Genomic DNA, 56,376 nt, shown 5'->3' with positions numbered 1-56,376 from the left:
ATTGTTGGCGGCGCAAGGGGGCCGCCGCAGCAGCGCCAGGGGATGGCGGACGGGGGACGGGGGACGGGGGACGGGGGACGGGATGGCGGGTGGGGCCGCTCTCCCGCCGGCGCGGCGGGAGCGGCGGTATGGCGGGGGCGGCGGTATGGCGGGGGCGGCGGTATGGCGGCGCGGACCTTACATCGCCAACGCTTTTTCGACCGCGCCGACCAGTTGCTTGTCGCTCGGCGTGACCTTGCTCGGGAAGCTCTCCAACACCTTGCCGTTGCGGTCGATCAGGTATTTGTGGAAGTTCCACGCCGGCGTCTTGCCGGTGCTCTTGATCAGGCTGACGTAGAGCGGGTTCGGATTCGGTCCGGACACCACCGACTTGGTGAACATCGGGAATTTCACGCCGTAGGTGTTGTAGCAAAAATCGGCGATCTCCTTGCCGTTGCCCGGCTCCTGCTTGCCGAAGTCGTTCGACGGGAAGCCCAGCACCACCAGGCCCTTGCTGCCGTACTTGGCGTACATCGCCTCCAACCCCTCGTACTGGTTGGTGAAGCCGCAATAACTTGCCGTGTTGACCACCAGGATGACCTTGCCGGCATACTGGCACAGGTCCTGCGGCGCCTCGTCCTGCAGACGGTTGAAGCTGTGCTTGAGGATGGCCGGGCAGCTACCGGCCGAGGCGGCGGCGGCCGGCGCGGCGGGCGCGGCGGCCGTCTGCGCCAGGGCGGGCGCGGCGCCCAGCATGGTCAGCGCGGAAACAAGGCTAAGCTTGGCGAAATTATTGGTCATGGTGGGCGGCCGAAAAATGGATAGGAAAACCATTCTAAGCCAAAGCCGGCGCGCGCGTTGTCACTGTGCCGCTGTGCCACTGTGCCGCGGCGCGCCGTCATGTGGACGGCGGCGAAGCCGGTTCCGATTGAGCCAGATTAAACACTTGTCGCTGAGCTACCGCAGAATGACAGCTCAAATATCGCCGACGGGGAGCTGCCATGCCATTGCATTGTCGAATATTCCTGACCCGCACGCTCGCGCTGCTGGCCGCGCTCACGCTGCTGGCCGCCACCGCGCCGGCCCGGGCGCAGCAGGTGGTCGCCCTGCCCGCCATGAAGGCCGGCCAGGTGTCGGTGTCGGGCCTGTCCTCGGGCGGCTACATGGCGGTGCAATACGGCGTGGCGTTCTCGGCCAGCGTCGACGGTGTCGGCGTGATCGCCGGCGGCCCCTACTACTGCGCGCGGGGCAACCTCAACACCGCCACCACCGTCTGCAGCTGCACCGGCAGCCCCTTCCTGTGCCAGGTCAAGCCGGGCGGCACCAAGGTGAGCGAGCTCGTCGCCATCACCGACCAGAACGCCGCCGACAAGACGATCGATGCCGTCGCCGGGTTGGCCCACCAACGCATCTGGATGCTGTCCGGCAGCGCCGACACCCTAGTGCCCCAGGCCGTGATGAGCGACCTGGAAACCTATTACCTCCACTACATTAATAGCGCGAATATATCGTACAAGAAGGATCTGGCGGCCCAGCACGCGATGCCCACCGACGACTTCGGCAACAGTTGCGACAAACTGGGTTCGCCCTATATCAACAACTGCGCCTTCGACGCCGCCGGCGCCCTGCTGCAATGGATCTACGGCGGCCTGAATCCGCGCGGCGGCGCCACGCCGGCCGGCAAGTTCATCGAGTTCGACCAGACCGCCTTCCTGGCCGACCCGACCAGCCACGGCATGGCCGCCAGCGGTTTCCTCTACCTGCCGCCCGGCTGCGACAACAACGCCGGCCAGGGTTGCCGGCTGCACGTGGTGCTGCACGGCTGCCTGCAGGACCCGACCAACATCGGCGACAAATACGTCAAGAACACCGGCTACAACCGCTGGGCCGACAGCAACCGCATCGTGCTGCTGTATCCGCAAACGGCGCCGATCAACCCGCTGGCCAACCCGAACGCCTGCTGGGACTGGTTCAACTACGACGACGCCAAGTACGCCCAAAAGGGTGGCCGGCAGATGGCGGCGATCAAGCTGATGGTCGACCGGCTGACCGGCGCGCCGCCGCCACCGCCGCCGCCCGAGGGCGACTGCGTGACGGCGAGCAACTTCGACCACGTCCGCGCCGGCCGGGCCCACGACAAGTTCTTCACGGCGCTGGCCAACGGCTCGAACCAGAGTATGGGCTTGGACAATATTTACATTCGCACTACACTAAAGCGCACTGGACCGAACTTCTACGTGATCGGCAGCTGCCCCTGAACGCCGGTGGGACGGCCGGCGCGCGGCGGCGGCCGGTTTCCCCCACCACACAGAGGAGTAGCTTATGCAACCGACGCAATGGAGTTGGGCACCACAAATCCATCTTCCCTGGAGCGGCAGCGTGGCCCAGGAAATCGGGCTCAAATCGTGGTTCGACGCCATCCCCGCCAAGGCCGGCGACGGCGATCTGGAACTGCAGGTGTTCAACCAGGCGTCCTACGGCCGGCAACTCGGTTGGCTGTCCGAACTGCTGCTCGACCTCGCCGAGCGTCACCCGCCGGCCACCGACAAGGGCAAGGAGGCGCGGGATCGGCTGAAAGACGCGGCGGTGGCGATCGAGGGACTCAAGGAAATCAAGAAAAACATGATACGGCTGACGGCCAGCGACACCCTGCCCGGCGCACCGGAGGTGGCCGAGTACATGCGCCGGCTGAAACACAAGGACCCCGGCGGCTATGCCGAGTTCTGCGCCGAAATGGGCGTGAAACCGGTCTGAGCCGCGCCGCCGCGCCGCCCCGCCGCGCCGCCCTGTCCCACCGCGCGGCTATTCGATCAGCGTCGCCGTCAATTTCGGGTCGGCCGGCGGGAAGCCCAGCTTCATACCCTCCAGCGTTTCCAGCAACAGCGAGGCGACCACCAGGTCGCGCTGGGTCTTGGAGTCGGCCGGCACCACGTACCAGGGCGCATGGTCGCAATCGGTGGCGACCAGCGCCAGCTCGTAGGCGCGCTGGTAGTCGTCCCACTTCTGCCGCTGGACCACGTCGTTCGGGTCGAACTTCCATTGCTTGTCCGGGTCGGCCAGGCGCTCCTGCAGGCGCTCGCGCTGCTCGTCCTTGGAAATGTGCAGGAACACCTTGATGATGGTCGTGCCCGTCTCGCTGAGCATGCGTTCGAAGTCGCAGATCTGCGCGTAACGGCGCTTGCACTCCTTGCTGTCGATCATGCCCTGCACCTTGGTGATCAGCACATCCTCGTAGTGGCTGCGGTTGAAAATCGCCACCTCGCCCTTGACCGGCACCTGCTGATGCACCCGCCACAGATAGTCGTGGGCCAGCTCGATGTCGGTCGGCGCCTTGAAGCCGACGGCGCGGATGCCCATCGGACTGATCTGGCTGAACATGGCGCGCACGGTGCCGTCCTTGCCCGAAGTGTCCATTCCCTGCAACAACAGCAAAACTTTTTGTTGGCGCTGCGCGTACAACATCACCTGCAGCTCGGCGATGCGGGCGATCAGGCCGGCGGTCCTGGCGCGGTCCTGCGCCTTGGCCTCGGCCTTGCCCAGCCCGGCGTCATCGGCGCGGCTCGACAGGCGGTTGGCGCCGGCGTCCTGCTCGCGCAGCTTGAGCTCCTTGCCGACTCGAAATTGTTCCCGAACTGTCATCGTGGCCTTTCCAGTGATATACAAGTAATGAATTCTTTTCCAAAAGCGATAACTTTGGCGCCCAATTGGTGGCGCCGCCAATGCCGCGCACGCCCTAAAGACGGCAGGTGATATCAAAACGGATATCACTTCCAAGAAAAAAGTTATTAGATTAAGTTTATGGAATACCTATGATCGTCTCTGCAGCCCAATAAAACAATACGGAGACCCACAATGACACGAATCAAGCTTCTGCTCGCCGGCGCCCTGCTGGGCGCCGCCACCCTCGCCGCCCCCCTGGCCGGCGCGCAAACCAAGGGGCCGATCGGCATCTCGATGCCGACCAAAACCTCGTCGCGCTGGATCGCCGACGGCGACAACATGGTCAAGGTGTTCAAGGAGCGCGGCTACAAGACCGACCTGCAATACGCCGACGACGACATCCCCAACCAGCTGGCCCAGCTGGAGAACATGATCACCAAGGGCGCCAAGGTGCTGGTGATCGCCGCCATCGACGGCACCACCCTGTCCGGCGTGCTGCAGAAGGCGGCCGACAAGGGCATCAAGGTGATCGCCTATGACCGCCTGATCCGTGGCTCGAAGAACGTCGACTACTACGCCACCTTCGACAACTTCCAGGTCGGCGTGCAGCAGGCCGCCTACATCGAGAAGGCGCTCGACCTGAAACACGCCAAAGGCCCGTTCAACGTCGAGCTGTTCGGCGGCTCGGCCGACGACAACAACGCCCACTTCTTCTACAACGGCGCCCTGTCGGTGCTCAAGCCGTATATGGACCAGGGCAAGCTGGTGGTGCGCAGCAAGCAATTGGGCATGGAAAAGGTCGCCACCCTGCGCTGGGACGGCGCCGTCGCCCAGGCGCGCATGGACAATCTGCTCAGCGCCTACTACGGCAAGGAGCGGGTCGACGCCGTGCTGTCGCCGTATGACGGCCTGAGCATCGGCATCCTGTCCTCGCTGAAGGGCGTGGGCTACGGCACGCCGGCGCAGCCGATGCCGGTGGTCACCGGCCAGGACGCCGAGATTCCCTCGGTCAAGTCGATCCTGCGCGGCGAGCAACGCGCCACCGTGTTCAAGGACACCCGCGAACTGGCCAAGGTCACCGTCAACATGGTCGACGCCATCATGAGCGGCAAGACGCCCGAGGTGAACGACAGCAAGACCTACAACAACGGCGTCAAGGTGGTGCCGTCCTACCTGCTCAAACCGGTGACGGTCGACAAGTCGAACTGGAAAGAGGTGCTGATCACCAACAGCGGCTACTACACCGACGCGCAGATCCGCTGACATGGAGGCGATTTTGCAGATGCGGGGCATCCGCAAGACCTTCCCCGGCGTGGTCGCCCTCGACCACGTCGACCTGACGGTGCGCGCCGGCGAGATCCACGCCATCGTCGGCGAGAACGGCGCCGGCAAGTCGACCCTGATGAAGGTGCTCAGCGGCGTGTATCCCTACGGCAGCTACAGCGGCGACATCGAGTTCCTCGGCCGGCCGCGCGAGTTCCGCGACATCCGCGACAGCGAGCGCCTGGGCATCATCATCATCCACCAGGAGCTGGCCCTGGTGCCGCTGCTGTCGGTGGCCGAGAACCTGTTCCTGGGCAACGAGCCGACCCGCTTCGGCGTGATCGACCGCGAGCAAATGCGCCGCCGCAGCGTCGAGCTGCTGCGCCGCGTCGGCCTGGCCGTGTCGCCCGAGACGCCGGTCAACCAGCTCGGCGTCGGCCAGCAGCAACTGGTCGAGATCGCCAAGGCGCTGTGCAAGCAGGTCAAGCTGCTGATCCTCGACGAGCCCACCGCCAGCCTCAACGAGAGCGACAGCGATGCCCTGCTGACCCTGCTGCTGGACTTGCAGCGCCAGGGCATCGCGGCGATCCTGATCTCGCACAAACTCAACGAGATCTCGCGCGTCGCCGACGCCATCACCGTGCTGCGCGACGGCAACACCGTGCACAGCTACGACTGCCGCGTCGGCACCATCAGCGAGGGCCGCATCATCGAGCACATGGTGGGGCGGCAGATGGCCGAGCGCTACCCGTCCCGGCCACGGCGGCCGGGCGCCACCGTCTTCGAGGTGCGCGACTGGCAGGTGTTCCATCCCGAACAGAGCGAGCGCGCCGTGGTCAAGCGGGTCAACCTGCACGCGCGCCGCGGCGAGGTGGTCGGCATCGCCGGCCTGATGGGCGCCGGCCGCACCGAGCTGGCGATGAGCATCTTCGGCCGCTCCTACGGCCGGCGCATCAGCGGCAGCGTGTACAAGAACGGCGAGGAAATCGACGTCAGCAGCGTCAGCAAGGCGATCGGCCACGGCCTGGCCTATGTGACGGAGGACCGCAAGGCGCTCGGCCTGCTGCTCGAGGAGGATATCCAGAGCAACATCAGCCTGGCCAACCTGGCCGGCATCGCCGCCCGCCAGGTGATCGACCGGGCCCGCGAATACAAGGTGGCCGATGGCTACCGCCAGCGCCTGCGCATCCGCTGTTCGGGCGTGCGGCAGAAAACCCTGCACCTGTCCGGCGGCAACCAGCAGAAGGTGGTGCTGGCCAAGTGGCTGTTCTCGGCGCCGGACGTGTTGATTTTGGACGAGCCGAGCCGGGGCATCGACGTCGGCGCCAAGTACGAAATCTACAGCATCATCAACGCCCTGGTGGCCGAGGGCAAAAGCATCATCATGATCTCGTCCGAACTGCCCGAACTGCTCGGCATGTGCGACCGGATCTATGTGATGAACGAGGGCCGTTTCGCGGCCGAAATGGACGCGGCCGAGGCGACGCAGGAAAAGATCATGCACGCGATCGTCAATCATGGAGAATGAGATGGGTAAGCAACTCGATTTGAAACTCGTCGGCACGGCGCCGGCCAGCGCGACGCCGGACGCGGCCGCCACGGCGGCGGCGGCGGCGGCGGCGGCGGCGGGGCATGGCCACGACACCGGCCGCGACACCGGCCCGGCCGGCGGCCACGGCCAGCCGGCCAACGATCCGGACGCGCCGGCGCGGCGCCACCAGGGCTTCCTGAAAAACAATATGCGCGACTACGGCATGCTGCTGTCGCTGCTCGCCATCATGGCCTTCTTCCAGGTGATGACCGACGGCACCCTGCTGCAGCCGCTCAACCTGACCAACCTGGTGCTGCAGAACAGCTATGTGGTCATCATGGCGCTGGGCATGTTGCTGGTGATCGTGGCCGGCCACATCGACCTGTCGGTCGGCTCGGTGGTCGGCTTCGTCGGCGCGCTGGCGGCGGTGCTGATCGTCAAGTTCCAGCTGCATTTCGTCGCCGCCAGCCTGCTCTGCCTGCTGGCCGGCGCGGCGATCGGCGCCGCCCAGGGCTATTTCGTCGCCTTCCTGAAGATTCCCTCCTTCATCGTCACCCTGGCCGGCATGCTGGTGTTCAAGGGCCTCACCCTGGCCGTGCTGGAAGGCCAGTCGCTCGGCCCCTTCCCGGACGGCTTCCAGCTGCTCAGCTCGGGCTTCCTGCCCGACCCCTTCGGCCACGCCGACCTGCGCCTGGGCTCGCTGCTGCTGGGCGTGGCCGGCGCCGTGCTGATGCTCGTGCTGCAATTGCGCGGCCGCGCCGGCCAGCAGCGCCATGGCATGGACAGCGAACCCTACGGCTTCTTCCTGGCCAAGCTGGCCGTGTTCAGCGGCGCGCTGGTCTACTTCAGCTACCTGCTGGCCTCCTACAAGGGCATCCCCAACGTGCTGGCCTTGATGGCCCTGCTGATCCTGGCCTACACCTTCATCAGCCAGCGCACCGTGCCGGGCCGCCGCGTCTACGCCGTCGGCGGCAACGAGAAGGCGGCGCGGCTGTCGGGCATCCGCACCGAACGCGTCAGCTTCTACACCTTCGTCAACATGGGCGTGCTGGCCGCCGTCGCCGGCCTGGTCTTCGCCGCGCGGCTCAACACCGCCACGCCGAAGGCCGGCGTCGGCTTCGAGCTGGACGTGATCGCCGCCTGCTTCATCGGCGGCGCCTCGGCCTCGGGCGGGGTCGGCAAGGTGATGGGCGCGGTGATCGGCGCCTTCGTCATGGGGGTGATGAACAACGGCATGTCCATCATGGGCATCGGCATCGACTACCAGCAGGTCATCAAGGGATTGGTGCTGCTGGCCGCCGTCTGCGTCGACGTGTTCAACAAGAACAAATAGGCGCGCAGGTCGGCCGCTGTCGGCCGGGGTTGGCCGGGGTTGAAAAGTCTAAACGCCTCAAACCTTGAGGTGTTTAGTCGACATAATCGACTCAAAATATGAGTCGATTATGTGCTATATTCGCCTCATCTCCCCCTTCAAGAACAATCGATGGACGCCCCGCACTTCATCTGGCAGCAGCCGGACTGGCCCCGCATGCACTACGATGGCGCCGTGGTAGGTGGGGAAGTCGCGCTCGCCCGGCGTGCCCAAGGTGTCATCGAAGGCAAGCTGAGCGCCATCGGTTTCGAGCAACGCCGAACGCTCGCGGCCGAAGCCTGGAGTCAGGAAGCGGTGGCGACGGCCGCCATCGAAGGCGAACATTTGAGCTTGTTGGCGGTGCGCTCGTCCGTCGCCCGGCGCCTGGGTGTTGCCGGCCAATCGGGAGCGAGCGTCCCGCGACATATCGATGGCTTGCTCGATATCATGGATGACGCCGTCAATCGCGCCGCAGTGCCGCTCAGCCATGAGCGTTTGCACGGCTGGCAGGCCGCGCTATTTCCAACTGGATATTCCGGCATCAACAAGATCCGTGTTGGCGCGTATCGGGAACACGCCGAGCCGATGCAAATCGTCAGCGGCCGCATCGGCCATGAAAAGCTGCACTACGAGGCGCCGCCCTCCGCCATGGTGCCGGCCGAGATGGCGGCTTGGCTGGACTGGTTCAACCACGACGGCCGTGGCGACAGCCTGGTACGGGCGGCGCTTGCCCATCTGTGGTTCGAGACCGTACACCCTTTCGAGGATGGCAACGGCCGCGTCGGCCGCGTCATCGTCGATCTGCTGCTGGCGCGGGACAGCGGCGAGACCAGCCGGCTGATGCGCATCTCGCAAGGCCTGCTGGCCAGACGCGACGACTATTACAGCGAACTGGAGCGGGCGCAGCGCGGCGGCTTGGATGTGACGGCCTGGGTCGCCTGGTTTGTCAAACAAGTCCGTGTCGCCTGCGAGCAGGCCGCGCTCATCATCGATGAAGCGATGGCGAAGGGCCGCTTCTGGCGGGCGCATGGCGAGCAGGAGCTTTCGCCGCGTCAACGCAAGGTAATCAACGTCATACTCGATGCCGGTCCCGGCGGCTTTGAGGGCGGCATGAGTACCAAGAAGTATGAAAGCCTCACCGGCGCCTCGCGGGCGACCGCGTCGCGCGACTTGAGCGAGCTGGAGGACTGGGGTTTATTGCTACGCGCAGGCAATGGCCGTTCGACCAGATACTACCCAAACATTCCGGACTGGGGCCTGCGGGCGGAGGCTGCCGACACGCCAGCCTAGCCGATAGGGACATCGTACCTATCGGAGGTGTCCGTCATGATGGGGAAAGTCATTTCGCCAATAACGTAAGCTTTGAGGCCAGCCGCCTGCTTTACTGTTGCACCTACGGCTACGTCGACGACTGCGCGGCGTACAGCTCGGCGTCCTTGGCGGCCGCCTTCTGCATCGCCGGGCGCTGGTTGACGCGCTCGATGTAGGCGGTGATCACCGGCAGATCCGGCACCATCTTGTAGGCGACGATCCAGGACAACGAGGTGGCCCACAGCACGTCGACGGCGCTGAAGGTGTCGCCCAGCAGATACGGTCCCTTGGCCAGTTGCGCGGTCAACGTGTCGAGCGTGGTCTGGTAGTCGCCGTAGGGGCAAGCGGAGGCGGGCGCCGGCTCGCGCTGGAGCGAAAAGTCGCACACTGCCGGCTCGAAGCAGGAACCGTAGAAGGCCATCCAGCGCAGATACGGGCCGCGCAGCGGGTCGCCGATGGCCGGCGCCAGCTTGGCCTGCGGATACAGGTCGGCCAGGTAGAGGAAGATGGCGACCTGCTCGGTCACCAGCGCCTCGCCATGCAGCACGGCCGGCACCTTGCCCATCGGGTTGACCGCCAGATACTCGGGCTGGCGCTGCTCGCCCTTCTTCTGGTTCAGCAAATGCAACTGGTATTCGGCATGCAGCTCCTCCAGCAGGGCCAGGCTGCCGCTGGAACGCGAGTAGGGAGTGTGGAACAGGGTCAGGGCGTTTGTCATGCTGGTCTCCGTTGTGTTATCAAGGCGATCATACTAACTCTTGCTATGATGGCGGTCTTGTAAAAACACGAAGGCGGCACAAATATCCAGTGCCGCGCCCGCCATCATCATGAGCACCTTGCAACCGCTGACCGACAGCCCGAAGGGCGTGGTCAACCCTGCCGCCGCGCAACAAGCCTTCCGCCTGGAACGCTATCTGCCGGAGGCCGACTTGGCCCCCTTCCTCGACTTTTTCTGGCTGGTCGAATGGCGTCTGCCCGCGGGCTTCACGCATGTGCAACGCACGCTGCCCCATCCCTGCGTCAACCTGGTGTTCGACCGCGAGCGCACCGCCGTGTTCGGCGTTGTCACCGGCGCCTTCGACTACACCCTGCAGGGCAGCGGCCGGGTGCTGGGCCTGCGCTTCCGCCCGGGCGGCTTTCGCGGCTTCCTCGGCGACAAGCTGAAGACCTTGACCGACCGCACCATGCCGCTGGCGCCCCTGTTCGGCGGCGACGGCGCGGCCGACGAACGCGCCGTGCTCGACGCGGTCGACGACGCCAGCATGCTCGCCGCCGCCAGCGCCGTGCTGCGCCGCGCCCTGCCGCCGCCCGACGCCAAGGTCGAGCGCATCGACGCCATCCTGGCCCTGCTGCGCGAGCGGCCGGACATCACCCGCGCCGAACAGCTGGCCGAGCAGGCCGGCCTCGGCCTGCGCAGTCTGCAGCAATTGTTCATGGACTATGTCGGCGTCAGCCCGAAGTGGGCGATCCGCCGCAACCGCCTGCAGGACGCCGCCGACCGCCTGGCCAAGGGCGACGAGCCCGACTTGGCCGGGCTGGCGCAGGCGCTGGGCTATTTCGACCAGGCCCACTTCACCTCCGACTTCGAAAAGCTGGTCGGCAAGCCACCGGCCGACTACCGCCGCAGCTGCCAGGCGGCAAACAATCGTTGACCTGCGCGTGGTGATGAGCAAGGCCGACATCGGCGTCGACGTCGCGGGGCGCCTGCAACAGTTGCGCTGGCAGCCGGACGCCGACGAGCACACCCTGGCGGCCGGCTTCGACGACATCGCCGCGCTGGCCGCGCGCTGCCAGTTCCGCGACTGCCGCCACGACGGCGAGCCCGGCTGCGCCGTGCGCGGCAGCGTCGACGCCGACCGCCTGCGCAACTACCACAAGCTGCTGCGCCAGGCCCGCCTGGTCGAGCAGACCCCGCTCGAACGCAGCGCCGAGCGGGCCAAGTGGAAGGCGATCACGCGGGCGCCGCGCAAGCGCACCTTGCAGGGACGCGATTAAGCAGAAAGGACCGGCGGCGCGACAAATCCAGCGCGCTGCCGGCCTCGAATAAGCCCGACATCGGCGAAGCTTTGATCTCCCCGCTTTTCTGCCTATACTCTTCGAGAGTATGGTCGGATCATGCTTACCGTGGTCGAAACTGCGTTGTTTCAACGGCTCTGGCCCTTGTATTGGACCGAGGAAGAACGCGGTGCGTTCGCGGCGTTCATTGCGGCGCATCCACTGGCCGGCGATGTCATTCCAGGCTCGGGCGGCATTCGAAAAGTGCGCTGGAGCCGGGCTGGCTCTGGCAAGGCGGGTGGCGTCAGGGTCATCTATTTCACCCGAAATGCCGCCGGTGAATTAGTCCTGCTCACACTGTATGCAAAGTCGAAAGTAGGGAATCTTACGGGCGCCCAACTCAAGGAGATCCGCCGTGCCTACCAGTAGCAAACTACCGCTGAGCGATGCCGAGCTGGAAGCCGTCGAAGAGACGCGCGACCTGGCGTCCGAATTGTTGCAGGCGGCGACAGAAATGAAGGCGGGATTGCTACAAGTCGTCTACTCGCCCGTCCTGCAGGCGCGAAAGAACACCGGCCTGTCGCAGTCCCAGTTCGCCGCATTGCTGGGCGTGTCGGTGCGCACCCTGCTGGCATGGGAACAAGGCCGCAAGCAACCGAGCGGCGCCGCCCTTACCCTGCTCGCCATTGCCCGCAGTAATCCCGCCGCGCTGCTGGCCGTGGCTGCTGCTGCGGCGGCGGCGAAATGACACCGTCCGATGGCAAACCGGCGGACGTAAAAAAAGGCAGCCGAGGCTGCCTTTTCCGCATTGCTGCTGTCCTGCCCGGTCTTGCTTAGTGCTTCGCGCGCAGCTTGGCGATGGCGGCCAGTTGGCCGATCGCCGCCGCCAGTTCGGCTTGCGCCTTGGCGTAGTCGATGCCCGAGCTGTTGTTGGCCAGGTTCTCTTCCGCGCGTTTTTTCGCGGCGGTCGCCTTGGCCTCGTCCAGATCCTTGCCGCGAATCGCGGTGTCGGCCAGCACGGTCACGGCGTGCGGCTGCACTTCCAGCAGGCCGCCGGCGACGAAGACAAACTCTTCTTCCGCTTGACCTGGAATCTGGATGCGCACCGCGCCCGGACGGATGCGGGTGATCAGCGGGGTGTGCTTGGGATAGATCCCCAGCTCGCCCTGCTCGCCCGGCAACGCGACGAATTCGGCCTCGCCGGAGAAGATCAACTCCTCGGCGGAAACCACGTCAACGTGAATAGTATTTGCCATGTGTGTCCTATCGGTTTTGAGCGGCCCCGCCAGCAGGCGGGGCCGCGCCAAACTCAACGATTAGTTGAGTTTTTTGGCTTTTTCGATGGCTTCTTCGATCGTGCCGACCATGTAGAACGCTTGCTCTGGCAGGTGATCGAGTTCGCCGGAAGCGATCATTTTGAAGCCCTTGATCGTGTCTTTCAGCGAAACGTATTTACCTGGCGAACCGGTAAACACTTCAGCGACGTGGAAAGGCTGCGACAGGAAACGCTGCATCTTACGTGCGCGCGCCACCAGCAGTTTGTCTTCCGGTGCCAGCTCGTCCATACCCAGAATCGCGATGATGTCGCGCAGTTCCTTGTAGCGTTGCAGGGTCATCTGTACGGCACGGGCGGTGTCGTAGTGTTCCTGGCCGACCACCAGCGGGTCCAGCTGGCGCGAGGTCGAGTCGAGTGGATCGACCGCCGGGTAGATACCCAGCGAGGCGATGTCACGCGACAGGGCGACGGTCGAATCCAAGTGGCCGAAGGTGGTCGCCGGCGACGGATCGGTGTAATCATCGGCCGGGACGTAGACGGCCTGGATCGAGGTGATCGAACCGGTCTTGGTCGAGGTGATGCGCTCTTGCAGACGGCCCATCTCTTCGGCCAGGGTAGGCTGGTAACCCACGGCGGAAGGCATACGGCCCAGCAGTGCGGAAACTTCGGTACCGGCCAGGGTGAAGCGGTAGATGTTGTCGACGAAGAACAGAACGTCCTTGCCTTCGTCACGGAACGATTCCGCGATGGTCAGACCGGTCAGCGCGACGCGCAGACGGTTGCCCGGCGGTTCGTTCATCTGACCGTAGACCATGGCGACTTTGGAGTTCTCCGGATTTTCCAGATCGACCACTTTGGCATCGGCCATCTCGTGGTAGAAGTCGTTACCTTCGCGGGTACGCTCACCCACACCGGCGAACACGGAAACACCCGAGTGCGCCTTGGCGATGTTGTTGATCAGTTCCATCATGTTGACGGTCTTGCCGACGCCGGCGCCGCCGAACAGGCCGACTTTACCGCCTTTGGCGAACGGGCACACCAGGTCGATCACCTTGATGCCGGTTTCCAGCAACTCTTGCGATGGCGACAGTTCGTCGTAGGCAGGAGGCGCGCGGTGGATCGAGGCGACCTGCTCGTGCGAGACGGGACCGCATTCGTCGATCGGGTTGCCCAGCACGTCCATGATGCGACCCAGGGTCGCTTTACCGACCGGCACCATGATAGGTTTGCCGGTGTTCTGGATCATCATGCCGCGACGCAGGCCGTCGGACGAACCCAGGGCAATGGTACGCACCACGCCGTCGCCCAACTGTTGTTGTACTTCCAGGGTCAGCTCGGAGCCGGCCATTTTCAAGGCATCGAATACCTTAGGCATCGCGTTGCGGGGAAACTCAACGTCCACCACAGCGCCGATACACTGAACGATTTTGCCATCAGCCATGTTCGTTCCTTCAAATATAGTTAAATTCGTTTAAACCGCAGCCGCACCGGCGACGATTTCGGAGAGTTCTTTGGTAATCGCAGCTTGGCGGGTCTTGTTGTAGATCAGCTTGAGTTCGCCGATCACACTCCCGGCGTTGTCGCTTGCCGCCTTCATCGCGACCATGCGCGCCGATTGCTCGGACGCCAGGTTTTCCGCCACAGCCTGGTACACCAGCGCTTCGATATAGCGCTCCAACAGTTCATCGATGACGGAAGCGGCATCCGGCTCGTAGATGTAATCCCAGCTGTGATTACCCTTGTCGGCCTGCTTCTTGGCGGCCGGCAGCGGCAGCAACTGCTCCACCATCGGCTCCTGCTTCATCGTGTTGATGAACTTGGTGTAGCACAGATAGACTGCGTCGATCTCGCCGTTCTGGAACTTCTCGAGCATGACCTTGACCGGTCCGATGAGTTTTTCCAGGTGCGGCGTGTCGCCGATCTGCGTTACGTGCGCGACGACGGGAACGCCGACGCGGTTTAAGAATCCCAAACCTTTGTTACCGATGGCAACCGCTTGCACCTTGTTGCCCGCCGCTTCCAGCTCGCGCGACTTGGCCGTCACCATCCGCAGCACGTTGGTGTTCAAACCGCCGCACAGACCCTTGTCGGTCGTGACCACGATGAAACCAACGGCCTTGGCCGCGTTGCTGGCCTCTTCGGCCAGGAACGGGTGGGTGTATTCCGGATTGGCGCTTGCCAGATTGGCGGCGATGTTCCGAATCTTGTCACTGTAGGGACGGGCGGCGCGCATCCGGTCCTGCGCCTTGCGCATTTTGGATGCGGCGACCATTTCCATCGCCTTGGTGATCTTCTTCGTATTCTCTACGCTCTTGATCTTGCCACGTATCTCTTTGCCTACTGCCATGAGTCCTTACTCCTTCTGCGCGTGGTGGCGGTCCGCCGCGTTGCCGCCGGGACCGCCGTGTCGCTGGTACGCCAGCCGCTTAAAATGCGCCGGATTTCTTGAAGTCAACAATGGCGGCCGACAGCGTTGCTTCGCCGTCTTTGTCGAGTTGCTTGGACTCTTCGATCTTGCTCAGCAGCGCGGCTTGCTTGGTCTTCAGGTAAGCGTGCAGACCGGCTTCGAATGGCAGTACCTTCTTGACCGCGATATCGTCGAGGAAGCCTTTGTTCACTGCGAACAGCGAGGCGGCCATCAGGGAGATCGACAGTGGCGAGTACTGGGCTTGCTTGAGCAGTTCGGTGACGCGGGCGCCACGGTCGAGCTGCTTGCGGGTCGACTCGTCCAGGTCGGAGGCGAACTGCGCGAACGCGGCCAACTCACGGTACTGGGCCAAGTCGGTACGGATACCGCCCGACAGGTTTTTGATGACCTTGGTCTGGGCGGCGCCACCGACGCGCGACACCGAGATACCGGCGTTGATCGCGGGACGGACACCCGAGTTGAACAGCGAGGTTTCCAGGAAGATCTGGCCGTCGGTGATCGAAATCACGTTGGTCGGCACGAATGCCGAGACGTCGCCGGCCTGGGTTTCGATGATCGGCAGCGCGGTCAGCGAGCCGGTCTTGCCTTTGACGGCGCCGCCGGTGAAGGCTTCGACGTAGTCGGCGTTGACGCGGGCCGCGCGTTCCAGCAGACGGCTGTGCAGGTAGAACACGTCGCCCGGGTAGGCTTCGCGGCCCGGCGGGCGGCGCAGCAGCAGGGAGATCTGACGGTAGGCCACGGCTTGCTTGGACAGATCGTCGTAGACGATCAGGGCGTCCTCGCCGCGGTCGCGGAAGTATTCGCCCATGGTGCAACCGGAGTAGGCCGAGATGTACTGCATGGCGGCCGATTCGGCGGCCGAAGCGGCGACAACAATGGTGTACTCCATCGCGCCGTGCTGTTCCAGGGAACGCACGATGTTCTTGATGGTCGAGGCTTTCTGACCGATCGCGACGTAGATGCAGGTCATGCCCTGACCTTTTTGGTTGATGATCGCATCAACCGCCACGGCGGACTTACCGGTTTGACGGTCGCCAATGATCAGTTCGCGCTGACCGCGGCCGATCGGCACCATCGCATCGATCGACTTCAGGCCGGTCTGCATCGGCTGCGAGACGGACTCGCGGGCGATCACGCCCGGGGCGATTTTTTCGATCGCCGAAGTCATCTTGGCGTCGATGGCGCCTTTGCCGTCGATCGGCTGGCCCAGCGCGTTGACCACACGGCCACGCAGCTCGGGACCGACCGGCACTTCCAGAATGCGGCCGGTGCACTTGACCGTGTCGCCTTCGGAGATGTGCTCGTAGGCGCCCAGAATCACGGAACCGACCGAGTCGCGCTCCAGGTTCATCGCCAGGCCGAAGGTGTTGCCCGGGAATTCCAGCATCTCGCCTTGCATCACGTCGGACAGACCGTGGATGCGGCAGATACCGTCGGCGACGGAAATGACCGTGCCTTGGTTACGCACTTCAGCGCCGCCGTCAAGACCTTGGATCCGGCTCTTGATCAACTCGCTGATTTCAGATGGGTTGAGTTGCATACTAACTCCTAAAAGTGTTTCTCTCAGCTTGCGCGAGGGGAAGAATCTGTTCTAAGCAGGCGGTGGCCGAAGTCCGACGGGGACTTAGGCGACCAGAGCGGCACGCATTTGCTGCAGCTTGGCGCGGACCGAGGTGTCGAGCACCTCATCGCCAACCACCACGCGCACGCCGCCGATCAACGTGGGATCGACGCTCACGGCCGGCTTCAACTTGCGGCTGAATTTCTTTTCCAGCGTAGCGACCAGCTCGGCCACTTGGGCCGCGCTCAGTTCGAACGCGCTCGAGATGTCTGCGTCGGCGGCGCCTTCCACACTGTTTTTCAGGGCGTGGAATTGGGCGCCGATTTCCGGCAGCAGGCTGATGCGACCGTTTTCGATCAGCATCGCCAGGAAGTTTTTGGCTTCCGCGTTGAGCGGCGACTTGACCAGCGCCAGAATGGCGGCGGCGACGTCGGATTCCGAGGCCTTCGGATTGCGTGCGAACGCTTGCACCTCGGGGTGGCTACCGATCTGGGCCAATTCTGACACCAGTTCGGACCACGCCGCGAGGTTGAACGATTCCTTACCTGCTTGGGCTACGCGGAACAAAGCTTCCGCGTAGGGACGGGCGACGGTTGCGTTTTCTGCCATGATTACAGCTCGACAGCGAGGCGCGACAGCAGGTCGGCGTGGGCCGCTGCGGTAACTTCGCGCTTCAGAATTTGCTCGGCGCCCTTCACAGCCAGGTCAGCCACCTGAGCGCGCAGTTCTTCGCGAGCCTTGGCCACTTGCTGATCGGCGTCCGCCTTGGCTTGCGCAATGATGCGGTCGGCTTCGGCTTGTGCATTTGCTTTGATTTCTTCAGCGACCAGTTGCGCGCGCTTTTCAGCGTCGGCAACACGTTGCGAAGCTTCTTCGCGCGCACCGGTCAGTGCCTCGGCGGCGCGCTTTTCAGCAACAACCATCGCGGCCTGGCCCTGGTCGGCCGCAGCCAGACCGTCAGCGATACGCTTGGCACGCTCATCCAACGCCGAATTCAGCGATGGAAATACGAACTTCATCGAAACCCAGACCAACACCGCGAAGGTGATCATCTGACCGATGAGAGACATATTGATGTCCATACCTTTGCTCCTAACTAAAAGTTTCTCCTAGAAGGGAGCGAATTACTTACCAGCAGCGGCGATAACGGCAGCCAAGAACGGGTTGCTGAAGGTGTACAGCAGGGCAACGCCGACGCCAATCATCGAGATCGCATCCAGCAGACCGGCGATAACGAACAGTTTGGTTTGCAGTTGTGGCATCAGTTCTGGTTGACGAGCCGAGGCTTCCAGGAATTTGCCGCCCAGAATTGCGAAACCGAGTGCGGTACCGATGGCGGCCAGGCCGATGATGATTGCTGCGGCCAGAACGGTCATGCCTTGTACTTGTGCGATCAGAGCTTGCATATATTTCTCCTAAGATTTTAAAAAAGACTACAGATACTAAAAAAGTAAAACCAATGTTGCTTAGTGCTTCTCAACCGCGAGGCTCAGGTACACGACAGTCAACGCCATAAACACAAACGCTTGCAGGGTCACCACCAGGATGTGGAAGATGACCCAAGGACCACCCAGCAGCCACTGCGCCCACCAAGGCAACAGAGCGATCAGAATGAACAGCAGTTCGCCGGCGTACATATTGCCGAACAAACGCAGCGACAGCGACAGTGGCTTGGCCAGCAACTCGATCATCTGGAAGGCGAAGTTGACCGGGGCCAGCACGATGGCCATGAAGCCATGCGCATGGAAGGGCGCGGTCAGCAACTCTTTACCCCAGCCGCCGAGACCCTTGGCTTTGATCGAGAAACCAATAATGCAGAGCATGACGCCGAAGGACATGCCGAAAGTGTGGTTGACGTCGGCGGTCGGCACGACGCGCAGCTTGTGCACGCCGGCGTAGCCGAGCAGCTTGGGCAGCAGGTCGACGGGCAGGAAGTCCATCGCGTTCATCAGCCAAACCCAGCAGAAGATGGTGATGGCCAGCGGCGCGATCACCTTGCTTTTGGCGTGGAAGGCCGAATTGACGACCTCGTTGACCAGCTCCATGACGGCTTCGACGAAGTTTTGCAGCTTGCCCGGCACGCCGGCGGTGGCGCGGCGCGAAGCCATGTAGAACACGCCCAGGAAAATCAGGCCCAGAATGGCCGAAACCCAGAACGTGTCCAGGTTGACGGTATTCTCCGCATTGCGCAGGTGGCTCAAGTGATGCTGGATGTACTCGATGGAAGTCGGCGCCTCGTGGGCCGCCTCAACAGCGTTTTCTATGGTCATAAAAGTTTTAGATTTTGGTGATTAAACTGCGAGCAGTGAGAACCAATATGCCAAGGTTGCCACCGCGAAACCCAAGATCAGCCATAACCATGCGGCCGACTGAAACAGCGCTAGTGCCAACACGAACAGCACTACCGTGATAAATATTTTTAGCATTTCGGCGCGCACATGCGTCCGGAAGGCTTTTTTGGCGTCATTTGTTCCGCCCGCGACAACGATCGCGTACATCAGACTCCCGATGACTGCGATCGCTCCGCCGTAGGCGGCTGACCAGGCTTTATTCGCATCGCCGATATTCCACGCAAGCAATGCAAATCCAGTGACGATGGCGAACTGGAGGGCGACGACTCGAAAGACTGGCTGGGCGATACTTTGTGTTTTATCACTCACTTGCCAAGTTCCCAGAAAAGCCGATATACCCAAAGACACGGGATTATAAGTGCGTTTAGTGGCTCCAGTCAAACATTGCTGCACCGCAGCAGAGCAAATGCTGCGCGAATGACACGCTGTTAGGACCCGATCCCCATGACTTGCACCATTTTGTGGCAGGGTGGATTTTTCGACAAATGCGCCGGGGCATGCGGCGATGATACGCAGTACTACTTACGCGGGGCTGTCGGCGGGGCCGGGCTTATCACGCCGCGCATATATCACACGGCTTGCCGGGATGGCAATGTGCTGGCAAGTGGGCGGCCGGGCTTGGCACAATGGCAAGCCCGGCCGTGATTGCATGATGGCAACACCGGGCGGCCGGCGCGCGGCGGCGCCGGCCGGGCGGCGGCCGACTTCCGGTCGCCGCCCTGTTCAGGCGCGCAGCCGGGCCAGCACGCCGTCGAGGATGTCGAGGTCGGCGAAGTCGATGATCATTTGACCACGGCCCTTGCTGCCCATCTTGAACACCACCGGCGTGGCCAGGGAATCGGACAACTCCTCTTCCAGACGGACGATGTCGCCGGATTTTTCCTTTTGCTTTGCGGCAACTGGATTGTTCAACTCCTCCATGGTCCGCTGCACCAGCTTTTCCGTCTCGCGCACCGACAGGCGCTTGGCGACCACGGTGTTGGCCAGGTTGATCTGGCTGGCGGCGTCGACCGCCAGCAAGGCGCGGGCGTGGCCCATGTCGATGTCGCCGGCCATCAGCATGGTTTGCACCGCGCCGGCCAGATTCATCAGGCGCAGCAGGTTCGACACGGCGCTGCGCGAGCGGCCGACCGCGTTGGCGGCCTGCTCGTGGGTGAAGCTGAAGTCGGTGATCAGGCGGTGGATGCCCTGCGCCTCCTCCAGCGGGTTGAGGTCCTCGCGCTGGATGTTCTCGATCAGCGCCATCGCGGCGGCGGCCTGGTCGTCGACATCGCGCACCAGCACCGGCAGGTTTTCCAGGCCGGCCAGCTGGGCGGCGCGGAAGCGGCGCTCGCCGGCGATGATCTCGTACTTGACGGCGCCGGTCAGCGTGTCGGTGCCGATCGGGCGCACCAGGATCGGTTGCATGATGCCCTGGCTCTTGATCGAGGCGGCCAGCTCCTGCAAGCCGCCCTCGTCCATGCGGGTGCGCGGCTGGTATTTGCCGGCCTGCATCTGCGACACCGGCAGTTCGGACGGGGTGCCGAGCGCCGGATTGTTCAGGTCGCCGTCGCCGCCGAGCAGCGCGTCGAGGCCGCGACCCAGGCCTTTAAGTTTTTTGGTTGCCATGCTGTCCTAAGTGTTGCGTCAGTGTTGCAGTATTTGGGTGTCGGGCGGCGCCGCTCACATCTTCTTGATGCGCTCGACCATCTCCGCGCCGAAGGCGATGTAGGCCTGGGCGCCCTTCGACGCCGGGTCGAAGGTGACGCCGGGCAGTCCATACGACGGCGCCTCGGCCAAGCGCACATTGCGCGGGATGATGGTGTTGAACACCTTGTCGCCGAAGTGCTGTTCGAGCTGGGCCGAGACCTGCTGCGACAGCGTCATGCGCGGATCGAACATCACCCGCAGCAGGCCGATGATCTTCAGGTCCGGGTTCAGATTGGCGTGCACCTTCTTGATGGTGTTGACTAGGTCGGACAAACCCTCCAGCGCGTAGTACTCGCACTGCATCGGGATGATCACGCCGTGCGCGGCGCACAAGCCGTTCAAGGTCAGCATCGACAAGGCCGGCGGGCAGTCGATCAGGATGAACTCGTACTCGCCGTCGATCAGGGCCAGCGCGTCCTTCAGGCGGCGCTCGCGGTTTTCCAGCGAAACCATCTCGACCTCGGCGCCGGCCAGCTCGCGGTTCGAGGGCAGCACGTCGAAGCGGCCGGCCTCGGAGCGCTGGCGCGCCGTGGCGACGTCGCACTCGCCCAGCATCACCTCATAGGTCGAGGCCTTCAGGCCGGCCTTGTTGATGCCGGCGCCCATCGTGGCGTTGCCCTGCGGGTCCAGGTCCACCAGCAGCACGCGCTGGTTCAGTTTGGCCAGTCCGGCGGCGAGGTTGACACTGGTGGTGGTCTTGCCTACGCCGCCCTTTTGATTTGCTACACAAAAAATTTTGGCCATGTATGTTCTTGTTGTGAAAAGTGCGGTATCTGTGCGGCGGCCTGCGCGGCCGGTACGACGATACGATTAATATTATTTATACTATTAATACGGTATAAACGATTTATACAATTTATATCGAATAAACAATTTATACCGTTTATATTGTTTACTCAGTTACTCGAATTCTTCCTGATGAAAACCAGGTGGCGCTCGGCGTCCAGCCCGGGCACCCGCAAAGGCTGCAAATCCACCACTTTCCAGTCGCTCGGCAGCCGCTCGCGTTCGTCCGGCGGCGCCACCCCTTTCAAGGCGATGAACTGGCCGCCCTCGGCCAGCAGATGGCCCGACCAGTTGACGAAGTCGGACAGGTCGGCGAAGGCGCGCGAGGTGATCACGTCGAACTGCTGCTTGACCTGCAGCTGCTCGACCCGCATGGTGTACACCGTGGCGTTGGCTAGGCCCAGTTCGGCCTTCACCTGGGTCAAAAACGCGGTCTTCTTGTGCACCGTGTCGATCATCGACACTTTCATGTCCGGCCGGGCGATCGCCAGCACCATGCCCGGCAGGCCGCCGCCGGCGCCGACGTCCAGCACATTCGTCGCACCTTTAAAGGCCGGCACCGCCGCCAGCGAATCGAGCAGGTGGAGGGTCACCATCTGCATCGGGTCGCGCAGCGAGGTCAGGTTGTACACCGAGTTCCACTTGAACAGCAGCGCCAGGTAGTCCAGCAGCTGCTCTTCCTGCGCCTCGCTCAACTCCAAATGCAACTCTTTGATGCCATTTTTCAGTACTTGCGCCAGAGTGGCCCGGTCAAACTGCTTCATTGAACAACCTCATCCTTTTGATTCAAGAACCCGCCAAAGCCGACTTTTTTCAAATGCACCAGCAGCAGCGAGATCGCCGCCGGGGTCACGCCGGAGATACGCGAAGCCTGGCCCAGGGTTTCCGGACGCTGCGCGTGCAGCTTCTGGCGCACCTCGACCGATAGGGCGGTGATGTCCAGATAGTTGAAAGCTTCCGGCAGTTTGAGGTTTTCGTAGTGCTCGTGGCGCTCCACTTCCTTGGTCTGGCGGTCGATATAGCCGGCGTATTTCAGCTGGATTTCGACCTGTTCCTGCACCGCGACATCGGCCACGCCGGGGCCGCCGAGCACCTGGCCGTCGACGCCGCACATGCTCATCAGGGTCTCGTATTCGACGTTCGGACGGCGCAGCAGATCGGCCAGCGAGTACTCGCGTTCGATCGCCTGGCCGATCACCCGTTCCGATTCGGCGGCAGCCAGAATGCGCGGATTGACCCACGTGGAACGCAGGCGCTGCAGCTCCAGTTCGACCGCTTCGCGCTTGGTCTGGAAGGCTTCCCACTGGGCGTCGCCGACGCAGCCGAGCTGGCGGCCGATCTCGGTCAGGCGCATGTCGGCGTTGTCCTCGCGCAGGCTGAGACGGTACTCGGCGCGGCTGGTGAACATGCGGTACGGCTCTTGCACGCCCTGGGTGACCAGGTCGTCGACCAGCACGCCGAGGTAGGCCTCGGAGCGGGCCGGCGTCCAAGCCTCGCGGCCCGAGGTTTGCAGCGCGGCGTTGAGGCCGGCCAGCATGCCCTGCGCCGCCGCCTCTTCGTAACCGGTGGTGCCGTTGATCTGGCCGGCGAAGTACAAGCCCTGCACGGCCTTGGTTTCCAGCGAGGCCTTCAGGCCGCGCGGGTCGAAATAATCGTATTCGATGGCGTAGCCGGGCCGCAGGATGTGGGCGTTTTCCATCCCCTTCATCGAACGCACCAGGGCGATCTGCACGTCGAACGGCAGGCTGGTGGAGATGCCGTTTGGATAGAATTCGTTGGTCGTCAAGCCTTCCGGTTCGAGGAAGATCTGGTGCGATTCCTTGGACGCGAAGCGGTGGATCTTGTCCTCGATCGACGGGCAGTAACGCGGGCCGACACCTTCGATGACGCCGGTGTACATCGGGCTGCGATCCAGGCCGGCGCGGATGATGTCGTGGGTCTGGGTGTTGGTGTGGGTGACCCAGCACGGCATTTGCCGCGGGTGCATGGCGGCGTTGCCCATGACGGAGAACACCGGCACCGGATCGAGGTCGCCCGGCTGTTCGCTCATCTGCGAAAAGTCGATGCTGCGGCCGTCGATGCGCGGCGGCGTGCCGGTCTTCAGGCGGCCCTGCGGCAGCTTGAGTTCCTTCAGGCGGGCCGACAGCGAGATGGCCGGCGGGTCGCCGGCGCGGCCGGCCGAGTAGTTGTTCAGGCCGACGTGGATCTTCCCGTCGAGGAAGGTGCCGGCCGTCAGCACGACGGCGCGGGCGAGGAACTTGATGCCGATCTGGGTGACGGCGCCGACCACGCGGTCGCCCTCCACCATCAGGTCGTCGACGGCCTGCTGGAACAGCCACAGGTTGGGCTGGTTCTCCAGCCGCGAGCGGATGGCCTGCTTGTACAGGATGCGGTCGGCCTGGGCGCGGGTGGCGCGCACGGCCGGTCCCTTGGACGAGTTGAGGATGCGGAACTGGATGCCGGATTCGTCGGTGGCGATCGCCATGGCGCCGCCCATGGCGTCGACTTCCTTGACCAGGTGGCCTTTGCCGATACCGCCGATGGAGGGGTTGCACGACATCTGGCCCAGGGTCTCTATGTTATGCGTCAGCAACAGAGTCTTCTGGCCCATGCGGGCGGAAGCGAGGGCCGCCTCGGTGCCGGCGTGACCGCCGCCGACCACGATAACGTCGAATTCAGTAGGAAATAGCATGATGGAATGGGTAAATGCGAAGGGATTAAGGTCAGATTATAGAGTCTTTTTGCTGCCCCGACTTTTTTCTGCTCAAATTTTCACCAGCAGGCGCGGTTCCACGCCCTCCACTGTTCCACGTGAAACATTGGTAAATGGTGGAAATGGTGGGGCGCAGGGGACGCACGCCCACCCCTGAGGCGCAAATCTGGGGTCGGACCCGACGGGTCCGACCCCGGCACTTTGCCTTTGGGTGCCCAATATTGCCGCCGGCGTCGGCAAAAAAAAGGCGCCGGTTTGACCCGGCGCCCCTGCTTTGTTCCACGTGAAACAGTGACAGCGTTCTAAGTTTGCCAGCGCATCACGGCGTCGTAGCCGGTCTTGACGATCAACACGCCGACCACCAGCAGGAACAGCTTGCGGACAAAACCGCTGCCGTGCTTGATCGCCAGCCGCGAGCCGATCACCGAACCGGCGATCTGGCAGACCGCCATCGTCAAGCCCAACTGCCAGACCAGGTGGCCGCTGTAGCCGAACCACAGCAGCGCGGAGAAGTTGCAGGCGACGTTGACCACCTTGGCCACCGCCGAGGCGCCGAGAAAATCGAAGCCGAACACGCGGACGAACAGGAAGACCAGGAAGCTGCCGGTGCCCGGCCCGAAGAAGCCGTCGTAGAAGCCGATGGCGGAACCAATCAGCAACGCCAGCATCTGTTCGCGGCGGCCGCTGTGCATGGGCGCGTGGACGCTGCCGAAGTCCTTCTTGGCGAAGGTATAGGCGGCCACGGCAATCAGCACCAGCGGCAACAAGCTGCGCATGAAATCGGGCGAAACGCGGGTCACCACGAAGGCGCCGAGGAAGGCGAACAGCAAGGCGGCGACGGCGGCCGGTGCGGCGGTCGACCAGGCGATGCGCACCCGGCGCGCATAGCTGACCGCCGCCACGCCGGTGCCGAAGATGCTGGCCAGCTTGTTGGTGCCGATCAAAGTGGCCGGGGCCATAGTCGGGAACACCGAGAACAGGGCCGGGATCTGGATCAGTCCCCCTCCCCCCACCACCGCATCGACCAGACCCGCGCCGAAGGCGGCCACGCCCAACACCAGATAATCCACCATACCGCGACAGCCTTAACAAAGGGAAACAAGGCTGACATTGTACGAAAGAAAGGAAGCGCCCTGCCCGTGCAATCCATGCCGATTGCGCATAAGGCAGGCGCTTGGTGTAAGCTTCACGTGGAACATTCTCGTCACCTTCAAGCCACATTCACATCAGCTCGACTACGCGGATCCCCCCATGACCAGCTCGCCAGCCTTCGCCTTCAGCACCGTCGCCCACATCGTTTCGGAGGCCGGCGCGGCGTGCCGGCTGGGCCAGTATGTGCAGCAGCACTTCCCCACCGCGCGCCAGGCACTGCTGGTGACCGACCCCGGTTTCCTCGCCACCGGCCTCGTCAACGGGCCGCGCGACAGCCTGCTGGCCGCCGGCATCCAGGTGCATCTGTACACCGACGTGGTGGCCGATCCACCCGAGCATGTGGTGTTGGAGGCGGTGGCGACGGCGCGCCGGCACGAGGCCGACATCGTCATCGGCCTCGGTGGCGGCAGCTCGATGGACGTCGCCAAGCTGATCGCCGTGCTGGCCGGTGGCGGCCAGCAACTGGCCGACATCTACGGCATCGGCAATGTGCGCGGCAAGGCCGGCGGCGATGGCAAGGGCGGCGCCGGCCGCCTGCCGCTGGTGCAGATCCCCACCACCGCCGGCACCGGCTCCGAGGTCACCAACATCGCCATCGTCACCACCGGCGCCACCAGCAAGATGGGCGTGGTCGCGCCGCAGTTGTACGCCGACTTGGCCATCCTCGACGCCGAGCTGACCTTGGGCCTGCCGGCCCGGATCACCGCCGCCACCGGCATCGACGCCATGGTGCATGCCATCGAGGCCTACACCAGCCGTCACAAAAAAAATCCCTTGTCGGACATGCTGGCGCGCCAGGCGCTGGAGCTGTTGTCGGCCAACCTGCTGCGTGCCTGCGAAAACGGCGCCGACCTGGCGGCGCGCCAGGCCATGCTGCTCGGCGCGATGCTGGCCGGCCAGGCCTTCGCCAACGCGCCGGTGGCGGCGGTGCACGCGCTGGCCTATCCGATCGGCGGCATCTTCCACGTCGCGCACGGACTGTCGAATTCCTTGGTGCTGCCACATGTGTTGCGCTTCAACGCGCCGGCGGCGGCGCCGCTGTACGCCGAGCTGGCCGCCATCGTGGTGCCGCAAGCCAGCGGCAGTGTCGAGGCCAGGGCCGAGGCCTTGACTGTTGCAATGCAACAAATCGCCATTTTGACGGGGATAGAGCGCACGCTGTTGCAGGTCGGCATCAAGGAGAGCGACCTGGAGCGGCTGGCCGACGAGGCCATGCTGCAGACCCGTTTGCTGGGCAACAACCCGCGCGAGGTGACGCGCGCCGACGCCCGCGCCATCTACGCCGCCGCGCTGTAAGTTGGCATGGCGCCGCGCCGGCGGGAACGCCGGGCGCCGCTCAACGCATCAGCCAGCCGGACACCGCGCGCACATAGCGCGGCATCACCACATACACCATCAGCCACACCAACAAGGCGGAGCCGCACAGCTGAAGCAGTCCGGCCGGCAGGCTCCAGCCCTCGGTCAGCTTGCGCAGCAGCGCCGGCACGAGCTGGCTCAAGGGGTAGATGGCCGAAAAGGTCAGCAGGAACTGCTTGAAAGGCTTGGCCTGGCGCGCGCCGGCCAAGGCCGGCGCAAACCACAGGCCCATGCCGGCGCGCAGGCGCTCGGCCCGCAGCAGCAGGGGCCGTAGCTGCTCGACCAGGCGGCGGCGTTGCACCGAGCCGACCCAGGCCTGCAACTGGGTGTGGCTGTCGAAATGCACCAGCAGCGTATAGGCCAGGTCGCGGCCTTCCGGCCGGATCACGGCCACGCCCTGGAAGCCGGCGAAGCGCTGGCATTCCAGGGTCACGGCGGCGATCCAGTCCTCGTACCGCGCCCTAGCGGCGGGCCGCACCGCGTGCCGCACCAGCAGCGCGGCCTGGTCCGCTACGCCGCTGCTCATAGATTGGTGAAGGCGATGTGTTTGCATTCGAGGAAATCGTCGATCGACGACACGCCGTTCAGGCGGCCCGCGCCCGACTGCTTGTAACCGCCCTCTTCGAACTGGTCGAAGACCTGGGCCCAGTCGTTGATCCAGACCGTGCCGGCCTTGATCTTGCGGGCCACGCGCAGCGCGCGTTTCGTGTCGCGGGTCCAGACAGCCGCCGCCAGACCGTACTCGCTGTCGTTGGCCAGGTCCAGCGCCTGCTGCTCGGTGTCGAAGACCTGCAGCGTCATCACCGGGCCGAAGGTTTCTTCCTGCACGATGGGCAGCTTGGCGTCGCTCACCTCCAGCAGCGTCGGGCGGTAGAAGGCGCCGGCCGCCAGCGCGCCCTCGCCCACCGGTCCGCCGCGCAGCAGCACCTTGGCGCCGGCGGCGATGGCCTGGTTCACCAGCGCGTCGACCCGCGCCACGTTGGCCTTGTCGATCAACGGTCCCATGTCGCTGTCCGGGTCGGCCGCCGGACCGACCCGCACCGCCGCCAAGCGGGCCGCCAGCAGTTCGCGCACCCGCGCGGCGATGCCGCTGTGTACCAGCAGGCGCGAGCCGGTCATGCAGAACTGGCCGCCGAACACGGTCAGCGACTTCTCGATCACCGGCAGCGCCTCGTCCAGATCGGCGTCGTCGAACAGCAGGTGTGGCGTCTTGCCGCCCAGCTCCAGGCCAAAACGCTTGAGCTGACGCGCGCCCACCGCCGAAATCGCCTGACCGGTGCGGGTCGAGCCGGTGAAGCTGATGACCGGCACGTCGGGCGAGGCCACCATCAGCTTGGCGCCCTCGGCACCGGCTTCGGTGAACAGGTTGATGACGCCGCGCGGCAGCGACGGCGCCTCGGCCATGATGCGGGCCAGCAGGGCGTTGACCTGGGCGGTCTGGCTGGGCATCTTGACCACGACGGTGGTGCCGGCGGCCAGCGCCGGCGCCAGCGAACGCACCATCAGGATCACCGGCGAGTTCCAGGGGACCATGATGCCGGCCACGCCGACCGGCTCGCGCAGCAGCAGCGAGACCGCGTTCGGGCGCGGCGTGCCGCTGCGGCCCAGCTCGGTGCGGGCCAGGGCGGCGGCAAAGCGCAGCTTGGACGGCGCCATGTCGACCTCGAAGCCGGCTTCCCCTTTGATCTTGCCGTTCTCCAGCGCCAGCAGCTCGATCAGCGCCTCGCGGTGGCGCTCGAAGGAGGCCGCCAGCTCATCCAGCGCGCGGGCGCGCAGCTGCGCGTTCTCGGCCCATTCACCCTGCTCGAAGGCGCGCCGGGCGGCGGCGATGGCCAGCCCCGCCTCGGCCGCGCCGCCGTCGGCGTAACGGCCGATCAGCTCGCCGGTGGCCGGGTTGAAAGAGTCGCCGATCTGGTCGGAGTCCAGCCATTCGCCGTCGATCCAGTGCAGGGCGAGTTTGGTGTCTTGTGATTTCATCATGATAGTTTGAAAGTGGGTCAGAAAAAACGGGCGGCGGCGTGTTCGGCCAGCGCGATGGTGGTGAGGTTGGTGGCCACCGAGACGGTGTCCGGGAAGATCGAGGCATCGACCACGCGCAGGCCCTGCAGGCCGCGCACCCGGCATTCCAGGTCCAGCACGGCATGCGGGTCGCCGTCGCGGCCCAGCGGCACGGTGGAGGTCGGGTGGTGGTAGGTGTCTAGCGTGTCGAGCATGGAGCGCTCGATGGCGCTGTCGTCCTGGGCGGCGGCGCCCGGCGCCAGCTCGCTGTGCACCATGGCCGCCAGCGGCGCCGTCCGGCCCAGCTGGCGTGCCAGCTTGACCCCTTCCAGCAGACGGGCGCGGTCGCCCGCCTCGGCGAGGAAGTTCAGGTCGATGACGGGTGCCGCCAGCGGGTCGCGCGAGCGCAGGCTGAACTTGCCCACCGACTGCGGCAGGGTCAAGGCCACCGCCAGCACAAAGCCGACCTTGGTCGGGCTCAGTTCATGCGGGAACAGATGGGTGGCGGTGATGTGCAGATCCAGCTCGCCCGGCTTGGCCAAGCTGCTGCGGGTCCACAGCTTGGCGCCGATGGCGGGCGACTGCGCGCCGATGGCCTCGGGTTTGGCGGCGTAGGCGTTGTAGTAGAAGGGGTGGTCCTTCAAGCGTTGGCCGACGGGCAGGTCGGCCAGCAGGGGAATGCCCAGCGCCGCCAAGTCCTTGGCCGGCCCCACGCCGGAGCGCAGCAGGATGGCCGCGCTGCCGTAGGTGCCGGCGCTGAGCACCACTTGTTTGGCCTTGATGACCTGGCCGCCGGCCAGGCGTACGCCGACCGCCTTGCTGCCCTCGAACAGCACCTGGTCGACCAGCGCCCCGCCCTGCACGCGCAGATTGGCGCGGGCGCGCACGCCGTTGTTCAGATAGGCCATGCCGGTGTTGACCCGCACGCCGTTGACGACGTTCATGCGGTAGGGACCGACGCCGTGCGGGTCGGCGCCGTCGAAATCGTCCACGGCCGCATAACCGGCGGCGCGGGCGGCGTCGACAAAGGCTTGCTGCATCGGCGTGGTATCGGCGCGCGTGAGCTGGCGCACCGGCAGCGGGCCGCCTTGGCCGTGCAGGTCGGTGGCGCCGCCGTCGCTGTCTTCCAGCCGCTTGAAGGATGGCAGCAGGTCGGCATAGGACCAGCCCGGCAGGTTCCAGTTCTTGAAATCGCTGGCGCGGCCGCGGATGGCCACGGCGCCGTTGATGGCCGAGCTACCGCCCAGCACCTTGCCGCGCAAGGCGCCCACCGGGTGGCCGATGAAGCCGGGCTCGGTCTTGTAGCCCCATTCGTGGTCCTGGTCGCCACCCAGGCGGTCGCTGCCGCTGACCACGGCCGGGTAGTCCCAGGCCGCGTAGGCCGCGCCGGCTTCCAGCAGCAGCACGCTGCGCTCGGCGCGCTCGCTCAGGCGGGCGGCCAGCACGGCGCCGGCCGAGCCGCCGCCGACCACCAGCACGTCGACGGTCTGGTCCGGCGGCAGCGCCTTGCGCGGCGTTGTGGTGGTCGCGGCGGTCGCGGTGGTTGCGGTGGTTGCGGTGGTTGCGGTGGTTGCGGTGGTTGCGGTGGTTGCGGTGGTCGCGGCGCCGGCAGCAACGGCGGGAGCTGCCAGCGCGGCGGCGACGGCGAGGGCGCCGGTCAATACGTCTCTGCGTTCGGGCATGGTGGGAGGGGCGGAAGGGATCGAAGTCATGGGTGTGATGAAAGTAAGAGGGAATTAGCCGAACAGCTTGGCGGCGGTCTTGGCGACGAGTTCGCCCTGGTGGCGGGCGCCGGCCAGGTCGATGGCGCTGGGCTGGCGCGAGCCGTCGCCGCCGGCCACCGTGCCGGCGCCGTAGGGCGAGCCGCCGACGATCTCGTCGGTGCTCATCTGCCCGGTATGGCTGTAGGGCATGCCGACGATCACCATGCCGAAGTGCAGCAGGTTGGTGATGACGGAGAAGACGGTCTGCTCGTGGCCGCCATGCTGGCTGCCGGTGGAGGTGAAGGCGGCGCCGACCTTGCCGGTCAGCGCGCCGCGCGCCCACAGGCCGCCGGTCTGGTCGAGGAAGGCCGCCATCTGGGAAGCCAGGCGGCCATACCGCGTCGGGGTGCCGATGATGATGGCGTCGTAGTGTTCCAGCTCGGCCGGGGTGGCCACCGGGGCGGACTGGTCGAGCTTGAAGTTGCCGCGCTGCGCCACCTCCACCGGCACGGTCTCCGGCACGCGCTTCACGTCCACGCTGGCGCCGGCGGCGCAGGCGCCTTCGGCGATGGCCTGCGCCATCTGTTCGATATGTCCGTAGGACGAGTAGTAAAGGACCAAAATCTTGGCCATAGGGGAACTCCTGTTGAGAAAGGGCGCACCCGCCGCGAGGGGGGACGCCGGGATGTATGGGGGATAGTTCTGACGAATGCATGCTGCCGGCGGCTACTCCAGGCGCCCAACAGCGGAGAGCAGGCGGCTACTCCAGGCACCCAACAGCGGAGAGCCAGGGTCAGACCCCTCGGGGTCTGACCCTAGTTGTACGCCGCTGGGTCTGGATGCGCGCCGCTGGCTCTTCTTGGCCCGGCCGACTTACAGGCCGGCCGCTTCCAGAATCACCTGGGCCACTTCGGCCGGGCGCGAGCGATGCGGCACGTGGCTGGTTTGCAGGCTGGTGGTCTTGGCCTTGATCCGGCCGGCCAGCGCGCGCTGCAGTGCCGGTGGAATCATGCGGTCCTGCTCGCTGACGATGTACCAGGAAGGCTTGCTGCTCCAGGCGGCGACGCTGATGCGCTCGCCAAACGCGCGGGCTTGGATCGCCCCTTGGCTGGCGGCCATCACCTGGGTCACCGCTGCCGGCAGGTCCTGGGCGAAGTTCTGGCTGACGCCTTGCGCCGTCAGCGAGAGGTAATCGTCCTGGTCCTTGACGAAGGAGCGTTCGCCCGGCGAGGGCGGGTAGTCCTTGCCCAATTCGCCGGTGCTCTGGCCGGCCGCCGGTGCGAAGGCCGCCACATACACCAGGGCCGTTACTTTGCTGTGGTTGCCGGCCTCGGTGATGACGCTGCCGCCCCAGGAATGGCCGACCAGAACCACCTTGCCCGGCGCCGCCTCGATGGCGCGACGGGTGGCGGCGGCGTCGCCGGCCAGCGATTCCAGGCTGTTCTGCACCGCCTGCACATGCAGGCCCTTGGCTTGCAGCAGCGGGATCAGTTGCGCCCAATCGGAGCCGTCGGTGAAGGCGCCGTGTACCAGCACCACCGAGGTCGGTGGCGTGGTGGTGGTCTGGGCTTGCGCGCCAAGGGCGGAGGCGGCCAGCAGGGTCGTGACGATGGATTTACGCAGCATGGGTGTTCTCTTCAATGTGAATGGGTTACTTGGGTGGATTGGTGGGTGGGAAGGCGCGGCGGCTCGCGGCCAGGCGGTAGACGGCGCTGCGCAGCGGGACCATCGGATCGTCGGACAGCATCAGGCCGTCGATCAGGCGGCCCGGGTCCAGCGCCAGACCGCGTGCGGCCTGTGCCTGGTCGGCGGCCAGCGCCTCGATGCGCAGCTCGCCGAGGACGACTTCCTCGCGCGCATCCGGCCCCGTGTGCGGCCAGGCCAGCGAGCCGTCGGCGCTGTCGTCGCCGACGCCGGCCAGCTGAAACACCAGCCGCATGGATACCGGCCCCCGGGTCAGCCGCTCGGCCAACTCCTCGGCCAGATAGTCGTCGCCCAGCGCCGCCAGTTCAGCGGCGGGCACGGGGTCCTGCGCCGGCATGGGATCGATCCGGTAGCGTCCCGTGCTCAGCGTGCCATCGGCGGCGACCAGGCGGAAGGCGTTGACGCCGAAGTAGGCGATGGAGGCGTAACTCCTCGGCGCGGGTTTGGCCGCCGCCAGATAATGGCGCGCTGTGGCATGGCCGGCGAGAAAGCGTTCCAGCGGCGCCGGATCGGGCGACGGCTCGGCGAGCGAGGCCGCGATGCCTTGCAGGAAAGCCAGGAAAGCCTCCGCCGTGGCGACCGGAAAACCGTCGAAGGAATGCGCCACGATGTCGGTCTCGGCGCCGCCGCCGGACTCAGACTCAGACCCGGCTCCGGCTCCGGCTCCGGCTCCGGCATGGAAGCGTAAGCCCAGGCCGTGCGGGCTGGCGCTCGGATCGCTATCCGGCGTCTGCGGGATGCCGCTGAAATTACTAAGGCGCAGCGTGACGGGAACCGCCTGGCCCTGGAAATGCGCGGCGCGGGAAAGCCGCCCGGCGGCGGCCGAGGCGGTGAAGCTGCCGCTCGCCACCAAGCCCTTGGCGTGCGTGGCGCGCTGGCCGGGGTGGCGGCCGAAGGTCGCTTGCAGGGCAGCGAGCAGCTCGTCCAGCAGCGCCTCGCCGGGTTCGTGTTGGTGGCTCATGTCGGCAGCTCAGGAGGCTTTGAAGGTCTGGTCCTGGCGGTCGACCCAGGGTTGGAACAGGGCGGCCGGCCAGTTCGGGTCGACGCGGGAGGTGCGCTCGACACATTTCCAGACGCCGTCGCGTTTTTCGAACTTGTCGAAGTAGCTGCCGGTCGAGAGGAAGCCTTCGCCGCCCTCGCGCCAGGTGACGACCCAGTTCCACTCGACGCTGGCGGCTTCGCCGGCGCCCTGGATCACGAAGGTGCCCAGGGAATGGCGCATGCGGCTCATCGGGAAGACGCTGTGCGCATAGTCGTAGAGCTGCTTCATGCCGGCCGGGCCGGTGAACACGTTCTGGCGGATGTCGATGACGGTGAAGTTCGCCTCGGGCCAGTACAGCGAGGCGTACAGCTCGGCCGAGGCGCGGCTCGCATCGTTGTCGATATAACGCTGGTGCAGGTGGAGCTGCTCGAAGATCTCGAAGCGGTCGATGGTGGAAAGTGGGGCGGCTGCGATCAAGGTAATACTCCTGGCGTTGGGTGGTAAGGCGGATGCCGTGGCGCCACGATGCGCTGCATCGCGGCGTCCAAAAGTTCGAAAGACGACGCAGTGTAGGTGCGCCCTCCCCGCCGCAGTAGCCGGTGGAAACGGTCCTCACCTTCCCACCCATGGGACAAGCACCGGCCGCTTTGGCCGTGCTATAGTCCGACCCTTTTCTATAAAGTTGCCAACACATGCTCGACCTCAACGATTTGCAATACTTCGTTCTTGTGATCGACCATGGCGGCTTCAACCCCACCGCCCGCGCACTGGGCATCCCCAAGTCCAACCTGAGCCGGCGCATCGCGCAGTTGGAGGCGCGCCTGGGCGTGCGCCTGATCGTGCGCAACACGCGCAGCTTCAAGGCCACCGAAGTCGGCCAGAACTACTACACGCACTGCCGCGCCATGCTGGCGGCGGCCCACGCCGCCGAACAGTGCGTCATCATGTCCAGCAGCGAGCCGGCCGGCCTGCTGCGTCTGACCTGTCCGATCGCCTTGCTGAAAGAGTGCGTCGGCTTGATGGTGACGCAATTCATGGCCGAGTACCCGCGCGTCGAGATCCATCTGGAGGCCAGCAACCGCAGCGTCGACGTGGTGGCCGAAGGGGTCGACATCGCGCTGCGGGTGCGCGTGCCGCCGTTCCAGGACTCGGATCTGATCACCCGCGAGCTGTCGCAGCGGGTGCAGCGCCTGGTGGCCAGCCCCGAGCTGCTCAAGCGTTTCGGCGCGCCCGAATCGCCGGAGGACCTGGCGCGCTTTCCCAGCGCCCACCATGGCCGGGTGATGCGCGACTACAGCTGGACCCTGCTCCATGAGGATGGCGGCAGCCACACCGTGGCGCACCGCCCCAGCCTGGTGGTCAACGACCTGCCGATGCTGCGCCTGGCCGCCCTGCGGGGCGTCGGCGTGGTGCAACTGCCCAGCGCGCAGGTGCATTTCGATTTGGCGCAGCGCCAATTGGTCGAGGTGTTGCCGGGCTGGGCGCCAAAGACGGAGGTGATCCACGCGGTGCTGCCGACCAGGCGCGGCATGTTGCCGGCGACGCGGCTGCTGCTCGACTTCCTGGCCGAGCGTTTCAGGCTGCTCGACGATCCCTTCCACGGCCCGCGCTAGACGAAAAAAAAGGTTCTTCGCGGCTGTCCCGGAAGAACCTTCTGCAGCACCGCCCTGCCCCAGCGGCGGCCATCCTGCTCACACAGCAAACCCTAGTTCGGCACGTCCACCGTGGTGCCGCTGACCACGATCGCGTTGGCCGGCGGCGGCGCCGTGGCGATCGCCGGCACGTTGACGATGGTGATCGGCGTCGTCGCGTCGGCCCGCGTCAGCGTGCGCACCACCTGCGACGGCGGCAGCGACGCCGTGCCCGGGTTCTTCAGGTTGGCGTAGAGGGCGTCGAGCGCGCGGTTCAGATACACGTGGAGCGGCACGATCAAGGTCGGTTGGGCGTTGGTGAAGGAGTCGAAGTGGTTGGCGTTGATGACTTCGATGTAGCGCAGCTTGCTGGCCGCGCCCTCGGCCAGCGCGTTCAGGCCCAGGTAGGCGCGCGAGGCGTGGTTGGGGACGATCAAGGTGTCGCTGCGGCCGTGCACGATGATCGCCGGCTTGCCGCGCAGATTGCCGGTGGCGGCCACCTCGGCCATGCCGGCGCGCACCCGCACGCTCTGCGCCGCCAGGTCGCCGCTGAGCGGCAGGCCGCTCACCGTGTCGACGCCGGTGGCCAGCGAACGCAGGCAGAGGAAGGCGTCGAGCGACTGGTCGGCCAGGCCACTGCTGGGCGAAACGCCGAAGACGTAGCCGCGCGGATCGCGCACGCCGCCGACGAGGAAGGAGTTCTCGTAGATCACGCCGCCGAGGATGCCGTTCTGCGTGGCGAAGCTGTTGGCCTTGGTGGCGGCCGGCATGGCGATCGGCAGGCCGCTGACGTCGGTGGTGCCGAAGGCGAAGCCGCAGATCTTGTCGGCCACGGAGAACTTGCCGTAGGCGTTGGCGTAGGTCACCGCCACCAGGATGTTGGTGCCGGCGTGGGCGGCCTGCAGCGGGTCGCTGTCGGCCTGCCAGCCGTAGGCGCGCAAGCGGGCCTTGGCGTCGGCCTGCTGCGCCGGCAGATCGGCGCCGCCGAGCAGTCCCTTGGCCACCAGCGCGGCGCAGCGGCCGGGGTTGGCGGCGCTCGCGGCGACGCAGGGCTGGTACAGCGCGGCGTAGGTGAAGTAGTCGTACAACTGCTTGCCCTGGGCGCCGACCGCCGCCCCGCCCTGGCGCACCGTGTAGCCGCTGGCGGTCTTGGGCTGGATCTGCGGCTCGGTCACGGCAACGCCGCTGATCAGGCCCTTGCTGTCCTGCTCGGCGGCCAGCAAGGCCGAGCCGCCGCCGTTGGAGATGCTCGAGGCGATGGTGATGGTGTTGGCCGGCTTGAAGCGCACGATGTGGCTCTTGCCGTCGCTGGCCAGGGTGCCGTACTTCTCGTTCAACACGTAGTAGGCGAACTCGATCGCCTGCAGGGTGTTCCTGCCCCAATCCTTCTCCGGGTTCTGCTGCGAGTGGGCGTGCTTGAAGGCGAAGCGGCCGGTCAGGTCGGCGTTCAGCGCGCTGCGCTGGGCGTCCGTCAGCGCCGGCGCGAAGTGGGCGTTCTTGCCGGCCGCCGTGCGGGTGGCGCGCACGCCGTTCTGCAGGTTGACGCTGTCGTCGTCGAAGGTGTACAGGCCGATGCCGCTGCCCTTGTCGGCGTAGGCGACGGCGCAGTTGTTCTTCAGGCCCCATTCGCCGGAGCTGCCGATGGCGCCGTAGATGCCGCGCGAGCCGCTCGAGGTGCCGGTGACGATGCAGGGATTGGCCGGGTCGAAGCCGGCCGGCACCTGCACCATCAGCGTGACGTTCTGGCTGGCGCTGCCGTCGTCGCTGTAGGCCAGGTGCTCGCTGCCGGCGATCTTGCCCTCGCCGGTGCCGACGTTGCCCTTGGCGTCGACGTTGGGGCCGTACAGCGTGCCGTAGCCGCTGTTGGCGGCGATGTCGAGCACGGCCCGGTAGTTGGAGTAGATGGCGTTGCGGCGCAGCTCGGCGGCGCTCGGTTTGAGCGGATCGGCGTAGAGCGGCGCGCTGCTGGCGGCCAGGCCGGTTTTGCCCAGGCCGGCGGTCAGCAGGTCGTCGCCGGCGCCGTCGTAGCTGGTGCTGGTGATCGGGCCGAGGTAGGTGGGCAGGGTGTTCAGTTCGTCCGGGATGGTCTTGCCGCCGCCGCAGGAGGCCAGCGCCAGCCCGGCGCCGGCCAGCGCCAGCGTGCGGCGCGCGCGGCGGACTACGCCGCCGTGTTTGCTCTGATTGCTCGTCTTATTCTTCATGTCATCCTCTTTTCCGTGGTTCAAAAATAGGTGCATCGAAATAGCTGCATCCACACTGCGCGCGGCGCCTTGCCGGCCTCGACCTCCAGTCTTGCGCTGGTCCGCCGGGACGGCGGACGTGCCGGTCCCGCCACGGCGCAAGGCCGGGCGGGTCCGACCGACAATTTGAAAATGCGTTGAAAACGCGCTGAAAATGAAAACGCCGGACAGCAGGTCCGGCGCCGTGGCAGATTACGCCGGCTTGCCGCCGGCTTTGCCGGCGAAGCGGGCGACCACCTCGCCGACGATGCCGCGGCGGAACAACAGCACGCAGGCGATGAAGATCAGCCCGGTCACCATGCTGACCGCCTCGCCCAGCGTGTTGAACCATTCGATGCCGGTGTGGCTGGCGAGGAAGGTGCCCAGGTCGCCCAGCTTGTTCTCCAGCGCGATGATGATCACCGCGCCGAGGATGGGACCGGCCAGGGTGCCCATGCCGCCCACCAGGGTCATCAGGATCACCAAGCCGGACATGGTCCAGTGCACGTCGGTCAGCGTCTCGAAGCCCAGCACCACGGTCTTGGTGGCGCCGGCCAGGCCGGCCAGCGCGGCCGACAGGACGAAGGCCATCAGCTTGTAGCGGTCGACGTCGTAGCCCAGCGAGATGGCGCGCGGCTCGTTCTCCTTGATCGCCTTGAGCACCTGGCCGAACGGCGAATGCACGGTGCGCACGATCAGCATGAAGCCGGCCACGGCGATGGCCAGCACCACGTAGTACAGCACGGTGTCGTTGGCCAGGTCGAGCATGCCGAGCAGTTTTCCACGTGGAACGCCCTGCAGGCCGTCCTCGCCGCCGGTCAGCTCGCCGGCGCGCAAGGCGAAGTAGGACACCACCTGGGCCAGCGCCAGGGTGATCATCGAAAAGTAGATGCCTTGGCGGCGGATCGCCAGCGCGCCCATCACCAGGCCGATCAGCGCGGCGGCGACGACGCCGGCCAGCAGGCCCAGCTCGAAGGGCCAGCCGTGCTGCTTGAGCATGTTGCCGGCGACATAGCCGGCGCTGCCGAAGAAGGCGGCGTGGCCGAAGGACAGCAGGCCGGTGAAGCCGATCAGCAGGTTGAAGGCGCAGGCGAACAGGGCGAAGCACAACAGCTTCATCAGGAACACCGGGTAGCCGAAGAAGGGCGCCGCCAGGGCCAGCGCTAGGGCGATCGTGTAGCCGATATTTTTATTCATGGACGAGCTCCTATTTTTCTTTGCCGAACAGGCCGGCGGGACGCAACAGCAGCACGATGACCATCACCACGAACACCACCACGGCCGACCCCTCGGGGTAGAACACGCGGGTCAGGCCCTCGATGACGCCCAGGCCCAGGCCGGTGAGGATGGAACCCATGATCGAGCCCATGCCGCCGATCACCACAACGGCGAACACGACAATAATCAGGTTCGAGCCCATCAGGGGTGTCACCTGGATGATCGGGGCCGCCAGCACCCCGGCAAAGCCCGCCAAAGCGACGCCGAAGCCGTAGGTCAGCGTGACCATCAGCGGCACGTTGACGCCGAAGGCTTCGACCAGCTTGGGGTTTTCGGTGCCGGCGCGCAGGTAGGAGCCGAGCTTGGTCTTCTCGATGACGAACCAGGTGGCCAGGCAGACCACCAGCGAGGCGAACACCACCCAGGCGCGGTAGTTGGGCAACATCATGAAGCCGAGGTCGGTGGAGCCGCTCAGCAGCTCCGGCGTCGAGAACGGTTGGCCGGAGACGCCGTAGAAGGAGCGGAACACGCCCTCGGTCAGCAGGGTGATGCCGAAGGTCAGCAGCAGGCCGTACAGGTGGTCCAGCTTGTAGAGCCAGCGCAGCATGGTCTTTTCGATCAGCACGCCGAGCGCGCCCACCACCAGCGGCGCCGCCACCAGCATGACCCAGTAGTTGAGGTTGAAGTAACTCAGGCCCATCCAGGCGACGAAGGCGCCCATCATGTACATGGCGCCGTGGGAGAAGTTGATGACGTTGAGCAGGCCGAAGATGACCGCCAGGCCGAGCGACAACATCGCGTAGAAGGAACCGTTGACGAGGCCCAGCAGCAGCTGGCTCATCATCGCTTGCAAGGGAACGCCGAAGATTTCCATGGCTTCACAATATAAAGAATCACCGTGGCAGCGGCGAAGGATGGACGGGAAATGGCGGCCGCGGCGCCGCGCCGTCGAACCACGGGTGGCGGCGCGCGGACGCGCGGTGCTGTCGGATAAACGCTGGCGCCGGCCTCGGCCGGGCGCAGCGGGCGGGCGGCCGCTTGCGCCGCCCGCCCCACTTCAAGGCCGGCTTACTTCCACAGCGCGCACTTGGTTTCCGCCTTGGTCACGTAGGCCTGGTCACCCGGCACGATGGCGGCGACCTTGTAGTAGTCCCAAGGGTATTTCGATTCCGACTGCTTCTTCACTTCCATCAGGTACATGTCGTGCACCATGCGGCCGTCCGGACGGATCACGCCGCCCTTGGTGAACATGTCGTTGATCTTGTTCGCCTTCAGGTAGGCCATCACCTTGTCCGAGTCGTCGCCGCCGGTGGCCTTGACCGCCTTCAGGTAGTTCGAGGCCGCCGAGTAGTCGGCCGCCTGCAGCATCGACGGCTCTTTCTTCATCTTCTCGAAGTAGCGCTTGGACCAGGCGCGGGTGTCGGCGTTCAGATCCCAGTACCAGCCGTCGGTCAGGTACATGCCCTGGGTCAGGTTCAAGCCCAGCGAGTGGACGTCGTTGATGAACATCAGCAGGCCGGCCAGTTTCATCTTCTTGGTGATGCCGAACTCGTTGGCCGCCTTGATCGAGTTGATGGCGTCGCCGCCGGCGTTGGCCAGGCCGAGGATCTGCGCGTTCGACGACTGCGCCTGCAACAGGAAGGAGGAGAAGTCGGAGGCCGACAGCGGATGCTTGACGCTGCCCATGACCTTGCCGCCGGCCGACTTGACGACCTCGGCCGTGTCTTTTTCCAGCGACTGGCCGAAGGCGTAATCGGCGGTCAGGAAATACCAGTTCTTGCCGCCTTGCTTGACGATGGCGCCGCCGGTGCCGCGCGCCAACGCCACCGTGTCGTAGGCGTAGTGCACGGTGTAGGGGGTGCACTCCTCGTTGGTCAGGCGGGCTGAGCCGGCGCCGATCGAGATGAAGACTTTTTTCTTCTCGGCCGCCACCTTGGCCATGGCCAGGTTGGCGCCGGAGTTGGTGCCGCCGATCAGCAGGTCGACGCCCTGCTGGTCGAACCACTCGCGCGCCTTGGAGGCGGCGATGTCGGCCTTGTTCTGGTGGTCGGCGGAGACGAACTCGACCTTCTTGCCGGCGATGACCACGCCGGCGTCGGCGATCGCCATCTTGATCGCCTCGGCGCCACCCTGGCCGTCGATGTCCGAATACAGGCCGGACATGTCGGTGATGAAGCCGATCTTGATGGTGTCGCCCGACACCTGGGCCTGGGCGGCGCAGGACAGGCCCATGGCGCACAGGGCGCTGGCGGCGATGGCGATAGCTTTGATTTTCATATTGTCTCCGTTTGTGGATTGGTTTTGTCGATATAGAAACGGTGCTGCGAAACGGTGCTGCGAAGCCGCGGACAGCCGGTACTACACGCCGAGCAGCTCGGTCAAAAGCGGCATCTTGGCGGTCAATTCGGAAGCGCTGAAGGTCTCGACGATCTGGCCGTGCTCCATCACGTAGAAGCGGTCGGCCAACGGCGCGGCGAAGCGGAAGTTCTGCTCGACCATGACGATGGTGTAACCCTTGGACTTGAGCGTGTTGATCATCCGCGCCAGGCCCTGCACGATGACCGGCGCCAGGCCCTCGGAGATCTCGTCGAGCAACAACAGGCGGGCGCCGGTGCGCAGGATGCGCGCCACCGCCAGCATCTGCTGCTCGCCGCCGGACAGGCGGGTGCCCTGGCTGTGCTTGCGTTCCTCCAGGTTGGGGAACATGGCGTAGATCTCCTCGATCGACATGCCCTTCTCGCCGGTGGCCAGTTGCGGCGGCAGCAGCAGGTTCTCCTCGGTCGACAAGGACGAGAAGATGCCGCGCTCCTCCGGGCAATAACCGATGCCGAGGTGGGCGATCTGGTGGGTCGGCAGGCCGATCGCCTCGATGCCGTTGACCTTGATCGAGCCCTTGCGCGCGCCCGTCAGGCCCATGATGGCGCGCAGCGTGGTGGTGCGGCCGGCGCCGTTGCGGCCCAGCAGGGTGACCACCTCGCCCTGCTTCACCGACAAATTAACGTCGTGCAAGATATGCGATTCGCCGTACCAGGTGTGCAGCTTGGAAATTTCGAGCGCGTTAGCCGCCGCTGCCTTGGTCATCAGTGCGCCCCTTCCAGAACCGCCGCTTCGCTGCCCATATAGGCTTCCATCACCTGGGCGTTGCTGGAGACCTCGGCGTAACTGCCCTCGGCCAGCATGGCGCCGCGCTGCAGGACGGAAATCTTGTCGCAGATGCCAGACACCACCTTCATATTGTGTTCGACCATCAGGATGGTGCGGCCGACCGAGACTTTCTTGATCAGCTCGGTGACGCGGTGCACGTCCTCATGGCCCATGCCCTGGGTCGGCTCGTCGAGCAACATCAGCTCGGGCTCCATGGCCAGGGTGGTGGCGATCTCCAGCGCGCGCTTGCGGCCGTAGGGCATGTCGACGGTGACGGTGTCGGCGAACTCGGTCAGGTCGACCTCGGCCAGCAATTCCATGGCACGGCCGTTCAACTGCGACAAGGAACGCTCGCTTTGCCAAAAATTGAAACTGGTGCCGAGCTGGCGTTGCAGACCGATGCGTACATTCTGCAACACCGTCAGATGGGGAAACACGGCGGAGATCTGGAACGAGCGGATCACCCCCATGCGGGCGATCTGGGCCGGCTTGGCCGCCGTGATGTCGTTGCCGTTGAAAAGGATCTGGCCCGAGGTCGGCACCAGGAACTTGGTGAGGAGGTTGAAGCAGGTGGTTTTACCGGCTCCATTGGGACCAATGAGCGCATGGATGTGGCCGCGCTGGACTTGTAGACTCACTCCGTTGACCGCAGTGAAGCCCTTGAACTCCTTGGTCAAATTTCTTGTTTCCAAGATAACGCTGGACATCGTGTCTCCTAGTTATTCTTTGCAAACTATCAAATTTTTTTCAGATAATACACACTAATAATTTCGCTAACAATACAGTATAACTACCATGATCTTTTGATCTATGCCTACCAACTAAACGTCATCCATTGTAGAAATAGCGACATTTCAATAATGTCATTTCCATGCCGAATGCACCATTTGCGCGGCCTTTTCCGCGATCATGATGGTCGGCGAATTGGTGTTGCCGGAGGTGATAGTCGGCATCACCGAAGCGTCCACCACACGCAGTCCGGCCACGCCGAACACCCGCAACTGGCTGTCGACGACGGCGCCGGCGTCGCCGGCGCGGCCCATCCGGCAGGTGCCGACCGGGTGGAAGATGGTCGTGCCGATGGCCGCCGCCGCCTGCGCCAGCTCCGCCTCGCTCTGGTAGGCCAGGCCAGGCTTGAATTCCTCCGGCACATATTGGCGCAGCGCGGGCGCGGCGACGATGCGACGAGTCAAGGCCAGCGCGGCGGCGGCGACGTGACGGTCCTCCGGCGTGCTCAAATACATCGGCGAAATCTTCGGCGCCGCATAGGAATCGGCCGAGCCGATCCGCACATGGCCGCGCGAGGTCGGCCGCAGATTGCAGACGCTGGCGGTGAAGGCCGGAAAGGCATGCAGCGGCTCGCCGAACTTCTCCAGCGACAGCGGCTGCACGTGGTATTGCAGATTGGGCGTGGCCTGGCCGGGGTCGGAGCGGGCGAAGGCGCCCAGTTGCGACGGCGCCATCGACATCGGCCCGCTTTGCCGCAGCGCGTATTCGAGGCCGATCTTCATCTTGCCATACCAATTGCCGGCCATGATGTTGAGGGTCTTGGCGCCGCTGACCTTGAACACCATGCGCAATTGCAAGTGGTCCTGCAGATTGGCGCCCACCCCGTCCAGCTCGGCCAGCGGGGTGATGCCGTGCTGGCGCAGCAGCGCCGCCGGACCGATCCCGGACAGCTGCAAAATCTGCGGCGAGCCGACGGCGCCGGCGGTCAGCAAGGTTTCGCGGGCGGCGTCGGCGCGGTAGGTGGTGCCGCCGCCGGTGAACACCACGCCACGGCAGACGGCGCCTTGCTCGCCTGTTTCGATCAGCAACTTTTCCACATGGCAGCCGGTCATGATGGTCAGATTCGGCCGGGCCGACGCCGGCTTCAAGAAGGCTTTGGCGGTGTTCCAGCGGATGCCGCGTTTCTGGTTGACCTCGAAATAGGCGCAGCCGGCGTTGTCGCCACGGTTGAAATCGTCGATCTTGGCGATGCCCGTTTCGGCGGCGGCGTCGCGGAAGGCGTCGAGAATTTTCCACGACAAACGTTGTTTTTCCACACGCCATTCGCCGCCGGCGCCGTGTTCGGCGCTGGCGCCGCCGTGGTAATCCTCGCTCAGTTTGAATAGCGGCAAGACCTGGTCCCAGCGCCAACCGGCGTCGCCGCACAGTTCGGCCCACTGATCGTAGTCGCCGGCCTGGCCGCGCATGTAGATCATGCCGTTGATGGACGAGCTGCCGCCCAGCACCTTGCCGCGCGGATATAGCAGGCTGCGCCCGCCCAGGCCGGCGTCGGCCTCGGTGCGGAACATCCAGTCGGTGCGCGGATTGTCGATGCAGTGCAGATAGCCGACCGGGATGTGGATCCACACATAGTCGTCCTTGCCGCCCGCCTCGATCAACAGCACGTTGGCATGCTTGTCGCGGCTGAGCCGGTTGGCCAACACGCATCCCGCCGTGCCCGCCCCCACGATGATGTAGTCGTACTGTCCAGCTGATTCCAAGACTGCTCCTCCAGGGAAATATGCGCCAGCAATCTGTGCTGCTTAAAGCGAACTCATCAATTTTGCGACGGACGTGCGCCGGCCAGCGGCGCCAAGCGGACCGCAAAGCAGCCGCCGAGTCACGGCGCCGGCGGCTCCAAAACCACCCAAAGGCAAACTGCCAGGGTCGGACCCCGAGGGGTCCGACCCTAGAATCCGCCTGTGGGTTTGCTGGCACCTTTGGGCATGCTCATTTGAGTCTTTTGGCGTGCTTACTTGAGCCGGTCGGCGTACTTAACTTGTCCCTCAGGCCGCCGCGATTTCCGCCAGCAAGGTCGCCACCAGTTGCGCGGCCGGCATCGGCCGGGCCCGCGCCACGCCGGTGCCGCACCACAACGACATCAATTCGGTGTCGCCGCGCTTGCCGGCCTCGGCGCGGATGGCGCCGGTCAGCGCGTTCTGGATCGGATAGGCCGGCACCCGCGCTTCGACGGGCGCCATCAGGGTCATGAAACGATTCTCCAGCCCGCGTGCGTAGCGGCCGGAAAAACTGCGCGTCAGCCGGGTCGGCTGGCTGCCGGCCGCCAACAGGCGCGCCTTGTAGGCCGGCGCGATCGCCGACTCGTCGACCACCAGGAAAGCGGTGCCCATCTGCACCGCGCTGGCGCCCAGGTCCAGCGCCCGCTTGATGTCGGCGCCGTCCATGATGCCGCCGGCGGAAACCACGGGAATCGTCACCGCCGCGACCACCGCCGCCAACAAATCGAAAGTGGACAAGGTGGCGTCTTCCTGGCGGCCGAGGAAGGTGCCCCGATGGCCGCCCGACTCGACGCCGGAGGCGATCACGGCATCGGCGCCGACGGTTTGCCAGGCCAGCGCCTCGGCCACCGTGGTGATGGTGCCGATGACGACGATGCCGGCGGCGCGCAGCCGCGCGACTTGGTCGGCGCTGAGGATGTTGAAGGTGAAACTGGCGACGGCGGGACGCAGCGCGATCAGCGTTTCAAACTGGGCGGAGAAATCCTCGCACCATTTGGCCGGCAACGGCAGCTCGTCCCAGCCCAGCAGGTCGAGCACCGGCCGCAACAACTGGCGCGCCTGCTCCAGCTCGGCAGGATCGGGTTGCGGCGTGGTCTGGACGAAGAAGTTCAGCGCGAAAGGCCGTTGCGTCAGGCTGCGGATCTGCTCGACCTGGCTGCGGATCGTCTCCGGCGTGAGCAACGAACAAGCCAGCGATCCGAGCGCGCCGGCGTTGCTGACGGCGGCGATTTGGGCCGGTGTGTTCTGCCCGCCGGCGGTCGGACCTTGAATGATCGGATGTGGAAAAAGTGTTTGTAAAACCATCAATTACCCTCCGAAAACTGCGTGCTCCGCCGGATTTTGCCTTCAATTTAAGCAAAAAAGGGGATTTCCCTTGTGGATAACTCTATGGATATCCACAGGCACGGAATGTGAGTAAACAAAAAATTTTTCGGGAGCCATTTTTTATCCCAAAACAGTTCCCAGCTCATACAGCGTTTACGCGCCCGCTTATGCATCGCGCAAACGCTTGATTCTAATTCAAAATCAGGACTTATCCACAGAAAGGTGTCCACGTTAACAACTACTACTATTTTTATATCTATATCTTTACAGTAAACCAAAGCCAACGCGAAAGGAACCGAAACCCCGAATCGCCCGCCGAACCGACGGCAAAACCACAAGCCGGCCAAATTCCTTGCCTGAGAGCAGAAATCATTTTTCGCGACCATAGCTTGCCCCTATACTGAAATCGCCTAGCCAGCCCAAAACGGAGTCATTTTGCCCATCCAGCGCAAACCTCGACGCCCTGCCTGCCGACGAGTACCGCTCGCCGCGATGGCGACTGTCGTTTTGCCGGTTTATCGCCGGGCAACGCAAGCATGAACGCCACGGACTACTTTTCGCTGGAGCACTTCCCGCGTTCCAAAGCGTATCTGCGCTTCCGCCGCCGCTTGATCGCCGGCTTGTTGTTGATGGCACTGTTGGCAATCGCCGTGGTCAGCATGCAATTACGCGCCGCCTTCGTCGAACGCGACCAAGCCGTACGCCAACAAACCCAGAATTTTGTCCAAGCCATGGAAGCCCATGTGCTGAACACCATCCAGTTCGTCGATTTGTCCCTGCAGGGGTATTCGAACGCGATCAAAATGCTGCCGCCCAAACAAAGTAGTTCGCCCACCACCATGACGACGCTACTGTCGCCGCGCACGTCCAGCTTCCGGCGCGATTTCTGGATCAGTTTCATCGACGCCAATGGCCAGGGCGTGGCGTCCTCGAACCAGTTGTCGATAACCGGCACGAACTACGCCGATCGCGACTATTTCCAGGCGCATATACAACCTGGAAATTCGCCCGGCTTATTCGTCGGCGGTCCGGCGATTGGCAAGGTCATCAAGGAAAAGGTGTTTTTCCTTAGCCGTCGCGTCGACGGTGCCGACGGCGAACTGCTGGGTGTGATCGTGGCACCGCTGAATGCCACTTTTTTCGGCAAGGTCTTCGAAAAATCCCGCTTCAGCCCGGATGTGTCGATCGCCCTGGTGCACAGCAGCGGCAGAGTCATCGCCCGCGCGCCGAACTTCGACGAATCGTTTAATTTCGACCTGAGCCACACGGCCTTGTTCGCCAACATCGCCAAGGGAAAACTGGGGAGCTATCAAACCGTCAGCACGATAGACAAGAGCTCGCGCATTTTCAGCTTCCGCGTGCTCGATGGTCTACCCTTGATCGTCGTTGTCGGCAGTTCCGATGCGGAGTCGACGCGGCTGGTGAGTAAAAACGTCGTGATCGCCGGCGCTGGTTTGCTGTTGCTGCTGCTATTGATGGTGGCCGGCGGCCATTTCGCCCTGCGTTCCTACGCCAAATTGGAGGAGCGCGAGTTGCGCTACCGCTTGTTGTACGTGTCGAGCCATGAAACCGAGCAAAAACTCTCGATCAGCGAACAACGCCTGCGCCTGGTCGCCGACAATATGCCGGTGATGATCGCCTATATCGACAAGGACTTGCACTACGAATTCACCAACCGCAAGTTCGACACGGTGTTCGACATCCCCTACCAGAGCAGCCCCGGGCGCAGCGTCGTGGATGTCGTCAGCCCGGAGATTTTCAAGCAGGCAGAACAACATCTGCGCGAAGTATTGGACGGGAAATTCGTCTATTTCGAGCGCCTGGTGCGCCAAGCCGGCGTCGAACGTTGGGACGGCGTCACCTATGTGCCGGATGCGCAGCCGGACGGTAGCGTGCGCGGTCTGTTTTTGATGGTGGAGGACATCACCGAGCGCAAAAAGAACGAAGAATCGATGAAGCTGGCGGCGCTGATGTACCAAAACAGCGCCGAGGGCATGTTGGTGACCGACGCCGAAGGCCGCATCCTGTCGGTCAATCCGGCGTTTTCACAGATCAGCGGCTACGCCGAGCAGGAGGTGCTGGGCCGGCGCGCCTACGAACTGACCTCCGGCCGGCAGGATTTGAGCTTTTTCACCCAGGTCCGCCAATCGATCGGCCGCACCGGTCACTGGGCCGGCGAAATCTGGCACCAACACAAGAACGGCGAGCACTATTTGGTGTCGCTGCGCTTCAACACCGTGTTCGACGAGCAGGGCCAGGTGTTCCGCCTGGTCGCCCTGTTCACCGACATCACGAAGAAAAAGGCCTCGGAGGAGTTGATCTGGAAGCAGGCCAACTTCGACGCGCTGACCGGTTTGCCGAACCGCCGCATGTTCCATGAACATTTGCGGCTGGAAATGAAGAAAACCGACCGCTCGCACTTGCCGATGGCGCTGGTGTTCATCGATCTCGACCATTTCAAGGAGATCAACGACACCCTGGGCCATGACAAGGGTGACTTGTTGCTCAAGGAAGTGGCAGGCCGGCTCGGCCAGTGCGTGCGCGGCACCGACATCGTGGCCAGGCTGGGCGGTGACGAGTTCACCGTGATCCTCAGCGAGCTGCACAATTCCAGCGATGTGGTGCGGATCGCCCAGGAAATCCTGAAAAGAATGGCCGCGCCGTTCACCTTGAACGAGGATATCGCGCATATTTCGTCGAGCATCGGCATCACGCTCTACCCCGACGACGGCGACAGCGCCGAAACGTTGATCAAAAACGCCGACCAGGCGATGTATGCCGCCAAGCAGCAGGGCCGCAACCGCTTCAACTATTTCGCCCCCTTCATGCAGGAGGCGACCCGCGTGCGCATGGCGCTGGGCAACGAAATGCGCGAAGCGGTCGGCCGCGACGAGTTGCGCATCGTCTTCCAGCCCATCATCGAGCTGGCCAGCGGCCGCATCTGCAAGGCCGAGGCGCTGGTGCGCTGGCAACATCCGTTGCGCGGGCTGATGAGCCCGCATGAATTCATCGCCATCGCCGAACACACCGGCAGCATTGTCGGCATCGGCGACTGGGTGTTCCGCCAGGCGGCGCGCGAGGCCAAGCGGCTGCAGCAAATGGCCCTGCCGGAATTCCAGATTTGCGTGAACAAATCGGCCTGGCAGTTCCGCGACGACGGCAGCAACTACCAGGAATGGCTGAATTTTCTGGCCGAGTTGGACTTGCAAGCCCACAACATCATCATCGAGGTGACGGAAGACCTGTTGCTCGACCCGGACAACGCGATCGCCGACAAGTTCAAGGCTTTCCGCAAAGCCAATATGCAGGTGTCATTGGACGATTTCGGCACTGGCTACTGTTCGGTGGCGTTTTTGAAGCGCTTCGACATCGACTACATCAAGATCGACCCGAGTTTCGTCTCGAATCTGGCGGAAGGCACCGACGGCATCACCTTATGCGGGGCAATTATCGCCATGGCGCACAAGTTGGGCATCCAGGTGATCGCCGAAGGCATCGAAACGCCGCAACAAATGCAGGCCTTGCAGTCGGTTGGTTGTGATTTTGGCCAGGGTTACCTGTTTTCCAGGCCGATTTCGAGTGAGGAACTGGAAAAAACCATCAGAAATCAGTACCTGCCTGTTGATAACTCGCTGGATATCCACAGGACGACTTGTGAGTAAGGACAAAGTTGCCCAAAGGGCGACATTTTATACAGAATTGCTCCTGAACTGGTACAGCCCTTGTCCGAGCGCTTATCTTTGTCGTAAACGGATGATTTTAAAGCTGTTAACAGGGTTATCCACAGCAAAGCGCGCGTTTACTATAACTACTATTTTTATATAAAAGCTTTTGTAAACAACTAAAGAACACGCCGAAGGCGGTTCGAATTTTTTTTCGTTTACTTCTCTACTGAAAAACCGCCAGCGGCAAGTGCAAGCTGCGCTTGTGCAGAAGCGTCGAATTGTTCGCCAAACCTCCCCTCTGCACGCCCGCAACAGCAAAAACATCGCCCAAGATGTCAAACCAGCACTGAAAAGCCGCTTTTTGGTCTTTCGTCTGTGGACAACTGCCTGCATATCCACAGGATGAGATGTGGGAAAAGTCGATCTTTGTCCACAAGCACTTTTTTATCCCGAACTCATCCTGCCTAGATACAATGTTTGTGCAAGCACTTTTCGGCAGGCTAAGTCGATGATTTTTCTTCGGTTTACAGACTTATCCACAGAAAAGCAGTGGTTTACTATCTACTATCAGATTTATATATATATCTTTATATAAAACCCTAAACAAACGCCTGCGGTGGACAAAAACCGCCCTCACAACCCCCAAAAAGCGAAACCAGGACGATGAATTCAAGCAAAACGATGCGTTTAGGAGTGATCAGTGCGCTTGCTGAAGAGCAGCACGGGCTCATAGAGGCCATGCAGAGCCCCTACAAGCTCACGCATGGCATGCGGGACTACACGGCAGGGAAGTTGTGGGAAATCGACGCTGTGTGCGTTTTGTCGCGTATAGGCAAGGTTGCGGCTGCCATGACAGCCTCTATCCTTGTGGAAAAGTTCGGAGTTACCCACATTGTCTTCACCGGCGTCGCCGGCAGCGCGGACAACTTGGTGAATGTGGGCGACATTGTGGTCGCCGATTCCTTGTTGCAGCACGATATGGACGCCAGTCCGCTGTTTCCACGCTACCAGGTGCCGCTGACCGGCCTGTCGCACTTCGAATCGGACCTGGATTTGAGCAATCGACTCAGCGACGCGGCCAGCCATTTCATCCAAAACACGCTCGATGAGGTCATCGACGCGGCGGAAAAGCGGGAATTCGGCCTGAATCGGCCGCAATTGCACCGTGGTTTGATCGCCAGCGGCGACCAGTTCATCCGCAGCGGCGCCCAAATCGCGCAGCTGAAAGCAGCCCATCCCGCTTTGCTGGCGGTGGAAATGGAAGGCGCCGCCGTGGCGCAAGTGTGTTTTGAGCTGGGCATCCCGTTCACGGTGATCCGGACGATTTCCGACAAGGCCAACGAGGCGGCGGCCGTCGATTTCATGCGTTTCGTCAAATCGGTCGCCTCGCGCTACGCTTTCGACCTGATCAAGGCGTTTTGTAAAGCGTCGGTGTAAAGGGGGGCTTTACGGTTTGGCGACGGCTGGCAAAACCCGAGGGCACAAACTGGGGTCCGACCCCGGCTCTTTGCCTTTGGGGTGGTTGGCGCCGCCGGCAGCGTGAGGACGAAAAAAAGGTTCTTCGCGGCATTGCTGCCGGGAAGAACCTAAAGGAGACGATGCCGGGCCGGAACGTCGTCCGGCCCAAAAACCGCTGGTTTGCTTACACGCCCAGGGTCATCAGGCTGGCGTTGCCGCCGGCTGCCGTCGTATTCACGCACAGAGCCCGCTCAGCGACCAAACGCCACAGGGGGATGGGGGCGTCCTCGTTGGTGTCGATCAAGCCCACCAAGGCCCCTTCCCGGGCCGCCAGTTGCGGTCGAACAATGTTGGTCAGGGCCGATTCGACCAGGGCGATCTGGAATTCGCCTTGGAAAACGTCAAGTTGACCGATCACTTGGACACGGTCCATCACCGCCGCCGGCAAATCCTTCGGCAACACGGCCGCCGAATCGCCCAGCACGACGGCGAAGTTGCCGGTGGCCAGGGCCGCCGCCAGCTGGTTCAACAGGCCGGCGCCGCTGGCCGCCGCACACACCACCGTGCCGCGCGGATGGAAACTCAGGGTGTTGCGTTCGCCGGTGGGGCCGGGCAAGACCGTGTTGCCGCCCAGCAGGCTGGTGCGGCAGTACTGTTGCGCCAGATTGACGATGCGCTCGTGGCCGTGCATCTTGGCCCAGACCGTCAGCGCGTCCAAGCCCGGCGTCGACTTGCGCTCGTGCTCGCCGAGTATCGCCATGCCGCGTTGCAGGCGCTTCAAGTAGAGCGGACCGCCGGCTTTCGGGCCGGTGCCGGACTTGCCTTCGCCGCCGAACGGTTGCACGCCGACCACGGCGCCGACGATGTTGCGGTTGACGTAGATGTTGCCGACATGGGCGCGCGAGCTGATGAAGTCGATGGTTTCATCGATGCGCGAATGCACGCCCAAAGTCAGGCCGAAACCGCTGCCGTTGATCTGTTCTATCAATTTCGGCAAGTCGGCGCGTTTGTAGCGGATCACGTGCAGCACGGGGCCGAAGACTTCCTGCGTCAATTCCTCCAGCGAACGGATTTCCAGCACGGTCGGCGGCACGAAGGTGCCGACCGGCGCGTCGCCGCCCTGTGACAGGTCGAGCGAGAAGTGGTTCAGTGCGGTTTTCTTCATGCGCTCGATGTGGGCCAGCAGATTGCCCTGGGCTTCGGCGTCGATCACCGGGCCGATGTCGGTGGACAGGCGGTCCGGGCTGCCGACGCGCAGTTCCAGCATCGCGCCCTTGAGCATCTTGATGGTCTTGTCGGCGATTTCCTCTTGCAGGAACAGCACGCGTAGCGCCGAGCAGCGCTGGCCGGCGCTGTCGAAGGCGGACGAGATGGCGTCCTGCACCACCTGCTCGGGCAGGGCCGAGGAGTCGACGATCATGGCGTTCTGGCCGCCGGTCTCGGCGATCAGCGGAATTTCGGCCGACTCGGCGGCGGCGCGCTTGGCCAGGGTGCGGTTGATCAACTGGGCCACTTCGGTCGAGCCGGTGAAGATCACGCCCTTGACGCGGGCGTCGTCGCACAGGCCGGCGCCGACCACTTCGCCGCGTCCCGGCAGGAATTGCAGCGCGCCGCGCGGCACGCCGGCTTCATGCAACAGTTCGACGGCGCGGTGGGCGATCAGCGGGGTTTGCTCGGCCGGCTTGGCCAGCACCACGTTGCCGGCCGCCAGGGCGGCGGCGACCTGGCCGGTGAAGATGGCCAGCGGGAAGTTCCACGGGCTGATGCAGGTGACCGGGCCGAGCGCCAGCGTGTTCGGCGCGCCGGCGACCTGGGCCGCGTAGTAGCGCAGGAAGTCGACCGCTTCGCGGATCTCGGCGATGGCGTTGGGCAGCGATTTGCCCGCTTCGCGGATGGCCAACGCCATCAGTTCCAGCTGGTGTTGCTCGTACAGGTCGGCGGCGCGGTTCAGCGCGGCGGCGCGCAGCGACGGTTCGGTGGTTTGCCAGTCCATGGCGAACTGGCTGGCGCTGCTCAGCGCCGTGGCCACGTCGGCGGCCGAGGCTTCGACCAACTGGCCGACGATGTCGCCGTGCTGGGCCGGGTTGACGACGTTCTGCACCGCTTGGCCGGTGCTCAGTTCGCCGGCCAGCAGCGGCGCGGCCTTCCAGCTGCGCGGCAGGGCCAGCGCGGCGGAAATGTCGCGCAGCACGTCCTCGTTGGCCAGGTCGATGCCGGCCGAATTCTTGCGTTCGGCGCCGAACATGTCCAGCGGCAGGGCGATGCCGGGGTGCGGCAGGCCGCCCTGGATGCGGGCTTGCTGCAGCGGGTCCTGGATCAGCGTCTCGATGGCGATGTTCTCGTCGACGATCTGGTTGACGAAGGAGGAGTTGGCGCCGTTTTCCAGCAGGCGGCGCACCAGGTAGGCCAGCAGCGTTTCGTGCGAGCCGACCGGGGCGTAGATGCGGCAGGGCTTGTCCAGCTTGTCCTTGCCGACCACCTGGTCGTACAGGGTCTCGCCCATGCCGTGCAGGCATTGGAATTCGTAGTCGGTGACGCCGTCGCGCTTGGCCCAGGTGTAGATGGTCGCCAGGGTTTGCGCGTTGTGGGTGGCGAATTGCGGATAGATCACGCTGGTGGCGGCCAGCAGCTTTTGCGCGCAGACCAGGTAGGACACGTCGGTGTAGACCTTGCGCGTGTAGACCGGGTAGCCGCTCATGCCGTCGACCTGGCCGCGCTTGATCTCGGCGTCCCAGTAGGCGCCCTTGACCAGGCGCACCATGAACTTGCGGCCGCTGCGCTTGGCCAGGTCGACCAGGTAGTCGATGACGAAGGGGCAACGTTTCTGGTAGGCCTGGACGACGAAGCCGATGCCCTCGAAGCCGGCCAGCGCCGGGTCGAAGGCCATCGCCTCCATCAGGTCGAGCGACAGTTCGAGCCGGTCGGCCTCTTCGGCGTCGATGTTCAGGCCGATGTCGTATTGCTTGGCCAACAGCACCAGCGCGCGCACGCGCGGCAGCAGCTCGGCCATCACGCGGGCGCGCTGGGCGCGGCTGTAGCGCGGGTGCAGCGCCGACAGTTTGACCGAGATGCCGGGGCCTTCCTTGATGCCACGGCCGTTCGAGGCCTTGCCGATGGCGTGGATCGCCGTCTCGTAGGCGGCGTAGTAGTAGGCGGCGTCGCTTTCGGTCAGCGCCGCCTCGCCCAGCATGTCGTAGGAGTAGCGGTAGCCACGGGCTTCGTTGTCGCGGCCGTTCTTGATCGCCTCGCCGATGGTCTGGCCGGTGACGAACTGGTTGCCCAGCATGCGCATGGCCAGGTCGACGCCCTTGCGGATCAGCGGCTCGCCGCCTTTGGTGATGAGTTTGCTCAGCGCCGAGCCGAGGCCGTTTTCGCTGCTGGTGCTGACCAGCTTGCCGGTGATCAGCAGGCCCCAGGTGGCGGCGTTGACGAACAGCGAAGGCGATTCGCCCAGGTGCTTGCGCCAGTCGCCCTTGCTGATCTTGTCGGCGATCAGGCGGTCGGCGGTGGCGCTGTCGGGGATGCGCAGCAGGGCTTCGGCCAGGCACATCAGCGCCACGCCCTCTTCCGACGACAGGGAAAACTCGTGCATCAGGGCGTCGACGCCGGAGGCGCGGGTGCGTTTGTCGCGTACAGACGACACTAATTTATGCGCCAGTTGTTGCGCCTGCAATTGTGTGTCGGGGCCGCTGTTGTGCACCTGGGCCAGCAACCATTGCACGGCGCCCACTTCGTCGCGGCGGTACACCGCCGTGATGGCGGCGCGCAGCGGCGAGGGGTCGCGCAGGACCTCGGCTTGCAGTGCGGCAAAGGGGACGGGGGGCGAAACCGGGGCGACGGCTGGGTGCATGAAGTGGCTCTTTTACAAGAAAAATGTCAGGGAAATGTGTCGCGGCCACATAGCAAAACACGCTCGGCATGCGGTGGCTGGCGAGCGTGAAACTGTGAACTGCTGATGATTTGATTGTAAAGCGGATTCTTCTGGATTAATTCTGGTATTACAGAGGACTAGCAATAGATAGTTTTTGGTGCGACAATTTAACCAAATAATATTGTGGGGGAGTGTGGGTATGCTGGACAAGATCAGTAAGAAAATTCTGATGGAACTGCAGAGTGACGGCCGCATCAGCAACGTCGAGCTGGCGGCGCGGGTCAACCTGTCGCCGGCGGCCTGCCTGGAGCGGGTGCGCAAGCTGCACGAATCCGGCTACATCATGGGCTACACGGCCCAGCTCAACCCGCAGTTGCTCGACGTCTCCTTGCTGGTGTTCATCGAGGTGGTGCTCGACCGCACCACGCCGGAGGTGTTCGACGCCTTCAAACACAGCGTGCAGGTGATCCCGGAGGTGCTGGAATGCCATATGGTGGCCGGCGGCTTCGACTACCTGGTCAAGGCGCGCGTCAAGGACATGGCGGCCTACCGCGAGTTCCTCGGCAAGACCCTGCTGCAAAAAGGGGTGCGCGAAACCCACACCTACGCCGTGATGGAGGAAGTCAAGAACACCACCAAGCTTCCAATCAAGTAGTGGGCAAGTAGTGGGCAAGTAGTGGGCAAGTAGTCGGCAAGTAATGAGTAAGTAAGGGCAATAGGCCAAAATAAGCATTGAGCCGTCCGGTGAATTGTTGTACTTTGGAACTGTTTCATTTGACAGTGACAAGCACGTGCAACTAGACGCCCCCGCGTTTTGGATGATGCATGATGACCAGGCGAAGATCTGGCTAGCAGGCAATCAAGCCGGCCTCCGGGAGACTCACACCATGCAATTGCGGCAGCACACCTTGCGCCAGGCCGGCTGGATCGCCGGCGCCACCGCCGGCGGCGCCGCCCTGGCCGGCTTGTCCCATCTGGTTTTCGCCAGTCCGCTGGCCGACGCGTTGCTGGCGGCGCTGGGCGCCGCCCTGCTCGCCCGCCTGGCCGGCGCCCAGCGGCAGGACGCCGGCATGCGCCAGTTCGGCCACACGGTGGGCGACGGCATCGACGCCATCATGATCGGCGCCGCCGAGACCTCCTACTTCGTCGACTCGGTCAAGAAGAAGATCGAGCAGGACGTCAAGACCGCCAGCGCCATCGCCGCCGGCTCCGAACGCAACGCCCGCACCACCGAGAACATGGCGGCCAACGCCGAGCGCGCCGCCGGCGTGGCGGCCCAGGTGCGCGCCGAAACCGTGGCCGGCCGCGCCGAGGCCAGCGCCGGCCTGCAACGCATCGTCGGCGCGCGCCAGGAGGCGCAGACGGCGGCCGGCGTGATGGCCGGGCTGCAGGACAAAGCACGGCGCATCAGCGGCTTCACCCAAGCCATCACCGACATCTCCGCGCGCACCAACCTGCTGGCGCTGAACGCCGCCATCGAGGCGGCCCGTGCCGGCGAGCACGGCCGTGGCTTCGCCGTCGTCGCCGGCGAGGTGCGCCAGCTGGCCATGCGCACCAAGGAGGCGGCCGACGAGATCACTTCGATGGTGCGGGAAATCAACGAGCAGTCGGAACGGGCGGCCAGCGGCATGAGCACGCTGGCGGCCGAGGTCAGCGCCGCCGCCGGCAACGTCGAGACGGTGCATGGTTTGCTGGGCAACATCGAGCGCTCCTCCGGCGAGTCCGAGGAGGAGATCGGGCAGATCGCCCGCGCCTCGCGCGAGCAGGTCGAGACCAGCCAGCGCATCGCCGCCGCCATCGGCCGCATCCGCGACAGCATGCTGGCCACCGACGTCGAGCTGCCGCGCGCGGCGCAGTCGGCGATGGCGCTGGCCGAGCGGGCCGAGTTGATCGCGGCGGCGCTGGGCGAGTCCGAGGTCGAGACCGCGCACGACGACATCCGCCGTGCCGCCCAGCAGGCGGCGCTCGAGGTCGGACGGATCTTCTCGGCGGCCATCGCCAGCGGCAAGATTTCGCGCGACGCCCTGTTCGACCGCCGCTACACGCCGATTCCGCACACCGATCCGCCCAAGCACAACAGCAGCTTCGACGCCTTCACCGACCGCGTGCTGCCGGATCTGCAGGAGGATTTGTTGTTGAGCATGCCGCAACTGGCCTACGCCGGCGCGGTGGACAACAACGGCTATTTCCCCACCCATAACAAGAAATTCGCCCAGCCGCTGACCGGCGCCTACGCCGTCGACATCGTCAACAACCGCACCAAGCGCATCTTCAACGACCGCACCGGCGCCCGTTGCGGCGCCAACACCGCAGCCTTCCTGCTGCAGACCTACAAGCGGGACACGGGCGAGGTGATGCACGATTTGTCGGCGCCGATCTACGTCGACGGCCGCCACTGGGGCGGCTTCCGCATCGGCTACCGCTCCAGCGCGGCGCACTGAGCCCGGCTTACCTAGCAAGCCGGGTCAGCAAGCGGGGTCAGTGCCGACATTCGGACAAATCTTGCCTGCCGGATGGGCGTTCTGCTTGAGCTCGTGTCCGAATGTCG

Annotated in this window: 49 protein-coding genes; 16 read left to right on the top strand and 33 right to left on the bottom strand. The window is 64.4% G+C overall.

What is annotated here, in order from left to right; all coding sequences use genetic code 11:
- Positions 1–177: 177 nt before the first annotated feature.
- The gene (locus H7U20_RS04010) at positions 178–780 is read right to left on the bottom strand and encodes a glutathione peroxidase (RefSeq protein ID WP_199518320.1); all 603 of its coding nucleotides are present in this window, start codon (positions 778–780) and stop codon (positions 178–180) included.
- A 200-nt stretch (positions 781–980) separates the two neighbouring features.
- Here H7U20_RS04010 and H7U20_RS04005 point away from each other — a divergent pair, with 200 nt between their 5' ends.
- Together H7U20_RS04005 and H7U20_RS04000 are read left to right on the top strand one after the other, a co-directional pair.
- Positions 981–2,237, top strand: a complete 1,257-nt coding sequence (locus tag H7U20_RS04005) for an extracellular catalytic domain type 2 short-chain-length polyhydroxyalkanoate depolymerase (RefSeq protein WP_199518319.1) — start codon at positions 981–983, stop codon at positions 2,235–2,237.
- A 64-nt stretch (positions 2,238–2,301) separates the two neighbouring features.
- The gene (locus H7U20_RS04000; RefSeq protein WP_199518318.1) at positions 2,302–2,733 is read left to right on the top strand and encodes a hypothetical protein; all 432 of its coding nucleotides are present in this window, start codon (positions 2,302–2,304) and stop codon (positions 2,731–2,733) included.
- Positions 2,734–2,781: 48 nt separating this feature from the next.
- On the opposite strand, the gene H7U20_RS03995 is transcribed toward H7U20_RS04000, so the two are convergent.
- Positions 2,782–3,618, bottom strand: a complete 837-nt coding sequence (locus H7U20_RS03995; RefSeq protein WP_199518317.1) for a PPK2 family polyphosphate kinase — start codon at positions 3,616–3,618, stop codon at positions 2,782–2,784.
- A 213-nt stretch (positions 3,619–3,831) separates the two neighbouring features.
- Between H7U20_RS03995 and chvE the strand changes: the two genes are divergently transcribed.
- The 4 genes from chvE (at position 3,832) to H7U20_RS03975 (ending at position 9,074) form a co-directional block, all read left to right on the top strand.
- Entirely contained in the window at positions 3,832–4,902 is a 1,071-nt protein-coding gene (chvE, locus tag H7U20_RS03990) for a multiple monosaccharide ABC transporter substrate-binding protein (protein WP_199518316.1), read from the top strand.
- 1 nt (position 4,903) lies between these two features.
- The gene (mmsA, locus tag H7U20_RS03985; protein ID WP_199518315.1) at positions 4,904–6,430 is read left to right on the top strand and encodes a multiple monosaccharide ABC transporter ATP-binding protein; all 1,527 of its coding nucleotides are present in this window, start codon (positions 4,904–4,906) and stop codon (positions 6,428–6,430) included.
- A gap of 1 nt (position 6,431) precedes the next feature.
- Entirely contained in the window at positions 6,432–7,766 is a 1,335-nt protein-coding gene (mmsB, locus tag H7U20_RS03980) for a multiple monosaccharide ABC transporter permease (protein ID WP_233410485.1), read from the top strand.
- Between the two features lie 150 nt (positions 7,767–7,916).
- Positions 7,917–9,074: a Fic family protein gene (locus H7U20_RS03975; RefSeq protein WP_199518314.1), complete on the top strand. Its 1,158-nt coding sequence runs from the start codon at positions 7,917–7,919 to the stop codon at positions 9,072–9,074.
- Between the two features lie 109 nt (positions 9,075–9,183).
- On the opposite strand, the gene H7U20_RS03970 is transcribed toward H7U20_RS03975, so the two are convergent.
- Positions 9,184–9,813 (bottom strand): glutathione S-transferase family protein, encoded by a 630-nt coding sequence (locus tag H7U20_RS03970; protein WP_199518313.1) that lies wholly within the window; start codon positions 9,811–9,813, stop codon positions 9,184–9,186.
- A gap of 109 nt (positions 9,814–9,922) precedes the next feature.
- Here H7U20_RS03970 and H7U20_RS03965 point away from each other — a divergent pair, with 109 nt between their 5' ends.
- The 4 genes from H7U20_RS03965 to H7U20_RS03950 all read left to right on the top strand — a co-directional run bounded on the left by H7U20_RS03965 (position 9,923) and on the right by H7U20_RS03950 (position 11,838).
- Complete coding sequence (locus H7U20_RS03965) at positions 9,923–10,747, top strand: helix-turn-helix domain-containing protein (protein WP_199518312.1); 825 nt, start codon at positions 9,923–9,925, stop codon at positions 10,745–10,747.
- A gap of 13 nt (positions 10,748–10,760) precedes the next feature.
- A complete protein-coding gene (locus tag H7U20_RS03960; RefSeq protein WP_233410484.1) occupies positions 10,761–11,090 on the top strand; it encodes a ribosome small subunit-dependent GTPase A in 330 nt (109 codons plus the stop codon).
- A 120-nt stretch (positions 11,091–11,210) separates the two neighbouring features.
- Positions 11,211–11,519: a type II toxin-antitoxin system RelE/ParE family toxin gene (locus H7U20_RS03955; RefSeq protein ID WP_199518311.1), complete on the top strand. Its 309-nt coding sequence runs from the start codon at positions 11,211–11,213 to the stop codon at positions 11,517–11,519.
- Positions 11,506–11,838 carry a helix-turn-helix domain-containing protein gene (locus H7U20_RS03950; RefSeq protein WP_370593071.1) on the top strand — a complete coding sequence of 111 codons (333 nt, stop codon included), beginning with the start codon at positions 11,506–11,508 and terminating at the stop codon, positions 11,836–11,838. The genes H7U20_RS03955 and H7U20_RS03950 overlap by 14 nt, the downstream gene beginning before the upstream one ends.
- An 85-nt stretch (positions 11,839–11,923) precedes the next feature.
- Here H7U20_RS03950 and H7U20_RS03945 read toward each other — a convergent pair whose 3' ends face one another.
- From H7U20_RS03945 to H7U20_RS03880, 14 genes are all read right to left on the bottom strand, one after another.
- Positions 11,924–12,346 carry a F0F1 ATP synthase subunit epsilon gene (locus H7U20_RS03945; RefSeq protein WP_199518310.1) on the bottom strand — a complete coding sequence of 141 codons (423 nt, stop codon included), beginning with the start codon at positions 12,344–12,346 and terminating at the stop codon, positions 11,924–11,926.
- A 60-nt stretch (positions 12,347–12,406) separates the two neighbouring features.
- Complete coding sequence (gene atpD / locus H7U20_RS03940; RefSeq protein WP_199518309.1) at positions 12,407–13,807, bottom strand: F0F1 ATP synthase subunit beta; 1,401 nt, start codon at positions 13,805–13,807, stop codon at positions 12,407–12,409.
- A gap of 30 nt (positions 13,808–13,837) precedes the next feature.
- Complete coding sequence (gene atpG, locus H7U20_RS03935; protein ID WP_199518308.1) at positions 13,838–14,713, bottom strand: F0F1 ATP synthase subunit gamma; 876 nt, start codon at positions 14,711–14,713, stop codon at positions 13,838–13,840.
- A gap of 79 nt (positions 14,714–14,792) precedes the next feature.
- Positions 14,793–16,334 (bottom strand): F0F1 ATP synthase subunit alpha, encoded by a 1,542-nt coding sequence (atpA, locus tag H7U20_RS03930; RefSeq protein WP_199518307.1) that lies wholly within the window; start codon positions 16,332–16,334, stop codon positions 14,793–14,795.
- Between the two features lie 84 nt (positions 16,335–16,418).
- Positions 16,419–16,964, bottom strand: coding sequence for a F0F1 ATP synthase subunit delta (locus H7U20_RS03925; RefSeq protein WP_199518306.1), 546 nt, complete (start codon positions 16,962–16,964; stop codon positions 16,419–16,421).
- 2 nt (positions 16,965–16,966) lie between these two features.
- Positions 16,967–17,437, bottom strand: a complete 471-nt coding sequence (locus H7U20_RS03920) for a F0F1 ATP synthase subunit B (RefSeq protein ID WP_199518305.1) — start codon at positions 17,435–17,437, stop codon at positions 16,967–16,969.
- A gap of 42 nt (positions 17,438–17,479) precedes the next feature.
- A complete protein-coding gene (gene atpE, locus H7U20_RS03915) occupies positions 17,480–17,761 on the bottom strand; it encodes a F0F1 ATP synthase subunit C (protein WP_093385793.1) in 282 nt (93 codons plus the stop codon).
- A 60-nt stretch (positions 17,762–17,821) separates the two neighbouring features.
- Positions 17,822–18,625, bottom strand: a complete 804-nt coding sequence (gene atpB / locus H7U20_RS03910; RefSeq protein WP_199518304.1) for a F0F1 ATP synthase subunit A — start codon at positions 18,623–18,625, stop codon at positions 17,822–17,824.
- Between the two features lie 21 nt (positions 18,626–18,646).
- Positions 18,647–19,015 (bottom strand): ATP synthase subunit I, encoded by a 369-nt coding sequence (locus H7U20_RS03905; RefSeq protein ID WP_199518303.1) that lies wholly within the window; start codon positions 19,013–19,015, stop codon positions 18,647–18,649.
- Positions 19,016–19,429: 414 nt separating this feature from the next.
- Positions 19,430–20,314, bottom strand: a complete 885-nt coding sequence (locus tag H7U20_RS03900; protein WP_199518302.1) for a ParB/RepB/Spo0J family partition protein — start codon at positions 20,312–20,314, stop codon at positions 19,430–19,432.
- A 54-nt stretch (positions 20,315–20,368) separates the two neighbouring features.
- Positions 20,369–21,139, bottom strand: coding sequence for a ParA family protein (locus H7U20_RS03895; protein ID WP_199518301.1), 771 nt, complete (start codon positions 21,137–21,139; stop codon positions 20,369–20,371).
- A 152-nt stretch (positions 21,140–21,291) separates the two neighbouring features.
- Positions 21,292–21,945, bottom strand: a complete 654-nt coding sequence (gene rsmG, locus H7U20_RS03890; RefSeq protein ID WP_199518300.1) for a 16S rRNA (guanine(527)-N(7))-methyltransferase RsmG — start codon at positions 21,943–21,945, stop codon at positions 21,292–21,294.
- Complete coding sequence (gene mnmG, locus H7U20_RS03885) at positions 21,942–23,873, bottom strand: tRNA uridine-5-carboxymethylaminomethyl(34) synthesis enzyme MnmG (RefSeq protein ID WP_199518299.1); 1,932 nt, start codon at positions 23,871–23,873, stop codon at positions 21,942–21,944. Before mnmG ends, rsmG begins: the two co-directional genes overlap by 4 nt.
- Positions 23,874–24,196: 323 nt before the next feature.
- Positions 24,197–24,967: a TSUP family transporter gene (locus H7U20_RS03880; protein WP_199518298.1), complete on the bottom strand. Its 771-nt coding sequence runs from the start codon at positions 24,965–24,967 to the stop codon at positions 24,197–24,199.
- A gap of 178 nt (positions 24,968–25,145) precedes the next feature.
- On the opposite strand from H7U20_RS03880, the gene H7U20_RS03875 reads away from it, so the two are divergent.
- Entirely contained in the window at positions 25,146–26,342 is a 1,197-nt protein-coding gene (locus H7U20_RS03875; protein WP_199518297.1) for an iron-containing alcohol dehydrogenase, read from the top strand.
- A gap of 40 nt (positions 26,343–26,382) precedes the next feature.
- Here the strand turns inward: H7U20_RS03875 and H7U20_RS03870 are convergent, their stop codons facing one another.
- From H7U20_RS03870 to H7U20_RS03840, 7 genes are all read right to left on the bottom strand, one after another.
- Positions 26,383–26,928, bottom strand: a complete 546-nt coding sequence (locus H7U20_RS03870) for an antibiotic biosynthesis monooxygenase (protein WP_199518296.1) — start codon at positions 26,926–26,928, stop codon at positions 26,383–26,385.
- A complete protein-coding gene (locus H7U20_RS03865) occupies positions 26,925–28,382 on the bottom strand; it encodes an aldehyde dehydrogenase family protein (RefSeq protein WP_233410483.1) in 1,458 nt (485 codons plus the stop codon). Before H7U20_RS03865 ends, H7U20_RS03870 begins: the two co-directional genes overlap by 4 nt.
- A gap of 17 nt (positions 28,383–28,399) precedes the next feature.
- Positions 28,400–30,082, bottom strand: coding sequence for a GMC family oxidoreductase (locus tag H7U20_RS03860; RefSeq protein WP_233410482.1), 1,683 nt, complete (start codon positions 30,080–30,082; stop codon positions 28,400–28,402).
- A 54-nt stretch (positions 30,083–30,136) separates the two neighbouring features.
- Entirely contained in the window at positions 30,137–30,736 is a 600-nt protein-coding gene (wrbA, locus tag H7U20_RS03855) for an NAD(P)H:quinone oxidoreductase (protein WP_199518295.1), read from the bottom strand.
- Between the two features lie 240 nt (positions 30,737–30,976).
- The gene (locus H7U20_RS03850; protein WP_199518294.1) at positions 30,977–31,729 is read right to left on the bottom strand and encodes an alpha/beta fold hydrolase; all 753 of its coding nucleotides are present in this window, start codon (positions 31,727–31,729) and stop codon (positions 30,977–30,979) included.
- Positions 31,730–31,754: 25 nt separating this feature from the next.
- Positions 31,755–32,768: a catalase gene (locus H7U20_RS03845; protein ID WP_199518293.1), complete on the bottom strand. Its 1,014-nt coding sequence runs from the start codon at positions 32,766–32,768 to the stop codon at positions 31,755–31,757.
- 9 nt (positions 32,769–32,777) lie between these two features.
- On the bottom strand, positions 32,778–33,266 hold the full coding sequence (locus H7U20_RS03840) for a nuclear transport factor 2 family protein (protein ID WP_199518292.1): 489 nt from the start codon (positions 33,264–33,266) through the stop codon (positions 32,778–32,780).
- Between the two features lie 215 nt (positions 33,267–33,481).
- Here H7U20_RS03840 and H7U20_RS03835 point away from each other — a divergent pair, with 215 nt between their 5' ends.
- A complete protein-coding gene (locus tag H7U20_RS03835) occupies positions 33,482–34,402 on the top strand; it encodes a LysR substrate-binding domain-containing protein (RefSeq protein WP_199518291.1) in 921 nt (306 codons plus the stop codon).
- Between the two features lie 92 nt (positions 34,403–34,494).
- On the opposite strand, the gene H7U20_RS03830 is transcribed toward H7U20_RS03835, so the two are convergent.
- The 8 genes from H7U20_RS03830 to H7U20_RS03795 all read right to left on the bottom strand — a co-directional run bounded on the left by H7U20_RS03830 (position 34,495) and on the right by H7U20_RS03795 (position 44,813).
- Positions 34,495–36,621, bottom strand: a complete 2,127-nt coding sequence (locus H7U20_RS03830; RefSeq protein WP_199518290.1) for a 3-hydroxybutyrate oligomer hydrolase family protein — start codon at positions 36,619–36,621, stop codon at positions 34,495–34,497.
- 231 nt (positions 36,622–36,852) lie between these two features.
- On the bottom strand, positions 36,853–37,836 hold the full coding sequence (locus tag H7U20_RS03825) for a branched-chain amino acid ABC transporter permease (RefSeq protein WP_199518289.1): 984 nt from the start codon (positions 37,834–37,836) through the stop codon (positions 36,853–36,855).
- Positions 37,837–37,846: 10 nt separating this feature from the next.
- Positions 37,847–38,731 carry a branched-chain amino acid ABC transporter permease gene (locus tag H7U20_RS03820; protein ID WP_199518288.1) on the bottom strand — a complete coding sequence of 295 codons (885 nt, stop codon included), beginning with the start codon at positions 38,729–38,731 and terminating at the stop codon, positions 37,847–37,849.
- A 194-nt stretch (positions 38,732–38,925) separates the two neighbouring features.
- The gene (locus tag H7U20_RS03815) at positions 38,926–40,134 is read right to left on the bottom strand and encodes an ABC transporter substrate-binding protein (protein ID WP_199518287.1); all 1,209 of its coding nucleotides are present in this window, start codon (positions 40,132–40,134) and stop codon (positions 38,926–38,928) included.
- Positions 40,135–40,215: 81 nt separating this feature from the next.
- Positions 40,216–40,938 (bottom strand): ABC transporter ATP-binding protein, encoded by a 723-nt coding sequence (locus tag H7U20_RS03810; protein ID WP_199518286.1) that lies wholly within the window; start codon positions 40,936–40,938, stop codon positions 40,216–40,218.
- Complete coding sequence (locus tag H7U20_RS03805; RefSeq protein ID WP_199518285.1) at positions 40,938–41,708, bottom strand: ABC transporter ATP-binding protein; 771 nt, start codon at positions 41,706–41,708, stop codon at positions 40,938–40,940. Before H7U20_RS03805 ends, H7U20_RS03810 begins: the two co-directional genes overlap by 1 nt.
- Positions 41,709–41,864: 156 nt before the next feature.
- A complete protein-coding gene (locus H7U20_RS03800) occupies positions 41,865–43,490 on the bottom strand; it encodes a GMC family oxidoreductase (protein ID WP_199518284.1) in 1,626 nt (541 codons plus the stop codon).
- Between the two features lie 285 nt (positions 43,491–43,775).
- A complete protein-coding gene (locus H7U20_RS03795) occupies positions 43,776–44,813 on the bottom strand; it encodes an NAD(P)H-dependent flavin oxidoreductase (protein ID WP_199518283.1) in 1,038 nt (345 codons plus the stop codon).
- Positions 44,814–45,370: 557 nt separating this feature from the next.
- Between H7U20_RS03795 and H7U20_RS03790 the strand changes: the two genes are divergently transcribed.
- Together H7U20_RS03790 and H7U20_RS03785 are read left to right on the top strand one after the other, a co-directional pair.
- Positions 45,371–48,496 (top strand): bifunctional diguanylate cyclase/phosphodiesterase, encoded by a 3,126-nt coding sequence (locus H7U20_RS03790; protein ID WP_199518282.1) that lies wholly within the window; start codon positions 45,371–45,373, stop codon positions 48,494–48,496.
- 684 nt (positions 48,497–49,180) lie between these two features.
- Entirely contained in the window at positions 49,181–49,936 is a 756-nt protein-coding gene (locus H7U20_RS03785) for a 5'-methylthioadenosine/adenosylhomocysteine nucleosidase (RefSeq protein WP_199518470.1), read from the top strand.
- A gap of 205 nt (positions 49,937–50,141) precedes the next feature.
- Here the strand turns inward: H7U20_RS03785 and putA are convergent, their stop codons facing one another.
- Entirely contained in the window at positions 50,142–53,807 is a 3,666-nt protein-coding gene (putA, locus tag H7U20_RS03780; RefSeq protein ID WP_199518281.1) for a trifunctional transcriptional regulator/proline dehydrogenase/L-glutamate gamma-semialdehyde dehydrogenase, read from the bottom strand.
- Positions 53,808–54,027: 220 nt separating this feature from the next.
- Between putA and H7U20_RS03775 the strand changes: the two genes are divergently transcribed.
- Positions 54,028–54,483 (top strand): Lrp/AsnC ligand binding domain-containing protein, encoded by a 456-nt coding sequence (locus H7U20_RS03775; protein WP_008443393.1) that lies wholly within the window; start codon positions 54,028–54,030, stop codon positions 54,481–54,483.
- A gap of 232 nt (positions 54,484–54,715) precedes the next feature.
- Complete coding sequence (locus tag H7U20_RS03770; protein ID WP_199518280.1) at positions 54,716–56,269, top strand: methyl-accepting chemotaxis protein; 1,554 nt, start codon at positions 54,716–54,718, stop codon at positions 56,267–56,269.
- Positions 56,270–56,376: the final 107 nt, after the last annotated feature.

This window comes from Rugamonas violacea, assembly GCF_016461825.1.
GTDB lineage: Bacteria > Pseudomonadota > Gammaproteobacteria > Burkholderiales > Burkholderiaceae_D > Rugamonas.
The sequence above is the reverse complement of the archived record's forward strand: the minus strand, read 5'-3'. Positions and strand labels throughout refer to the sequence as shown.

What these genes read in the sequence shown, in the direction of transcription:
- H7U20_RS03975 (WP_199518314.1), top strand. Translation starts at nt 7,917, where the DNA reads ATGGACGCCCCGCACTTCATCTGGCAGCAGCCGGACTGGCCCCGCATG.
- atpD (WP_199518309.1), bottom strand. Translation starts at nt 13,807, where the DNA reads ATGGCTGATGGCAAAATCGTTCAGTGTATCGGCGCTGTGGTGGACGTT.
- putA (WP_199518281.1), bottom strand. Translation starts at nt 53,807, where the DNA reads ATGCACCCAGCCGTCGCCCCGGTTTCGCCCCCCGTCCCCTTTGCCGCA.
- H7U20_RS03815 (WP_199518287.1), bottom strand. Translation starts at nt 40,134, where the DNA reads ATGAAAATCAAAGCTATCGCCATCGCCGCCAGCGCCCTGTGCGCCATG.
- mmsB (WP_233410485.1), top strand. Translation starts at nt 6,432, where the DNA reads ATGGGTAAGCAACTCGATTTGAAACTCGTCGGCACGGCGCCGGCCAGC.
- H7U20_RS03900 (WP_199518302.1), bottom strand. Translation starts at nt 20,314, where the DNA reads ATGGCAACCAAAAAACTTAAAGGCCTGGGTCGCGGCCTCGACGCGCTG.
- H7U20_RS03870 (WP_199518296.1), bottom strand. Translation starts at nt 26,928, where the DNA reads ATGAGCAGCGGCGTAGCGGACCAGGCCGCGCTGCTGGTGCGGCACGCG.
- H7U20_RS03945 (WP_199518310.1), bottom strand. Translation starts at nt 12,346, where the DNA reads ATGGCAAATACTATTCACGTTGACGTGGTTTCCGCCGAGGAGTTGATC.
- H7U20_RS04010 (WP_199518320.1), bottom strand. Translation starts at nt 780, where the DNA reads ATGACCAATAATTTCGCCAAGCTTAGCCTTGTTTCCGCGCTGACCATG.
- H7U20_RS03965 (WP_199518312.1), top strand. Translation starts at nt 9,923, where the DNA reads ATGAGCACCTTGCAACCGCTGACCGACAGCCCGAAGGGCGTGGTCAAC.
- H7U20_RS03810 (WP_199518286.1), bottom strand. Translation starts at nt 40,938, where the DNA reads ATGACCAAGGCAGCGGCGGCTAACGCGCTCGAAATTTCCAAGCTGCAC.
- H7U20_RS03995 (WP_199518317.1), bottom strand. Translation starts at nt 3,618, where the DNA reads ATGACAGTTCGGGAACAATTTCGAGTCGGCAAGGAGCTCAAGCTGCGC.
- H7U20_RS03850 (WP_199518294.1), bottom strand. Translation starts at nt 31,729, where the DNA reads ATGCTGCGTAAATCCATCGTCACGACCCTGCTGGCCGCCTCCGCCCTT.
- H7U20_RS03920 (WP_199518305.1), bottom strand. Translation starts at nt 17,437, where the DNA reads ATGGACATCAATATGTCTCTCATCGGTCAGATGATCACCTTCGCGGTG.
- H7U20_RS03845 (WP_199518293.1), bottom strand. Translation starts at nt 32,768, where the DNA reads ATGAGCCACCAACACGAACCCGGCGAGGCGCTGCTGGACGAGCTGCTC.
- H7U20_RS03795 (WP_199518283.1), bottom strand. Translation starts at nt 44,813, where the DNA reads ATGGTTTTACAAACACTTTTTCCACATCCGATCATTCAAGGTCCGACC.
- wrbA (WP_199518295.1), bottom strand. Translation starts at nt 30,736, where the DNA reads ATGGCCAAGATTTTGGTCCTTTACTACTCGTCCTACGGACATATCGAA.
- H7U20_RS03960 (WP_233410484.1), top strand. Translation starts at nt 10,761, where the DNA reads ATGAGCAAGGCCGACATCGGCGTCGACGTCGCGGGGCGCCTGCAACAG.
- mnmG (WP_199518299.1), bottom strand. Translation starts at nt 23,873, where the DNA reads ATGCTATTTCCTACTGAATTCGACGTTATCGTGGTCGGCGGCGGTCAC.
- H7U20_RS03790 (WP_199518282.1), top strand. Translation starts at nt 45,371, where the DNA reads ATGAACGCCACGGACTACTTTTCGCTGGAGCACTTCCCGCGTTCCAAA.
- H7U20_RS03770 (WP_199518280.1), top strand. Translation starts at nt 54,716, where the DNA reads ATGCAATTGCGGCAGCACACCTTGCGCCAGGCCGGCTGGATCGCCGGC.
- H7U20_RS03895 (WP_199518301.1), bottom strand. Translation starts at nt 21,139, where the DNA reads ATGGCCAAAATTTTTTGTGTAGCAAATCAAAAGGGCGGCGTAGGCAAG.
- atpE (WP_093385793.1), bottom strand. Translation starts at nt 17,761, where the DNA reads ATGCAAGCTCTGATCGCACAAGTACAAGGCATGACCGTTCTGGCCGCA.
- atpA (WP_199518307.1), bottom strand. Translation starts at nt 16,334, where the DNA reads ATGCAACTCAACCCATCTGAAATCAGCGAGTTGATCAAGAGCCGGATC.
- H7U20_RS03955 (WP_199518311.1), top strand. Translation starts at nt 11,211, where the DNA reads ATGCTTACCGTGGTCGAAACTGCGTTGTTTCAACGGCTCTGGCCCTTG.
- H7U20_RS03830 (WP_199518290.1), bottom strand. Translation starts at nt 36,621, where the DNA reads ATGAAGAATAAGACGAGCAATCAGAGCAAACACGGCGGCGTAGTCCGC.
- atpG (WP_199518308.1), bottom strand. Translation starts at nt 14,713, where the DNA reads ATGGCAGTAGGCAAAGAGATACGTGGCAAGATCAAGAGCGTAGAGAAT.
- H7U20_RS03820 (WP_199518288.1), bottom strand. Translation starts at nt 38,731, where the DNA reads ATGGAAATCTTCGGCGTTCCCTTGCAAGCGATGATGAGCCAGCTGCTG.
- H7U20_RS03835 (WP_199518291.1), top strand. Translation starts at nt 33,482, where the DNA reads ATGCTCGACCTCAACGATTTGCAATACTTCGTTCTTGTGATCGACCAT.
- H7U20_RS04005 (WP_199518319.1), top strand. Translation starts at nt 981, where the DNA reads ATGCCATTGCATTGTCGAATATTCCTGACCCGCACGCTCGCGCTGCTG.
- rsmG (WP_199518300.1), bottom strand. Translation starts at nt 21,945, where the DNA reads ATGAAGCAGTTTGACCGGGCCACTCTGGCGCAAGTACTGAAAAATGGC.
- H7U20_RS03865 (WP_233410483.1), bottom strand. Translation starts at nt 28,382, where the DNA reads ATGATGAAATCACAAGACACCAAACTCGCCCTGCACTGGATCGACGGC.
- H7U20_RS03825 (WP_199518289.1), bottom strand. Translation starts at nt 37,836, where the DNA reads ATGAATAAAAATATCGGCTACACGATCGCCCTAGCGCTGGCCCTGGCG.
- H7U20_RS03805 (WP_199518285.1), bottom strand. Translation starts at nt 41,708, where the DNA reads ATGTCCAGCGTTATCTTGGAAACAAGAAATTTGACCAAGGAGTTCAAG.
- chvE (WP_199518316.1), top strand. Translation starts at nt 3,832, where the DNA reads ATGACACGAATCAAGCTTCTGCTCGCCGGCGCCCTGCTGGGCGCCGCC.
- H7U20_RS03970 (WP_199518313.1), bottom strand. Translation starts at nt 9,813, where the DNA reads ATGACAAACGCCCTGACCCTGTTCCACACTCCCTACTCGCGTTCCAGC.
- H7U20_RS03875 (WP_199518297.1), top strand. Translation starts at nt 25,146, where the DNA reads ATGACCAGCTCGCCAGCCTTCGCCTTCAGCACCGTCGCCCACATCGTT.
- H7U20_RS03925 (WP_199518306.1), bottom strand. Translation starts at nt 16,964, where the DNA reads ATGGCAGAAAACGCAACCGTCGCCCGTCCCTACGCGGAAGCTTTGTTC.
- H7U20_RS03775 (WP_008443393.1), top strand. Translation starts at nt 54,028, where the DNA reads ATGCTGGACAAGATCAGTAAGAAAATTCTGATGGAACTGCAGAGTGAC.
- H7U20_RS03860 (WP_233410482.1), bottom strand. Translation starts at nt 30,082, where the DNA reads ATGCCCGAACGCAGAGACGTATTGACCGGCGCCCTCGCCGTCGCCGCC.
- H7U20_RS04000 (WP_199518318.1), top strand. Translation starts at nt 2,302, where the DNA reads ATGCAACCGACGCAATGGAGTTGGGCACCACAAATCCATCTTCCCTGG.
- mmsA (WP_199518315.1), top strand. Translation starts at nt 4,904, where the DNA reads ATGGAGGCGATTTTGCAGATGCGGGGCATCCGCAAGACCTTCCCCGGC.
- atpB (WP_199518304.1), bottom strand. Translation starts at nt 18,625, where the DNA reads ATGACCATAGAAAACGCTGTTGAGGCGGCCCACGAGGCGCCGACTTCC.
- H7U20_RS03785 (WP_199518470.1), top strand. Translation starts at nt 49,181, where the DNA reads ATGCGTTTAGGAGTGATCAGTGCGCTTGCTGAAGAGCAGCACGGGCTC.
- H7U20_RS03880 (WP_199518298.1), bottom strand. Translation starts at nt 24,967, where the DNA reads ATGGTGGATTATCTGGTGTTGGGCGTGGCCGCCTTCGGCGCGGGTCTG.